The following is a 57,671-nucleotide window of genomic DNA, read 5'->3' as shown; positions in this document are numbered from 1 at the left end:
GCCCTCTGGTTCCAGACTTCCCCGGGTTCCAATGTGGGATTGGGGCATATCCAGGACTCTCCCGTTTGAACGACCGGATCCTTAGTGATCCGGCGCTCCCCCGGGTTTTGCCTTGGCTCGGCCGCCTGTCCCGAAGTCAACGGGAGGTACTCAAGCAACTCATGACGAAATTCGGATTGCGGACCTCAGTCCCCTCGGTCCGGCAATCCATTCACCGCTTTAAACGCAACGTCCGCGTACAGCCCATAGCCGCTTAAGAGAAGAATGCGGTTCGGCAGTCGCGGCCTTCAACAGAGGACACGACCATGTCTCTCGACCTCGACAAGAACAACATCAACGCATTCGGTTTGCAGATCGTCGACAGCGAATTCGATATCGGTGACGGCGGTGGCGAAAACGAAAACAAGAACCACAATACCAACGACGCCAAGAACGAAAACGAAAACGAAAACAAGGCCTCGAACGAGAACGAAAACAAGAGCGACAACGACAACTCGAACGAGAACAAGTCCTCCAACGAGAACGAAAACGAGAACAAGGCCTCGAACGAGAACAAGAACGAAAACTCGAACGAGTCCAAGAACGAGAACTCGAACGAGAACAAGAACGTCAACGAGACCAAGGTCGACGTCGACGTCGACGTTGGCGTCAAGCTCGAAGGTGAGCTCGGCAATTCCGACGATGATTTCGCCGATATCTATGCGAACGGCGACATGAAGATCGACACCATGATCAACAATAAGGACGGCAACGTCACTTATGATCCTGGCGACGACGTCACCTTCAAGGACATCCTGAACAATTCGATGACCGGCGCCGGGACCAACACCGCGTCGATCATCAACCAGACCCTGAACATGTACGACAACGACAAGCTCGACAACGCGACCGTCAAGAACGACGCCGATTTCAAGCTTGATCTGAACGCCAAGGGCGGCGAATCCCAGGCTGGCGACGGCATCTCGGCGGGCGGCGGCGGCGGCAACGGCGGCGATGACGCCAAGGCCAATGGCGGCGAAGGCGGCAATGGCGGCGATGCCAAGTCCGGCGACATCGAAGCCGGCGACGGCAAAGGCGGCCTGGCGCTCAGCGCTGCCATCGGCGGCGACTCCAAGAGCGACAACAAGGCCGATGCCGGCGACGCCAAGGCCGGGGACGGCGACAGCGGCGACGCCAAGGGCGGCTACGGCGACGGCGGCAATGCCAACGGCGGCGCCGGCCTCGGTCTCGGCCTCGGTCTCGGACTGGGTCTCGGTGTCGGTGCTGCGGAAGCCGGCGACGCGAAGTCCGAGGACGGCGGTGACGCCAAGGCCGATGCCGGCGATGCCAAGTCGGATGCCGGAGATGCCAAGGCCGACGGCGGCAATGGCGGCGAAGGCGGCAATGGCGGCGACGTGACGGGCGGTGATGCCAAGTCGGATGGCGGCGATGGCCTTGACGTCGACGGCAAGCTGTCGCTGCTGAACTACGGTGAAGGCGGCGACGCCAAGAGCCTCGCCGGCGACGCCACCGGTGGTGGCGGCGGTGGCGGTGGCGGCGGTGGCGGCGGCGGTGCCGACGCTGACGGCGGCAATGCCCAGTCGGATGGCGGCAACGCCAATTCGGACGGCGGCGACTCCACGTCCTATGGCGGCCACGCTCTCGGCGCAGGCTGGGGCGCAGGTACGGGCTCTGGCTCGGGCTCCGGCACCGGCGGTGCCGGTGGCACCGGCGGTGATGGAACCGGCGGCGCAGCCACCAGCGGCAACGCCCACGGCGGCGACAGCCTGGGCGGCTTCGCAACAGCCTTTGGCGGCGACGGCGGTCATGCGCTGAGCGGCGCCTGGGCCGATGGCACAGGCGGCGATGCCAAGGGTGGGTTCACCCTCGCCGGTGACGGCGGTGCCGGCGGCGCCGGCGGCTACGCCTACAATGGCGACGGCGGTGCCGGCGGCGCCGGCGGGACCTGGGGATCGAACAATGGCGATGACGGCTACGTGACCGGCACCAGCCATGCCTCGGCCGACGGTCTGATCGACGTCAGCGCCTTCAACCAGCAGATCGTGATGGGTGCCAACCTGCAAGAGAACCTGGTCGACCAGACCGTGGTTGGCGGCGATTACCACAACACGCTGACCGGCGAGGACGCCGGCGACCATTCCGGGACCTGACTGAGCGCACACGACTGATTTCCAGAGGAAATCAAATAGCTTGGGACTGCGCGGGGTTTCCGCGCAGTCCTTCCATCGGGAGACATGCCGCCCCGAGCGAGCGCGAATGATCTCAAGATACGGAGGCTACCCGTGTACGCGATGCAACTGGACAAGATGACCGAGGTCATCTCGCACTTCATCGGCATGTTCGAGATCTCGGTCGAGGAGGCACGGCAGCTAAAGACTTACGACGACTTCGAGACCGCAGAAGCGGCCAAGGAACAAATCCCCGACCTTCCGAGCACGAATGTCAACGTCAAGGCGCCCTATACGCTCGACGATTTCGAGCCGCACGTCCCGTATATGGGCCTCAAGCCGGACCTGGTGCTGGACACGGTTGGCTCGAGCTTCTGGTACACCCCGCCCGAAATCCATATGCACGGGCACCTGAGCCTCGGCCATCATCATTTTCATCTGCCGCATCTGCCCGGTGCGGGCGGCGGCATGATACTGCCAAGCATCGAACCTCCAGGCGCGGTCGCGGCCTATATCAACCAGGAAATCCGTCTGTCCGACAACGACTATGTGAGCGCCGGAGGACATGGACTGACATTCACGCCGCCTGACGTGGACGACGGCGTCCATCTGACCGCCCTGATGAAGGCGGCGGCGGACGTGTCGCCGATCGACGACGTGACGTTGCTGGGCACGCCCGACGACATGGCGGCCGCGGTGGTCACCATCGGCGAACGCATCGAAGCCTATGCTGAGGACCCGAGCAGCGAAGCGAACGTCTTCGTCCTGTGCCCGGACGCGGCTTCCGGCCCGATCTCGGGAATCTACGTGAACGGCCAGCTGGTCGACGATGCCGACGCGCCGAAAGCGGAGGATCATCTCAACATCCTCAAGGAACAGCAGGATGACGAGACCGTCAGCGACGGACCCGACCAGGACGACTACAACACGCCGCCGGATTCCTCCGACTTCATGTCGGGCTGGGGCAACGGCCTGCTCGGCCCATGCGTCGAATTGGACACCGGCACCAACACGCTGATCAATTCGGCCGTGCTGACCAACAACTGGACGACGACATCGGTCGTCGCCACTGTCGGCAACAGCTATGAAATCAATGCCATCATCCAGATCAACGCACGCTGCGACACGGATATCGTAAGCTCCTCCCTGAATGGGTGGAAGCTGGGCAACGCCCCCGACGAGGCCTTCAACATCGCCGCGTTCAAGCACATCGACCCGTCGGCCGGCAGCGTGGCGCCAACCGCAGCGGACGGTTTCCCCGCCGCCTGGGTGGTGACGCAGGTCACCGGCGACCTCATCATCACGAACTGGATCCAGCAGTACTGTTTCATGACCGACAACGACGCCACCGTTCTGTCCTCGTCGGGTGTCAGGACCAGCGTGAGCACCGGCGACAACACGGCGATCAACGACGTGTCGCTGAACGAGCTCGGTCACTATTACGACCTGATCATCATCGGCGGAAACATCTACGACGCCAACATCATCCAGCAGATGAATTTCCTGATCGACAACGATTTCATCGGCGCGGTCGATGGTTTCCAGACATCCGGACAAGGCTCCTACTCGACCGCCTGCAACCTGCTCTGGAACGATGCGACGATCATCAATGTCGGCGGCCAGAACCACTATGAGGCCTTGCCGACGTCCTATCTTCAGGCGGCCCAGGACTTCGCGGCCGGCAAGGACGCCGGCCCTGGCGACATACTGAACGACCCAGCCTTCGCCGGTATCGGCGCCTTGCAGGTTCTCTACATCTCCGGCGACCTGCTCAACGTGCAGTATGTGTCGCAAACGAACGTGCTGGGCGACAGCGATCAGGTTGCCTTGGCGATGAACCAGTTCGTCGCCCATCCCGAGGCGGAATGGACCGTCACCACCGGCGGTAATCAGGTGGCGAACTTCGCGGGGATCATCGACGTCGACGGAACCGACAAGACCTATGTCGGCGGCGAGCACTATTCACAGGAGATCCTGATCCAGGCCGACATCATCTCGAGCGATCCTGAACTCGGCGGACAGAATCCGGATGCGCTGGTCAACGAGGCGATCGCTTTCCTGGCCGACGATGCCACCGACGACGCTGCGCAGCCGGACCATCAAATCGCGCCGACGCCGGATCATGTCCAGGCTGACGGCATACAGACAATATTGGGTTGATCCGAGATCCGGGGGATATCGTGACCGATGACGAACGAGACCTGTCCTGGGAAACTTTTGCCGAGGATCTGGACGCCGCCCTGCAGGAGCATGAGCAGGCATCGCCGGAGCCGAGTTCCGAGACCCCGCGCAAGACGCTGTCAGATGCGTTGAGCCGGCACGAGCGGGCCATCGACCGCACCATGAAGGAAATCGACAACGTCGTTGGCCGGTTGCACGAGGTCGCGGGCCATCCGGAAACGGAAGCCGGACAGGATCGCATCGCGCCCCAGTCCCGCAGTCAGACGGCCGAGGTCGTTCACTCTGGAGGCGGGTCTACCGCGGAGCGGGCCCAACCGGCCGCTCCCGGCTTCCAGGCCAAGCCGGCGCCATCAGCAGGAGCACCTGCATATTCCGTCCCGCCCCTTCGGCCTGTGCCGGTACAGAGCGGCGGCCAGCCGAAGCCAACCGGGGGCGCGGCAGGTTCAGCCGCGGCCGCGCAAGCCACGGCCGGCGCCCAGGACGCGCCTGCAGCAGCCGCTCGTGCCCCGGCGGCGCCAGGGCCCCACGCCGGATCGACGCGGGCGATGCCGGCGGCGACGGCGGCGCTCACGGATGAAAAGCACAGGGTTGCGCCGGCTGCGGCAAGGCCGGAACCGACGATGCAGCGGCCCGCCGGACCCGGTCCGAAAGCGACGTCACCGGTCGAGAAGCAAGACAGCCCTGCAGCGGTGGCGGCGGCAAAGCACGAGCCCGCGCCGCTGCGGCCTGCGGCGCCGCTGGGCAAGGCGGCGCCGGACGGCAAGCCTTCCGTATCCGAGATGAAGGACGTTCCCAAAAAAGCGCCGGGCATGATCGTCATTGAGGGCGATACCGGCCCCATAAAGACCAGGGAGCCGCGTCAAGGCGGATCGCCTCCCGACGGCGGAGACCAGAACGGCCGGCGCGGCGGCGGAGGCGGCGGTGGCGGCGCCTTCCACAAGCGCCTCGGCCCGGTCGATTTCGGCGCCTCGCTCAGGGCCGGGTTGAGCGCGGTCAAGAAAAACCTGCTGATCGTCATGCTGTTCACAGTCGCCTGCAACATACTGGTCCTGGCGATTCCGATCTATCTGTTCCAGATCTCGGATCGCGTTCTCACCAGCCGTTCTCCCGACACACTGGTGATGCTGACGGTGGTGATCGTCGGCGCGGTGCTGCTGCAGGCGATGTTCGATGCGCTTCGCCGATTCGTCCTGATGCGCACGGCCGTCGAGGTGGCGGCCCAATTGGGCGCGCCGATCCTCAGCGCGGCGGCAAGGGCCTCGCTTCACAGCAACGGCAAAGAGTACCAGGTCCTGGGCGACCTGCAGCAACTGAGAACCTTCCTGACGTCCGGCACGCTGCTGTCGTTCCTCGACGCGCCGATGGCTCCGTTGATGGTGCTGGTGGTGTTCCTCATCCACCCGCATCAGGGCTTCATCGTCATGACCTCGGCGGCGCTGCTGTTGATCATCACGCTTCTCAACCAGCGTGCGACGGCCGCGACCTTCGGCGAAGCGAACGCGCACCAGAGCAAGGCCAACATCCATCTCGATTCGATGTCGCGCAACTCCCAGATCATCAACGCGCTCGCCATGATTCCCGAGGCCGTGAAGATCTGGGGCAAGGACACCGCGAACTCGCTCCGGGCGCAGGTGATCGCGCAGGACCGCAACATCGTCTTTGCGTCGCTGTCGAAGGCCGTTCGGCTGCTCACCCAGGTGACGATGCTCGGCTGGGGCGCTCATCTGGCGATCGCAGGCCATCTCACCGGCGGCATGGTCATCGCCGCATCGATCATCGCCGGCCGGGCGCTCGGCCCGATCGAAGGCGCCATCGAGGGCTGGAACCACGTCGTGCATGCCCGCGCCGCCTATGGCCGGATCGCCTCGCTTCTGCAGTCGTCGCCGCTCAATTTCGAGCGGCTGAACCTGCCGCGTCCCGAGGGCCGTCTCGACGTCGAACGGCTCCTGTTCGTGCCGCAGGGAACGAAGCGGGTTGTGCTGAACGGCATCTCGTTCGCGCTCTCGCCGGGCGATTCGCTTGCCATCATCGGCAATTCTGGCGCCGGCAAGACGACCTTGGGCAAGATGCTGGTCGGGTCGATCCTGCCGACGTCAGGCAACGTGCGGCTGGATCTGATGGATCTTCGCAACTGGGATCCACGCCAGTTCGGCGAGAATATCGGCTATCTGCCCCAGGATGTTCAGCTGTTCCCGGCGTCGATCAAGGCCAACATCGCCCGTATGCGTGGGGATGCGACCGACGCCGAGATCTACCAAGCGGCGGCGCTGGCCGACGTTCATGAGATGATCTCGACCTTGCCCCACGGCTACGAGACCTTCGTCGCCGCCGACGGAGCGCCGCTTTCCGGCGGGCAGAAGCAGCGTGTCGCGCTTGCGCGCGCCTTCTTCGGCAATCCCCGCCTGGTCGTGCTCGATGAGCCGAATTCGAACCTGGATTCGGCCGGAGACGCGGCACTGGAACGAGCCCTCCAGCACGCCAAGGAAAACAAGATCACGGTGATCACCATCACCCAGCGGCCGTCGCTGCTGAAGAGCGTCGACAAGATACTGCTGCTCGTCAACGGCACCGTCGCCCTGTTCGGCATGCGACAGGAAGTGCTGCAGGCCCTTGCGAACCGGGGCTTGAGCATCGAAGGCGGCTCGTTCGGCCATCAGATCCAATAGCGGGACCGGCAAGATGACGACCGACATCGCAAAAGTTCACGACATAGAGTGGTATTCCGAGGTGCCGCGCTCGATCTGGAAGCAGACCGCATTTGGCGCGCTGTTGATCACGGTGGCCTTCGGCGGCTTCGGCACCTGGGCTTTCACGGCGCCGCTCGCGTCCGCCATCATCGCCCAGGGCAGCTTCGTCGCGACCGGGCAAAACAAGATCGTCCAGCATCTCGAAGGCGGCATCATCAAGGAAATCCTCGTCAATGAAGGCGACCATGTCAGCCTCGACCAGCCATTGATAAAGCTCGACGAGACCGCCGCGCAAACCAACGAACGGCAATTGTTCCTGCGCAAGGCGCGGCTCGAAGCGATCGCGGCCCGGCTGAATGCCGAGGTGCAGGGCAGCGGCAAGATCCGGTTCCCCGCGATCATCCTCGACAACCGGTACGATCCGGAGGTCTCCCCGATCATGGCAAGCCAGCAGGTCAACTTCGAGGCCGCGGAACGAAAGCGCGACAGCGACATAGCGCTGTTCGACCAGAACAAGAAGGCAATGGAATTCCGCAACGAAGGGATCGAGGAGCAGATCTTGTCGGTGCGCCGGCAACTGCAATTTCTCAAGGAGGAATATCAGGGCAAGCAAAAGCTTCTCGACCAGGGCCTGATCCGCGGCACCGAGGTGAAGGCGATCCAGCGCGCGATGGCCGACGCCGAAGGCCAGATCGGCAAGATGGTGGCGGAAGTCGCCGAGAACCGCGAACAGATCGTCAGGTTCGAGCAGCAGATCACGCAGACCAAGGATACCTATCGCCAGGCGGCGCTCCAGGAACTGCAAAGCCTGGAGGCCGAACTGGACGCCGTGCGCGAACAGTCGCGCGAGGCGGAGAACGTGCTTCGCCGCGTGACCATCAAGGCTCCCGAGCCCGGCACAATCATACGCATGTATTACCACACCGCCGGCGGCGTCATCGAGAGCGGCAAGGCGATCCTCGAGATCCTGCCCTCGGATGTGCCTCTCGTCATCGAGGCCCAGGTGCCCCGCACCGACATCGACAACATCAAGGTCGGACAGAAAGCCTCGATCCGGCTGATCGCGCTCAATCGCCGCACGACGCCGGTTCTGGAGGGCGAAGTCTACTATGTCTCGGCAGATGCGTTGCCGGAGATGAGCGGCCCCACGCCCAAGGAAGTCTATCTGGCGCGCTTGCGCGTGCCGGCGAGCGAGCTGGCAAAGGTGCACGGTTTTGCGCCGACCCCGGGGATGCCCGCCGAGATCCTCGTCGCGACCGAGTCGCGCACATTCTTCAGCTACCTGACGAAGCCGATCGCCGACAGCATGGCGAGAGCCTTCATGGAACAGTGAGACCTACGAACAGGCAACGATTTCGGGGGAGCCATGCAGATCGACGTCATCACGAAAAGGGAGGAACTGAACCGGCTCAGAGAGAACTGGGATGATCTCTACCAAAAGGATCCCGAAGGGCAGTTCTTCCTCTCCTGGACGTTCCTGTCGTCCTATATGCGACGCTATGAAGACGCCTGGTCCGTCTTGGCGGCACGCTCGGGGCCGCCAGGCTCTCCCTATGTCGCCCTATTGCCTCTGCGGCTGCGCACCAGGCTGAACAAGAAAACCGGTGTCTCCCACAACGAGATCAACATGGCCGGCAACTATGCGGCCGACTATGCCGGCATCCTGTGCGCCCCGGGCTTTGCCGAGCGCGCGATCCCGGCTCTTGCCAGGCATCTTCTGAAGATGAACTGGGCCAAGCTGCATCTCGAAAATCTGCGCATGTCGGAGAAGCGACGGCGCCTGCTCATCGACAACCTCGCCGACAAGCGGCTGACGGCCCACAAGATGCCGCGCGTCAACAAAACCGACAATGTCGACAATTGCATCTGCCCGGCCGCCGCACTGCCAGGCGATTGGGACAGCTATCTCGAACAAAAGACCAGCTCGAACACGCGCCAGAAGATTAGACGTTTCCTGCGCAAGCTCGATGGATCCGGCGAGTTCCGCATCACCCATGCCGACGCCTCCACGATAGATCGCGACATCGGCATCATCCTCGAAATGTGGCGGATCAAATGGGCGCCGCGGAAGGGCAACCTCCTGCCCGGCCTAATCAGGTCCAACCGGATCCTGTTCAAGGACGCCTTTGAAAGCGGGACGCTGTTCCTGCCGATCCTGTGGCAGGGCGACAAGCCGCTCGGGGGCCTGGCATTCCTGGTCGACCGAGTTAAAAAGACGATGCTGTTCCATCTCGCGGGACGCGACGAGACCGCCAACGACATCCCGTCCGGGCTCGTGCTGCATGGCTATTGCATTCGCCATGCGATCGAGCAGGGCTTCCGCAGCTATGACTTCCTGCGCGGCAACGAGCCGTACAAGTATTCCTACGGCGTGGAGGAGACCACCATCCATTGCGTCCTGGTCAAGACCAGGACCGGCCGCAATCTCGGCGACCGGATCGACGAGAGGTCCGTCGGAAGCGTGCTGGAGCAGGCGACCAAATTCCACGAAGCAGGCAACGTTGCCAACGCCGAAAATGGCTACCGCCAGATATTGGAAGTCAACCCTCGCCATCCGCGCACGCTTTACGGATTGGGCCAGTTGCTCGCCGCGAAAGGCGACCACTGGTCGGCGGCCGATACTTTCGGATCGCTCGTGGAGATCACACCGAAATCGGTCAAGGCTTGGTCAAGGCTTGCCATCGAACTTCAGCTGCTCAGCCGGCATGCGGACGCCGCCGACGCCTTCCGCAAGGTGCTCGAGCTCAATCCCGACCTGCCCGGCGCGCAGTATGGTCTAGGCCGCTGCCTGGCGCAGCTCCGGCAGATCGAGGAGGCGGCGAAGATCCTGAGCGCGGTGCAGGAGACAGTCGACAAACCTATCGACCCCGTCCTTCGCGCCAAGACACGCCTGCAATTGCAGAAGCTGAAGGACGATGCGAACCCTTGCTACATCAAACTGGAGCCTACGAAGGCAAGCCTGCCGCTTGAGCTCGTCGGCACCTAGGCAGGGATCTTCTTCGCAGCCGCACCCGCCTGAGACTAGGCGGCGAGTGCTCGACGGCGTCCGGCCGTGTCTGCAGCCAAACGCCAAATCCTTAATTTAATGGTATTTTTCGACCCTGAAGCCGGTGGTACCGTTGGCTGGGATCGGGTAGTTGCCTATACCATTGTTTTTACTTCAGTTTTTCCTTTTCGGCGTCCTATTTGTATCACAATAGGTGTCACAGATTGTAGCACACTCGCAGTTGGCGATTGCCGCTGCTTAGGCCTAAGGCATCGACAATCCACCGCGCAACGTCGAGGCGGCTCCGTGCTTCTTGGTTGATTCAGGCTTTCCCACCCTGCGTATGGCTATTTTGCAACGTCCCGACGATCGATAGGCCGGGTCGTTGCGATGGATTTGGTGGGCCCGGAGGACGACCTCAAACCTTTGATTTTGTTAATCTTTTCGTGAGCGCAAATCGAGATCTTTCCCGTATCGTCCCGTATGGTTCCGCCGCTGATTCGCTCGAACCCAATTCTCAGGCGAACCTGCTGGTGTCTGGCAGATAGCGCCCAAGCCCTCCCTGACCGGGCGGCGTACTGGCGCGGTAGCTGCCGCTCCTTGGTGCACCGCCGGATGTCCAATTTGGGGCCGTGTATGGACGGCTCTCCGTTGGCAAGGGGATCTTTGGAGCATTCTGTGGTTGCTGGTTGGTGCGGCCATGTATCCGACCTGAAGGTGCGGCATTCATGCGCCGCTGGCCATAATGCCATTCGCGCGGCTCAGGTCCCGATCGAAAGCTCGCACTTGAAGTGCACGGCCCCAGTGGGTTTTCCTATCCGGCGGTTTCAACCGGCTTTGTGCATTAGCTCCTGTCCGCCCTTTCCAACTTCGTCGGCGATCGCTCGCCTGGTCTCAGTTTATGACCGGCTCCCTGTAGCGCTCGCCGTTTGTCATCAATGCCCAAACCATCCGGGCGGTCTTGTTGGCCAACGCAACCGCCGCAACCTTGGCTGTTCGCCGCGCCATCAACTGCACGAGCCATGGCCTCCGCGTCCCGTTCCGTTCGGCGTAGCGGATGACCGCCATCGCGCCGACCACGAGCAACTGCCGCAGGTAGCGATTGCCGGCCTTGGAGATGCTGCCGAGCCTCTCCTTGCCCCCGCTTGAGTTCTGTTTCGGCACGAGTCCGATCCAGGCCGATAGACAGCGCCCCGACTTGAACGCATGCGCATCGGCGACGGTCGCTACGAATGCGCTCGCCAGCAGCGGGCCGACGCCTGGGATTTCCATCAACCTGCGGCCGACCTCGGTCTCACGCGCACTCGCTCGAACCCTACGATCGTTTTCAAGGATCTGCTTCTTCACGACCCTGAGCTGTGCCTCGAGCATGCGCAGGCATAGCCGCGCGTCAGCTGGTATCCTGATGTCGTTCTCGTCGTTGACGACCACGAGCAGTTGTTCGATCCTATTGCGCCCGATCGGCGCCACGACTCCGAACTCGGATAGGTGCGCTCGCAACGCGTTCGATATCTGTGTCCGCTGGCGGTTGAGCATCAATCGAACCCGGTGAAGCATCATCACACTTTGCTGCTCGGGTGATTTCACTGGCACGAAGCGCATGGTCGGCCGGGTGACTGCCTCGCAGATCGCCTCTGCATCTGCAGCATCATTCTTCTGCCGCTTCAGATAAGGCTTCACATACTGTGCCGGCAGCAGCCGCACATCATGGCCACGTGCAATCAGTTCTCTCGCCCAATAGTGCGAGGAGCTGCAGGCTTCGATTCCGACCAAGCAACGTGGCAGGCTCTCGAAGAATGCCAGCACGCGCCCGCGCGTCAGCTTCCTGCGAACGACAACCTCACTCGACGCGTCCACACCGTGAACTTGAAACACTGACTTCGCAATATCCAGACCAATCGTCGTAACGTTGCCCATCGTAGATCTCCTCCAGTTCTGGCCCCACGATCATACCGCTGGGCGGGAGGAGAGCCGTCCACCGCATCGACAGAGGACGGTCTGCTTCGGCCCGGAATTTGCGCTGCCAGTTAATTGGGTGGCGTAAGCCCAAGGCTGAAAACCCCAACATTGGCTCGGTTCAAGAAAGCCCAGCCGCCCGCGGGCGGCAATCTCCTGACACCCCAATTTTGCCGCAATCCCGGTGATATTCCCGCGCCTTTTACTTATAGCTTTTGCATTCGAGGATACAGACCATGTATTTCTTTGTTGATGAAAGCGGAAACACCGGACAGAACCTGTTCGATTCTGCCCAGCCGACACTCTATTATGGTGTGCTGGGCAGCCGTGGGAATCTAGACGTCATTGCTGAACCCCTGCTGAAGGCATTGCGCCAGGAATTGGGCGTCAAGCGCATCCACGCTAACGAGCTGGGCGTCGGGCGGCTGACGCCGATCGCCGAGCGGATCGCGCGTTTCAGCAAGAAGAACGATCTGCGGTTCTCGCTCTACCGGGTGTCGAAGCCGGACCATGCCATCATCACTTTCTTCGATCAGGTGTTCGATTCAGGGCTGAACGAGGCGTTGCCGTGGCACCACTACTGGACCCCGCTCCGGTATGTCCTGCTGTTCAAGGTAGCGCACCTGTTCGATGAGGAACTGGCAAAGCAAGCCTGGAGCGCCCGCCGTGAACAGAACCCGGCGCGCTGCGAGGAGAAGCTCGAGAAGATATACGCGACGCTCCTCGAAAGGATCGGCCGTTTGCCCGATGCGCGTTCGCGGGAACTCATCACCGGTGCCATCAAATGGGCGCGCGCGAACCCCAAAGAGATCAGCTTCGGCTCGAGCAACTACGAATCGACCCTGCAGATATCCCCGAACCTGATCGGCTTCCAGCAGGTGCTGCAGGCGATCGCCATGCAGGCGGGGGCACAGAAGCGCCCGGTCCATCGGATTACGGTTGACCGGCAGACCGAGTTTAATGGCGCGCAGGCGGAACTGGCGGAATGGTATCGCAGGCTGCGCGGCCATAAGAGTGATCTTGGCCCGGGCATGCCGAAGATGGATTTTTCCAATATGCCGGAAACGCCACCTGTGTTCGTGCCTGGGGATCAAAGCGCCGGCCTGGAGCTGGTCGATATCACGCTCTGGCTGGCAAAGCGCATGGAGGACAAGAAGCAGATATCGCCTGAGCTCGCTGCTCTCTTCTGGTCACAGGCCAAACGCGGCATGACGGATGAGGTATCGCTCAAGGCGCTCGACAAACGCTGGCGGCATATCGCGCATTTGCCTGAACCGGACAAGCCGTTGCCAGCGGAATTGACGACGATCCTCGAGGAAGCGGAAGCGAAACGCCGCAAAGTGGTGAGCGCCCTTTAAGGTTTGCGCGGCGAGCCGCTGCAGGGAAGATGAGCTGAAGCTTAGAACGCTGCCCTCAGCGTACAGGCAAAGGCATCTTCCGCCCGGCTTCGTACCTGGAGCCGGGTCCCCGAGAAGAACCCTGCCGCTCTGATGGGCGCGGGAAACCGGCGCAGACCGACCGTCGCCAGGATAGGCAGCGAAGCTCAACGTAGGAAACAGAGCCTAGGAATTTCGAGAAATAACGGACAAGACCCATTCCCATAACATGAAGGGAGCAGCGAGGCCGCCCATACGGAAATTCCAGTTTCAACGTTCGATCGTAATCTGGTTCCCAACCTGGATATCGGGTCGCAGGGCCAATTCAATCGGGGTGTACAGATCAATGGTGGTTCGCCTGGCCTTCAGCGTCACGACTAACGCGTATCGGGTGCGCTGATTAACGATCTCGGCGCGCGCTCGATCCCTCCACCAGCCGCCAACAGGCTTAATGCACAAAACGTCGCGGCCGAGCAGATCGATTGCAGGGCCGCTCCATATGTCGCAATGCAGCGATCCTGCGGAAACGCTGTCGGGACCTAGCAGCCAGCGGTTGTCGTCAGGGTGGCGAGGAGCACGCTGCTTGGGTTGTTCGCGCTCAGCCACATTTACTCGACGCTTAAAATTGGTCAGGCTCTCGCCTTTGCGCCGTAGGTCAAAGCGCAAGCCGAAGGACTGGTAGCGCAGCGGATCGACATTCGCGGCGAACCCGGGATTGGGGTCCACGAAGTACGAAAGCGTGATCTTTAGGTCGACGGGCTCGTTGTCCAGCTCCTCGAGAATGGCGGCTGACAGCGGCAGATTGTAGTAGTGGCATTCATTGAACTTACGGCCGCCCTTTAAGCGATAGGGCTGGATTTCGGTCTGCGCAATAAGTGCGAGATGATCGCGGGCCGATGCCGCAGCCCGATCATAATCAGGCACGCCGTACCCAAAGCGCCGCACAATCTCGTAGCGGTTTCGTAGATTTGGTTCCGCGGCAAAGGCGGCTCTCATGGGCTCGGTGTATTCTGCACTATGCACCATGAGCGCGCGGATGGTTTCGGGCCAGTAGTCGGGATGCGCAGCTGTGAGTTGCGCGGCCATGCGTGCAGCCTGCGCGGTAGCGGCGCTGGTCGCCTGGAAGGGCACGAGTGGCGCGCGGCCGATATCGCGGCCGGTGCTAAGAACGCAAAGCGAATCGAGCGTATTGATATCGCGGCCGCTCGGACTGAGAGCGCGGTTGCCCGCTTCCATGACCAATTCGGGTTTGATCGGCGTGCGTGTACCCCACGCGACGCTCGTGCGGCTGTGGGGACTGAGTGCACCCACCTCAGCCAACTGTGTCCAATCCTCGTACCCCTGACCTTCGATCTGATCGAGGTCCGTATACCCGCCGATCGTCAGTGCATTCCAGGCCTGCGCAGGGTCCTGGGCCGGATAGGCATCATTGGTCAACCATAGCCGCGCCTCCATCACCGGCTCGGTATTACCGATCGCGACGACGACAAGCCGTTTTGGCGAGTTCTCGTCGTCGCCCGGCATGGTTCCGGCGACTACCTGATCGAGGGCCGAGCTCCAGGTCGATGGTTGGGCGCCAGTGACGCCATCATTAGTGACGGCCATACAGAACACGCGCATCCGATCCGGGCGCTGGATTTCCGGCAAGGCGACGGCGGCTTGGGTAATCGCTCCATAGGAATTCGGATCGTTGGGATCGGCTCTTCCCGGCGGAAGCAATTTCACGGATTCCAGGCGGTGGGTAAGCACCCGCGCTTCGGTGTCGCCGAGCGGGATCGTGAGATCGCCATGCAAGGCGATGCCACCCATGGCGGTCCCGTGGCTGTCATGGTCGTCAGGGCCCCATCCGCGTCTGACGGCATGCATATCATCGGCCGCAAGAGCTGGCTCGATCAGTGCATGGGCGCGATTGACCCCTGTGTCGAAAAGGCACACGGCAGGGACATCCAGTCCCGGCCAGCTGATCCTGCCGGCAAGCTCCTCATTCCAATCGTGCTGTTCTTCGCGAACCTCATCAACGAAGAAAGTCGGATTGTCCGTCGCGCGGCGCAACTCGACAATGACGCCTGTGGCGTACATCATCAATTCGATCTCGGCCCGTCTTGCAAATACGGGAATGACCACCACCTCGGGAAATTTCAGGCGACGATCGCGCGCTCCGGCGCGCAGGCCCAGCCGTTGAGCGACCTCCTCGAGCTCATCTTCGCGATCGCGCGGGACCCAGATCGCCCACCACATTTGATGCTGCGGATCGAGTGGCAGTGCGTCGGCGTCGTCCGTCCATAAGGTCTCAAGTCGAGCGCGACGAAAGGCTTCGATCGGCTCAATCATGTTCTTGTGGGGAGGCTGCCGCCCTTTCGGCGTAAGCGGTCCGGACCGGTAATCTTCAAGGATGGCAGCGAAGGCGTCTCGCGCTTCGTCCGGAACGAAGAGACCAACGAAACGTGCGGCTTGCCGATCTTTCACGGCACCTGGCCTTAAGCCAATAGAACGCCGCTCGAGGATGTCGGGATTTGAGCCCCGACGAAGCTCGACTTCGATGTATCCGCCTTGTGGCGCAGGCAGTCGCGGATCGGCGGGCCGCTGTTGGTCGATGACTGCGAGTGCCGCATCAAGCTCGTGCTTCAATTTGATCGCGTGCTCTTCGCGGATGCGAACGTTGTTGCTGCGGCCGGCTCCTTCGCCGGTATAGGCGCTGGAAGTATGCCTCTCAGAGATATTGATATGTGGTAGGGTGAAGCGTGTTGGCATGCATCAGAGCTTCGAAGCGTCTAGGAACGCCGAGCGCATGCGGTGCCGCTCTTCAAGACGCATCAAGATATCGTCGGTACCGACGACGCCCCGCTCGTCGAGAATTGCGTCCTTGACGGCGTCGTCGGCAGCTCGCGCCAGCTCTGCCTGGCTAAGTTCCTCGGCTGCCGTCAGGATCTTCGTCCATGCCAGCCGCGGCGATTTCATTGGGCGCAGATTGCGAAAAATGATGTCCTTGATCTGCTCCTTTGTCGGCGCGGAGAACTCGAGAACCTGGTCATAGCGCCGCAGCAGTGCCCGATCGAGCATCTTTGGATGATTGGTGGCGCATATGATGACACTGTCGGTCGCGGCGTCCTCTTCCATGAACTGCAGGAAGGAATTCAATACGCGGCGCATTTCCGCAACGTCGTTGGTGGCGCTGCGATGCGCACCGACTGCGTCGAACTCATCGAACAGATACACGCCCCTACGCTTCGCCGTTTCGTCGAACACCACGCGGAGCTTTGCTGCCGTATCGCCCATGAAGCGGGAGATCAACTGCTCGAGACGGATGACGAATAGAGGCAGCCCTAACTCCCCGGCGACCGCCTCGGCCGACATGGTCTTGCCGGAGCCGGGCGGGCCGACAAACAGCAGGCGTCGGCTCGGCTTCTTGCCATGTTCGCGCAGCCAGTCGCGTCGGCGTTGCTGGCGCACGATATCGCTGACGCGCTTCACAACCATTGCGTCCAGCACGACGTCTTTGAGTTTCAGATGCGGCTCGCGAAGTTCCAGCAGGCCTTCAAGATTGCCGCGTGGCGCGCCAAAAGCGATCGGCACGGCAGCTCCGCGTGCCTTGCTGGCACGGGCTTTCTCCACTTCCGCGCGCAACTCCTCGGCTGCGCTGCGGTGGCCCTGCCGCGCTTCCGCTGCTGCAACCTGCAGGGCAATGGAGAAGAACATTTCGTCGTCGCCCTCGGCTCGACTTCTCAGCATTGCCAGAATCTGTTTGGTATTGGACACGTCTCCTCGCTATGTCCTGTATAGACGAGCGCCAGTTCGCCTTGAAGGCATGGCAGCGCACGTCCACAATTCATTATCCTCGGTCACCATTGCTTTACAAGCACCAGGGTGCGACCCCGCTCCATCCAAGGGACAAGTCGACAGTTTATATTCAATGCAGAACAAATCAAGAACAACGGCAGATCAGAGATACACTCGATTAGCATGGAAGCTCCGTCCGGTCCGGCAATGTCCGCTTTCAGGGAATACTTGATCTATCAATGTCCGAGATCAGGCGCAAAGCTACCATGGGCCTGGCAAAGTCCGTCACATAGGCGTCACCGAGTGACCTGCAACATCCTTTGGAAAGGCCCTCAGTGTGAAATGCGTATTTCACACTGAGGCGCGGAACATTGCCCGTGCCCGGCGCATCAAACACATCGGCGCACTCGAACTGGTTGCGCCGGGCATTGGGCTACGCCCACTGGATTGCCCTGCCGAATGCGGAAAAGAAAGCACCCGTCTGCGGAGGACCTGGCTGCCGCCGAGGCGCTGGCACTTGCCGAAAACCCGTTGATTTCCTCGACACTGATCCCTGGAGCGCGCTCGGCCCAGACAAGTTCGAGGGCGAGGCTATCGGGTAAGCACGCAGTCGGACGACGTCCGTATGTGGGGACGGGGTTGGGAGGTGACCTTCTGAAGCATCCAAAGGATTGCCGCAGCTCCAAGAGGCCTCTCAGGCATGCTTTCAATTACGCTCAGTCATGCCGTTGGCGAGACCGATCAAAGGTTCACCGATCTCGAGGGCCTACCTGCATAGGTGCAAGCCGGCCGACCATTTGAGGGGGCTGGCTGCGGCGCTCGACCGGTGCGGAACGATTGCCGGCCGCCTTGTCAAAAGGTTTGGCCATTTGGTTATACCCTTGTCTGGAGAGTTGAATGGAGAAACTTTCCACAACTTACGGATAGTGACGCCTTGATTCGGGAGCGCAACCTCTTTGAAACACCGATAGACGGTTGCTTCCTCGAGATCGAAATTGACCAACATGAATGCTCACAGTGCAGACGCCTCCGCCCTGGGGTTCCTCTATCAAGCCCAATACGCTCTCCTGAGGCTTTGGAACGAGTCAAGTTTCGAAGCAGTGATCTATCTCGAGACGCTCGACGACGTCGTTCTCGAGGTTAATGGCCAAACCATCCTTGAGCAGCTCAAGCATTCGCTTTCGACGAAGCCCGACGCCGTCACCGTGGCGAGCGTCAACGTGTGGAAGACGTTGAAGGCTTGGATTGACGTCCTCCCGGACTTGGATCTGTCCAAGACGTCGCTCCATCTCATCACTGTGGCAGATATATCGCCGACCTCTCCACTCAACGTCCTTCTCGACGAAGCTGAGAACCGGGACCAGCTTCAAATCGCCCTCCAAGAAGAAGCACACCGCGTCATTCAGGAAAGAGCAGACGCGCAAGCGAAAGGGATCAAGCCGCTTCCCCATGCGAAGCGCGCTGCAGGTTGCGAAGCATTTCTCAAACTCTCCGATGACCAGCAGGCCGAAATCCTCTCCAGGGTTCGCTTGATGCCAGGCCAACAGAACATCCGGCACATCGAGGACGACCTCGCGAAAAGGCTGACGTCCGTCCTCGCGAAGGATCAACTCCATGTGGCGGCGCTTATGGTGGAATGGTGGAATCGTCAGATCCTCCATGCGCATTGTGGGAAGCGCGACAAGGCGATTCATCGGTTCGAGATCGTGAAGCGACATATGGAGATCGTTGCTGATATCGAGCACGACAACCTCGTGGACTATTTTGCCGCGGAACTTCCCCCAGACACCTATCGGTCGCATCCCATGGTCGAGAATCAAATTAGCTTGGTGGGCGGCACTGAGACGTGGATTCAGAGAGCAGTCACCAACGAATGGCGGGCTCGTGAATCGCGGTCGCGGTGGTCCACCGAAAATCCAACCTGGCAGGAGAGGATTTCCAAGTACGACGACCGCCTGGCCGAGGAGTGGTCCTATAAGCACGCCGATATGTGCGATGAGTGCGGCGAACAATCCGACGAAGTGAAAAGGATTAAAGGACGCGAGCTACTCAGGTGGAGCTTTTACGAAGCGCCGGACAAGATCGAATACCTCGCGACGAGCGTCACAGCGCCAAGTTATGTCAGAGGCACATATCATCTCCTTTCGATCGACGGTCGAGTGGGCTGGCATCCTGATTATTTCGTTCTTCTGGGTTTCAAAAAATGAACATTGCCTATGATCTGTTCGCGGAGACGAACCCTGCCTTTGGTACATTCGGTCTCGTTGGCTTCTGTCGAAAATTCGACGCAGCTTCGGGAAGGTCTCCGGAGCTCGCACTTGCGTACCTTGCCCTACCCCTAGCGCTATCTGATGAACTGGAAGCGTCCTTCGAAGAGACAGCCGCCACCACCGGACTCATGTCATGGCTCAACCGATATCCCGATGTTCTTGTGGATCTAGGCGCCAGGCTCGACGCCTCGAAGGAAATAGTCTCCGCCGCATTACGGTTCGGACTTGGCGCAAGGGCGCTTTCTCTTAGCGCTGACGCGACACTCGGCCTCGGCCCCAGGCGGCCGTCAGCGGCACCGGTTACCGATCTCCCCGAGAGCCCGAAGCGCGCGGTCAAACGGGCGGAGCGCCTGGGTACCTGGATGGGCAAAGCGGGTTCGGCAGGGACAATTTTTTCAGCATTCGGAGTGGCGCCGTGAACCGTTGGAACGTTCGTGAAATTGCATTCTATGGCAACGGCGGCAGGCGCAGGACGCTTGAATTCGACACCGACAAAGTCAACGTAATCACGGGGGCGTCAGGCACAGGCAAGTCCGCGATCATCGACGCAATCGACTACTGCCTTGGCTCAAGCGATTGCAAGCTACCGTTCTTCGTGCGCAACCACGCCGAGGCTGTCGCCATACACTGGACGCAGGGAAATAGCGGCCTCATCGTCGGTAGAAAGATTCCGAAGGCAGGAACCGGCACAAATCAGATGTATGTACGGACAGGCCGGAACCTCAAGCTTCCGGATACATCCGAAGGACTTGAGGGACCGACCAACCGCGACACCGCTCGTGCGATGATCGAAAAGACGTTCGGCATTCAAGACACTGACGATCCAGCCGTCGCCGCAAAGGCCGAGAAGGGCCGCGCGACGATCCGTGACATACCGCCTTACCTCTTCGTGTCGGGAGACGTCATCCTTAGCAGGGAGACGCTCCTGCATGATCTAAACCGCCCTGAAAAGGCACGGGACATCAAAGCGACGATCCCCTATTTTCTCGGCGCTGTCGATCAGGCGAGCGTTCTTGCCGCCCGAACCCTCCGGCAGCTTGAGGCCGCGCTAGCGAAAATCGAACGGGAAAACGAAGCGCAGGAGCGGAGCCAGAGTCTTTTGACGCAGCGCTCGATGGCGCTGTTGACCCAAGCGCAAGGAGTCGGCCTCGTGGCCGAACTGCCGTCGCCCGATGCATCCGACAAAATCCTCCTGGACCAGCTCGCCGGCGTCGCGAGTAGCGGAGTCGCCTCGAACGACATGAGGGACTCTGAGGCTCGCGCGATACTGGAGGACGAGCGGCGCGGGCTTGTTTCGGAATTGCAGACGCTGAGAGCGAAGCGGCAGTTGCTCAGGCAGACCATCCGCGAGGCGACCGGCTACGAAACTGCGGTGTCAGGACAGTCTCACAAGCTGAGGCTCGTTGAGCACCTCAAGCTCGACGACAAACGATGTCCGGTATGCGATGCACAAAATAGCGTTGGCCAAGCGATGGCCGAGCAGATTCGCAATTCCTTGGGTATTGTCGCAAACGAAGTTGTCGCGATCGAAGGGATGCGCCCACGTCTCGACGATCATTCGGGACACATCGAGAATTTGATCGGATCCAAATACAGCCGCCTTAGGGAGGTCGAGGCACAGCTCAGTGGGCTCGTCCGGGTTGAGGAAGAGTCTGTGAAGACGGGGTCTCTCCTTCAGGAAAGGGCTCGGGTCGTCGGTCGCATCGATCAATTCCTTGAGACAACTGCGAAGGATTTCCAGGCGGATTCGACGAGTACGGCGTCGCTGATATCCAAGATTGAGGACCTCAGGGATCAGGTCGATCCGCAGGCGCGCAGAGAGCGTCTTCGCGACGCGGAAAACATGGTCAGCGCCTTTGCGACCGAAATGCTTGTAGACCTTCCCACAGTGGTGCCGGCTACTGGCTCACGTGTCGTGTTCTCGTCCACGCCGAAGATTTCGGTAGTTGAGCCTACCCGGCGAGCTGTCCTCGCGATGGCCGAAGTCGGTTCCGATCAGAATTATCTTGCGATCCATCTTGCCCTCGCTTTTTCGCTTCAGAAGCTTTTCAAGGCCATCAAAGCGCCCGTCCCCGGCCTGCTGATCATCGACCAGATCAGCCGCCCTTACTATCCCAAGGGAGGCGACGAGAAGCGGCTGCGAGAGATGGAGAAGGACGACGATCAGGTGGCCATGCTGCAGATCGTTCGGTTCCTGTTCGACGAGACTGCACGCCAAGCTGGGCTTCAAGTCATCCTCATCGAACACGCCTACATTGAGGAAGACCCCGAATATGTCGCCGCCGTAAAAGGCCGATGGACGAAGGCGTCGGGAGTGAAGCTCATTCCCTCTGACTGGCCTCTCAGAGCCTGATTGGATAGACACTCGACAAATATGAGACGGTGCCGACGATCCAGGCTTGAGGTACTTGAGCCTGCTTCGCGTGCGCGTGGAGACTCCTGAAATTGGATCCCTTCAATAGGCTGGACGCGCTGATCGAAACCGGTGGCGCCGATGCGGTCGAGCAAGCTCGCGCTCTGCTGAGCTCACTTGCAGGTGGCACTGAAATTGGTGAGCAGGCCGTGGACGAATTTCTGATCGAGATGATGACACTGTCCTTTCTGGTGGAGAGCGACCGAGAAGCGCTTCAAGCCTCCGCCCGTCGACTGGCCCGTCTTAGGCTGTCCAGATTAAAGGTCTTGTTTGCAGCTTAGGAGGCCCTCTAGGAAGCCTAGCCGGCTGCTTCACTTTATGCCGAGCATTCGCCTAGGCGGTTCCGGGTCGGAAGTCTCGACCATGAGTGCTTGAGCATCGTCGGAGACCAGCTCCGCAAGAAGCCGCCCACTTCAATGAGAATCATTAGCTGTCGTCGCCGGGTACCAATCCAGCTTCGCACAATCTTGCCGTAGCTTATTGACCGACGAGATTCGGACGAATTCCTAATAGCCAAGAGGAGAATAGAATTTGTATAAGCCTGGGGGTACCATCGCCGAAGCGCTTGGCCGTATACAAACGAAGAGCTACGTTCTTCCAGCAATCCAGCGCGAGTTCGTCTGGAAACCCGAGCAGATCGAGCGTCTATTCGATAGTCTTATGCAGGGCTATCCCTTTGGGACCTTCTTGTTTTGGAAAATCGAAGCTGCCACGAGCGCAAAATTCAAGTTTTATGACTTCGTACTGAACTACCATCAGCGGGACGCCGCACACTGCCCTGAGCTCCCTAAGCTTCACCAGCAGAGCGTCACGGCCGTCTTAGATGGCCAGCAACGCCTCACCGCGCTGAATATCGGCCTGCGCGGGTCCATGGCGATCAAGCAGCCAAACAAATGGTGGACCAATCCGGATGCTTTTCCCGTCCGGACGCTCCGCCTTGATTTGCTCTCTTCGGCTTCACCGGACGAGGACGGGGCGCGGTATAGATTCAAGTTTCTCGACGATGCGCAGGTAGCTCGCGACGAAACCGCGCATTGGTTTCCAGTGCCCGAGATCCTTGGCATGAAAGATGGTCCTGCGATGCTCACCGCATTGATAAAGCAGGGCCTCGAAGGCGCCTCATTGGAACAGGCGTATGCGATCTTGGATCGGCTCTATAGGGTGGTGAATTCCTTCAATCTGATCAACTACTACGAGGAAGAAACCCAGGATCTGGAGCGGGTTCTGAACATCTTCATTCGTCTAAACTCCGGCGGAACGATCTTGTCTTATTCGGACCTCCTTCTCAGCATCGCAGTCGCTCAGTGGAAGCAAGTCGATGCCAGGGCAGAGATCCACAAATTAGTCGACGAGCTCAATAGGATCGGGACAGGATTTGCGCTCAGCCAGGATTTTGTCCTGAAAGCCGGCCTCATGCTCGCCGATATCGCTTCAGTGGGCTTCAAGGTGGAGAATTTCACGACCACCAACATGTTGGCGCTCGAATCGAATTGGCCGGCAATCCGTGCTGCGCTGGTCCGAACGGTAGAACTCGCCGCCAGTTTCGGGCTGAATGGACAGACACTCAAGGCCGATAGCTCTCTCCTCCCTATCGCATATTATCTTTACAAGCGTGGCGCCCCCTCAAACTATGTCACCCATAGCCAGTTTGCCGAGGATCGAAGTGCGATCCGAGGCTGGTTGGTGAGATCAATAGTCAAAGCCTCCGGCATTTGGGGCAGCGGTCTCGACACCTTGCTAACAGCTCTCAGGGAGGTGATCCAAACCAGTGGCGCCGCAGCGTTTCCAGTCGATCAACTTCGACAAGTCATGAGCCAGCGTGGCAAGTCTCTGACCTTTGAGCCTGCCGAGATCGAGGATTTGCTCCACCTGGAGTACGGAGACAAGCGCACCTTCCCCTTGCTCTCGCTGCTGTTCCCCTTCGTCGATCTTCGCAACCAGTTCCACGTTGATCACGTGTTTCCGATCTCACGGTTCACCGCGGCGAAGCTGCAGCGCCAAGGTTTCAGCGATGCGCAGGCAGAGCTCATGGCTCGCCATGCGGATACGCTACCCAACCTTCAACTCCTTGATGGCGCGATCAACAATGAGAAGCGCGCAACCCTGCCCGCGGCATGGCTTAACGCACACTTGCCTGACGCCGTCGGCCAGCAGCACTACTGCACGAACCATGAGCTCGGCAGCGTGCCGGCAGATCTTGACGCCTTCGAGGCCTTCTATACCGCCCGCCAAGATCGTCTCCGGGTAAGGCTAACCGCGCTGCTTGGCGGGACCAACGCCTCCCCTTAACCTAGATGAGCGGCAAGATCAGACTGCATGGAAGAGGCTTATATGTTTGACAAACCCGGAGGCGATAACGTAGGCCCCGTCAATAAGTTGGCGGGGTGACATATGTACCGAGTTCTCTTTTGTGCGATTGCAACCCTGATAGCGAACCAGGCATTCGCGAACGACATTATACGGCTTAAGACAGAGTGGGAGCGGTGCGTAGACGAAGCCATATTCAACTTTGCAACCACCAGCACTGAAGCCGCCGACATCATAGTCAGGGCCGGATATGGCTCCTGTTATGGCAGGGCAGTCAACTACGCCCACGACTTCGTCAAGACCATGAAGGAAATTGACGAGCCAGTCGGGAACCCCCGCAGTGTGTGGCTAGACACAGAAGAGGAATCGATGAACCTCTTTATCTCGAAGGTGCTCAAATATCGCGCCGAGGTGGCGAAATAGTGCTCACTTCGACCCAGCCCCAAACCCGCGGATGAATGCTGGCACAACCCACGGTGCAAAGGCCCCGGCCAAGCGAGCCGGGGCCTTCGCCACTATCGCCGCGGAAGATGGGGCCGGCACCGAAAGACAACCGAGGTTAGTGGGGTCTTACCCTCCTGTTGTCGATCACCTCAAAGTCCGTCTGGCCAGCGGATCTCGAACTCGCCGGTTTCTACGGGCCAGGCCAGCCCGAAGCCGTTGTCGAGCGCTAGATTTAGATCGTTCTCGCTCGTCACCTTCGCGCCAACAAGAACGATCTGGCGACCGCTCCACCGCTGATGCTGCCGGTAATCGAGCAGTTGGCCAATGGCGGCGCGGATCGCGAAGCGAACCGTGGCCTGATCAGCGGGCTTTATCTCGACCATCACCTCAGGCATTCCCTTTACCGCAAACCGAAGGTCGTCGCGGAAACAATTCGGGAAAGTGATAAGCGGATATTGCTTGCTGAGAAACGCCACGAACTGCTCCTGCAGCTTGTGATGCTGTGGGTGGACGTTGACCTCATACTCTGTCACGTACCGCTTATAGATTTCGGTTGCGGCGGCTCCAGCTGGCCTCCCACGACCCGGATCTCTATCGGGCGATATTCCGATGGGAGCGACGGTCGGGTCATCCATGAAGGCCTTTACCCTCCTGACGAACGCCCTGGCGGAGCGATCGCTTGTTTCCTCGGCATACCACCAACTCGCCTGGCCACTCCAACCTTTGCCACGCTGTAGTCGAAACTGGCGCTCTTCAGGCCGCAATACGAAGGCGTTTTCGGCCAAGGTTTTGACCATGAACGATCTGAGCTTGTCCCTCCGGTGCTGAGCGGAAGGGTAACGACCCTTGAATTCTTGGCGGCGGCGATACAGCCGCGCATTACGATACCAGCCGACAACCATGCGTGGATCTCGGCCTTCTTCCGGAGCGGTCCACACAATGTCCACCCCGTCGACAAAACCGTCGGACTTGTCTGCGCCCAGGTTCTCGATGCGTACTTGCCGATCCAACTTGCCCTTAATCGTCTCGAAGTGGCCGTACACGTAGCCATCGTCGGCCTCGACAAAATTGCATTCTTCGCCGCAAAAGCCCTCCCTATTCGGAAATGCTCCACCACCAAGCGGCGGATCGTCTACGCTCCGCCCGCCGTAGTCCTTCATCCAAGCGATATTGCAGAACAAAACTGGCATCTGTCAGTCTCCGCCGAAGGGACATTTTCTTACCGATCACGATTCCGCTCGGGCATCCCCTCCCCCAATGCGGACCGTAGGTTCAAATGTTCAAACGAGCAGATTGAATGGAAGATACGGCTCGGCTCGAAGACCCTATTCGAGCTGGTGGATGGTCGCATCAGGCACAACCGCCTCGGCGATTTCGCACAAATGCTTGTGGTGAGTTAGATAGATCACTTGGCCCATGCCCGCCATTTCGCCAAAGAGCCTGAACACTTCTTCGGATCGGATATGGTCGAAAGTCTCCATGATGTCGTCCGCAACAAATGGCACCGATTGGCGGAACTGCGCGAATTCGTAGTAACCAGCGAGCCTTAGGGCCAGATAGAGCTGAAACCGCGCGCCTTTTGATAACGCATCGGCGACCTTGGATTGGCCGTCGCGCTGCATTGCGATCAGAACCTCGCCGCCTTTTACGGGTTGGGTTGTAAGGCCCGAATATTGGCCTTGCGTCATCAGCGTGAACGCTTCCGAAGCACGCGCCATCATTCCTGACCGATGGCGCTCACGGTAGGCGCGTAAAGCGTTTCCGGCCGACATGACGCCGAGCTTGAGTTCGATATAGCGTGTCGCTGCCTCTTCGATCTCTAGCACAATGGTGCGACGCCCGGCGTCAAGACGGGCGACAGCGCTGTCGCCTCCAATGTCGTCAATCTTATCCGCCGCGCGCGTCTGTCGGATCAACTGCTGTTGGAGCGCGCCGTCGAGCTGCTGGAGCCGCTGCTCGCCTTGCGCCTTCTCGATCGCCAGGTTCTCGAAGTCGGTATCGTCAAGGATCGCGCGGGCCTGCTCAAACTTCTCCAATGAAAGTTCAGCCGCCAGGCGATCCTCGAGCTCGGCCACGCTGGTGCGCAAGCGATCTCTCTCGCGCAGCAGCTCGTCCCGCTGCGCCACATCGGTCAAGGTGTCGACGCCGAACGCGATCAGCACTTCATTCTTGCGGCGCTCATGGATCGCAGTCTCGTTGTCGAGTACATTGCGCTCGCCTTGCAAGCGTGTGAGATCGGCCAAAAGGGCTGCCTTCGTGTCACGCGCCCTTTCAGCGCGATCCAGGCGCTCGCCAAGGCGAACTGCTAACTGTTCCGCCTCTCCATCCTTCGTTGCCTCTCCAACGTCTGCTGCGATTGAGCTGACCTCGCTGAGGAAATCGGCCCTGTCATCTTCCATTTTGTCGATGCGCAGCTGGAGGGCGTCTCGCTCTTGCACACCTTTGGCCAGATCGCTCAACTGTTCTAGTACAGTGCTTAAGCCAGATGCCGATACGCCATTCTCGAGCCAAGTTCCCTTGAGCGTCTCGCCTATCGTGGCGAGCCACTCCTCCTCGCGCCGCTCGGCCATGGCGACGGCACGACGTCTGACGGCAAGGTCCTCTTCTCTGCCATTCACGGTTCTCTGCGCCTCAGCGTATTCCGCGTCTAACTTGCGCTGCCGCTCCAGAAACAATTCCGCGAGGGCCATAGAAGCTTCGAGCGTGTCGTCCGGCGCCGGTGCTATTCCGACGCTGGTCAACGCCCTGATAAGTTCCAGCCGGATTTGCTCGCCTGCTTCTGCAGCCCGTTCTGCCTTCTTGCGAGACAGCTCGATCTGCCTCCACGCAGCGAGAGCATCAGTGCGGACCTCAATCTGGTCCTCCAGGTGCGCTAGCAGACGCTCTAGCGATGGCTCCACTACGTCGCCTAGCAACTCACCGCCGGCCTCGCCGACTTCAGCCATTTTGGCTTCCAGGTCGCAGCCAAGTTGGGCGTGTTGCTGGCGCAAACGAGACAGATCCGCCGAAGCTTCGGCAAGCGCCCTGGCCGTTGCGCGCATTTCCGCTAAATGCGACGCGTTCGCCAAGCGACCTAGGCCAACACCGTCGTCGCGGGCGAGCGCTAGAGCAAAGTCGTCAGCTGTGTCGATCGTCAGCGCCGCCCTATGCGTCTCCCAAGCTGCGTCACGGGTGCGCCGGCTCGCTGCCGCGGCTTCGTCGTCAGCCACGTCACTTGACGCTCGAAATGCGTCCAGTCGTGCCGCAAGTTTCGCGGAATTGCTCTCGCATTCAGCAAGACGCTCGGCGAGGACGGAACGGGCTTTGGCCAAATCTGTTGCCGCCGTCTTCCAGGATGCGATCTGCCCTGCACTCGGAACCGTCATGCTAGCCAGCGCACTAGCATCGCCGGCCCATGGCCCGAGCTCAGCCCGTAACTCCTCCCATCGAATTGTTCCTGCGTCTTCCTCTTCGCGGGCCCCCTTGATTTCGGCGAGATGACTGCTGGCTCGGGCCTTCGATAACGCTGAACCAAGCTTGGCCCTCACGGACTCCGGCACAGCTCTATCTTCCCCGACTCGCTCTCTAGCTGATTGAAGCGCATCGAGCGCAGCCGCGACTTCGTCTTGCGCAGCGCCCACCGCGGTGGCGATACCAGACCGCTGCTCAATCATTGTACGCAAGGTTCCCACCGTCGCGGCGGGCAAAAGTAGCTTCCCCGGATCCCGTTCGGAAGTGCGCCCCAGCGCGCTTAGGCAAGTTGCGACGGTATTATTGAGGATCTGCAGCTGGACATTACGTGAGGGTAGATCAAAGCCGGCCGACGAATAGCGCACTTTGCGCTCTGCCAAGTTTCGGATGCGCTCAGAGACCTCCAGAATCAGCTCGTCCACTTCGACGGACTCAATGCTTGCCATCAAACGGTCAACTTCACCGACATTGCCGGCCAAACGCGTCCTGAGGCTCGCATCGTCATCGATTAGCTCAGCTATCGAGCCTGTCCACGTCCGCGTTGGTGAAGGGGTCTGCGGTAACGCCTCCAACTGCACGATCTTGCGCCGAATATCCGCCAGCATCGGTCGCGCGCGCTCGAACTGTGCGATCGCCTCGAGCCGCGCCACCAGAACCGCCCGTTCGTTGACTATGCTCTCGTACTGCTGTGCCGCTTCTCGACGTTCGGACTCTAGCCCTTCATAGGTCGAAGCCAGCGTGTCGATTTCGTCCCTGCGGCTCTTTAGGTCGGCCAGCCGCTTCTTGAGCAGCGCAATCTCCGTGCCTTGGGCCTGCTTGCGATGCAGCGCGTCGGCCTCTGCCTCCAACGCATTCAGCGTTTCGGTCGCATGTCCAAGTCCAGCACTGGCGGTGAACAGCAGCTTGCCGAGGTCGCCGCGCGACTCCAGGATTGCCTCTCCGCCGGCCTCCAGCGTGTCATCATCCAACGAAAACATCGTCTCGTAGGCATCGCGAGACAGGCCGGCAAGATGTGCCGTGATCGCCATCTCGCTGACCGGCTTCCCGGTCGCGTCAAGGAGCGAATTATTCCGCTGTTTCGTGCGGGTGAATGCTTGCTCCACACCTTGCAATTCGAGCACCCCGCCGAGCCGCATGGCGCTGTACTCGTGAATGAAATTGTATTTGCTGCGCTCCTCAATGCCGAACAAGAGGTCAAGGAAACCCGCAAGTGCGGTCGACTTGCCGGCCTCGTTGAGGCCAAAGACGATATGCAGATCCGGACCGGATGTGGGCTTCGGTCCGAAGTCGATCGTCCGGTCCGTGAACTTCCCATAGCGAATGAGCTCAAGGCGTCGCAGCCTCATGACGATGCTCCGGCCTTGAGACGTGCGGTGACCTGATCAATGCCCTTCGCTAACGCTCTATCGAGGAAAAGCTCGAGTTCCGCTTCGCTCTTGCCAGCAAAGTCGCCCTTCCGCCGGAAGTTCGGCAAGGGTCTTTTGAATGAACGCCCTCGCCTCGGCCCGAAACGCCTCCGACGTGGCATCGCCGCGCATCGACGCGGCGAGTTCGTAAATGGGATCGGCAGTGTCCTCGGCTACCTCGGCCGTAGGCGAAACGACGCCGAGATCGAGCTTTTCGATCCACGTGCCACTCAGTTGTCCAGCCACCTGTTGCGCTTCGGCAAGAAGGAGGTCCCTGTCGCGAATGAGCTGCCACGACAATGGGGACGCTCCGGTCAAATTCACTCGAGCCAAAACGTGCCGCGACCGGACATTGGAGCGCAGCTCTTCAAGCGCCGCGCGGATACGCACGACGACTTCTCGCCACTCAACGGTTCCGGTAAGATCGACGCTGAGACGTTCGAATTGCGCGACGCTGGTCAGCCTCTCCTCGATCTCAACGGAACCGTCATCACTTATCGTCACAAGCGTCGCCGATTTCTCGCCGGCCTCATTGATATCCCTGCCCTGCGGAATACCCGGCATCACGACCGTTGCGCGTGGCCCTGGATAGACTTCGCGAACATGGATGTGCCCAAGCGCCCAGTAGTCGAAACCATGATTGTGCAAGTCGGAAACGCTGCAGGGTGCGTACACGTCGTGACCGGGCGAGCCTGCCAGGCTGGTGTGCATGATGCCCACATTAATCGCGCCGTCTCGAGCTATCGGGTACTTGGGCAACAGGCCTTCTGGCGCCTTAGGGTGCGCGAAGCTCAGGCCATGGAAAGCTACGTCGAGACCGCCAGAACTCAGCAATACCGATTGGGCGCGGCCGCCGAAGATGGTCACGCTGTCCGGAAACACGAGCTGCTTTGAGATGCGAGAGAGGGCATCATGGTTGCCGCGGATCTTGAAGACCCTGACACCCGCCTGATGCAGCCGTCCGATTTGTGTCGCCACGAATCGGGCGGTCTTCATCGAGGTTTGATCGCCATCGTAGAGGTCGCCAGCAATGACCAGCGCATCCACCCGTTCATCAAGACACAAATCGACTATGGAGATGAAGGCTTGTCGGCTGGCGTCGCCTACGAGCTCCGCAAGTTCGAGATTTCGCAGCGCTAGCGAGCGCAGCGGTGAATCCAGATGGACGTCGGCCGTGTGGACAAATCGAAACGCCATTCAGCCTCCAGCCCAGGACTGACGTAGTCCAAGGTTCGTCAGATCTAGCGGGGTGCTGCGGCCGCCCTCGCGTTGTCGCTGATATCTCACTGACCGTTTGCGCCGTCGATCAGCAATCCGTCCTGGTACCGCAACGATCCATTCGCGACAGCACCGGCGACCGCCGACGAAATCAATTGCCTCAATTGCGCGCTGGCGGCTTTGAAGCCCAGCATCCTCGAAACGCTGGTCGCGATTTCGTCCTCCGTAGCCCCAAGGTTGCTTCTCACCACCTCGATTGCTCCTTGGGCAACTTCCTCCGACGAGATCATTTCGGGCTTACGCAATCCAGGGGACATGACGGCACTGCGGTCGCGTAGCTGAATAGCGGCGCCAGGCTTGAAGCAGAAGTCGCCTCGACGTGCCACCACTCCACGCCCCTCGGCGACAATCAGGCCACGCTCAATTGCGTCCTGGATCCTACCGCCGGCCCGCTGAAGACCCCAAGCATCCCGGATACGCGAGACCACCTCGTCAAGATGGATTGGCGTCTCGGCTGCCACGACCTGCTCGACCAGCCCAGCCAGGAGGCCGGTGGGTGTCTCGTGAAGCTCAAATTGTCCGGCCGGTCTTTGGACACGGGCCTCCGCGTAGGCTCGATCAGGTACCGCGGCTCCGTTCCCGGTTTCCAAGCCCATTTCGGTTACGTTGCCTCGGTCTACCGTCACGACTTGTACCGCCGCGGCACGGCTTCGCTGATTTCCCAACTCCGCCCGTTCAGCGAGTTCTCTGGTTGCAGCGTCGATAGCTGCCACTGTCCGTTCGAGCTGCTCGCGCGGACGCTGGAACCAGTCAGCGCTCCATATGCGATGAATGATCCAGCCATGGTCTTCGAGCACGGCCTGTCGCAGGCGATCCCGATCTCTGGCTGAGCGTGAGGAATGATACTCAGCACCGTCGCATTCGATACCGAGCAGATAACGTCCTGGCCGTTCCGGGTCGGCTACTGCCAGATCGATGAAGAAGCCCGCGATGCCCACCTGCGCGTGGACTTGATAGCCTCGCGCAATCAATGCGTTGGCTACCTGTTCTTCAAAGATTGAATCCATCTCGCGGGTCGTCGTCTGCGCGAGCGAGATGCGCCCGGTCCGCGCGTAGTGCAAAAAGAGCTTGAAAGCGAAGACCCCCTTACCCTTTCCGCGCTCAAGGTCGATGTCCTCGTCTGTTATCGACGCGTACACCTCACAGGCACGCTTGGCACGGCTTATGAGGACGTTGAGGCGGCGCTCGCCGCCTTCCGAACCAAGTGGACCAAACCGCATTGCCATGTAGCCCTGGGCATTCTTAGCGTAACCCACCGAGATCATAATCACGTCCCGTTCGTCGCCTTGAACGTTCTCGAGATTCTTGACGAAAAACGGCTCACTTGGATGGGCGTGGAAGAAGTCTTCGGTATCGGGATTTAGCCGCCGCAGCGCTTCAAGCTCATCTTGAATCGCACGACGCTGGCTAACTGAGAAAGTGGCAACGCCAAGAGACTCTTGCGGATTCGACTTCGCGTGGCGGATGATCGCTTCTGCTACGGCCCGTGCCTCGATCGGGTTCGTCCCAGTCCCGCCTGAATCAAACACTCCGTCCGGAACGTGATGGAACCGCAGCCCCATGCCGGCCTCCTGGGTATAGGGGCTCGGCACAATGAACAGCCGGTTTTCGTAGAACTGACTGTTCGACACGGCAATCAGCGATTGATGGCGACTGCGGTAGTGCCAGCGAAGCATGCGCTGCGGCAAACCACGCGCCGTGAAAAGCCCCAGGATACTTTCGATGTCAGCGACCTGCGCGCCTTCGCCATCGTCGTCTTCAGACTGCGAGCCGGTCATCTTCGCGAAGAAGGTCGTCGGTGGCAGTTGGCGTTCATCGCCGACGACCACCACCTGGTTCGCCCTGGCAATTGCGCCGAGCGCATCCACCGGCTGGATCTGAGACGCCTCGTCCATGACCAACAGGTCGAACGACATCCGACCGGGCGACAAGAACTGCGCCACCGAAAGTGGGCTCATCATGAACACGGGTTTTAGCGCTTGGACGGCAGGCCCTGCTCTCAGCATCAACTGCCGGATAGGCATGTGCCCCCTTTTGCGCGCCATTTCAGACCGAAGCAACCCGACGGGTCCAGCTCCGCCATCTCTTGAAGGGATCTTGCGATGATGCGCTGTCACGACCTCAATGGCGCTAGCCTTGATCCTTTGCCGATCCAAATCAGCAAAGTCGCGGACCGCCCTGGAATGCAGCTCGCCGTCAAACCTGCCGAGCTCAGGCTCTTTCGTCGCCATCGCCGTCAGCATCTTCTCGTAATAGGCCATGTCGAAGACCGACCGCGCCGATGCGGTCGGAACCTGGCCGTTGGCCAGGCCGTCGATCAACTGTCCTAGCCCGGCCCTGCGGGCGCTCTCAGACCGTTCTTCGTAGGCAACCCATTTCGAGAGCTGCTCCTGGTGCTCAACCCACCCCTCCAATCGAGCAATCAACTCGGCAATCGAAACCTCCGAGAAATCGTCAACTCCGAACAATGACGAAACATCAGCCTTCAAGTCCTCCGCGAGCGCCTTCAATTGCAACGCCGCGGCTTGGGTCGCTTCCCGCGTCGCACAAGCCGATTTTGCGATCTCGGCCCTGTCAGGCAGACGCGCGGCCAGATGTTGGAGCGCGCTGTTATTTTTCAACCATAGCTCGGCTTGCGTCAGCGCGGCCCAATTGGATCCTCGGCCAAGCCAAGAAGAGCCGAATGCGGATATGCCAAGGCCTTCAGCCGCATCGATCTCTCGAGCGAGATTTTGTAGAGCGCCCAGGCGCCGTACAAGCTCCAGCCGATCCGACAACTGATCAGGCACGCCGGCCAGAACCCCTTGAGACGCTTCGTCCGCTTGAGCCACGGAGCGCGCCTTCTCTTCCATCAGCTGTAGTGAAGCCCTTTCCGCGGAAGCCACGTCACCCAGGATGGACGGCGCAAGGTGGCCAAGATCATTCCAGAAACCCTCGATCATCGGCCGGCCGATATCGATCACCTTGCGGACTCGGAGCGCCCGCGCGCCCGCTTCAGAGCGCTCTGCCATACGACCAGCAATAAGTCGCGGTTCCGACCCAAGCCCCCTCAGCGTCCGCATCCATTCCACCAGCGCTAAGAGCGGTGCCGACGACGATTTCTCCCGGCGCCAATCTGCGCCGAAGGCGGAGCGACCAAAGGCGTCGCCATCACGAACCCTTGCGGCTGCCGCTTGCCCCTTCATCAATACGTCAAGGAGACGCACGATCTCGGTCGAAGGCTTGTTGGCATCGACCAGAAGGGATCGAACCAACGCCTTGGCGCGTCTATAGTCGCCGCTCAATGCCTTCAAAAGTCCGGTATGAGTGGCGAGGGCTTGCCTTGCTGCTGCTACGTCCGTGTTCCAGGCAGCATCGACGACCTTGCCCTTCAGTTCCGCTTGTACCGCCTCAAGCGTGGCGACGCTCTCTGCAAGGTCTGCCGCTTGTTCGAGTCCTGAGTCCCAGACGGTCGCGGCAAATGCTTCGGGGCTTGCGTCAGGGGCAGCCGCAACTCTCTCCCCCGTCGCGATCAATCTAACGATCCCCGCCAGCGTGTCCGGTACAACTGTTGATCCGAGCTCCTGGTTCAGCCGCTCGGCTTCATCCCGCAAGCGCGGGAGCAGAACCGTCAGCTGGTGCGCGCGAACAAAGCCGTCCTTCGAAAATTCCGACGGCAGCTTTGCAAGCTCTGTCTCGAGATCCTCAATTGGGGTGTCGATCGCGGTCGCTGCCAAATGCTGCGAAACGTCTTGGAATTTGCGTGCGAAATCGGATGCCGTCCAAAGAAGCGACGAGATTTCCTTAGGGCTGTCATCCCACGCCGGCGAAACTAGCGCTTCGGCTGGGAGGTCCGGTGCAGAGGCGAGAAGTTCCGCGCGATCCTCAAGCTCACCGCTATCGCTCAAAATTCGGGGAGGATCCGCCTCGATCCGAGCGGCAATGTCGACCAGTTTGGCCTGTACGGCCTTCGCTTGCTCCAGCAACGACGTAATTCGCGGCACGAGCCGCTCGACCGTGGTTGGCAATACAACGTCCAGGCCAACCCCTCTCCAGGGATGGTGGATGGCAGCCCGATTTCGTTGATCCGCTGAGAGACCTCGTCCAACAGCTTCCTGCGTGACGAAACGCCTTCACTCGTCCATTCGGTGGCGCCCTCCAGTTCGATATCCACCGGCTTTTGCCCGCTCTGCCTAAGCCGGGTCAGTTGGCCGAAAACCTGATATGGCGTCAGGCCAGACGCCCCAAAGGGGACATGCATCCGGTCGGCATGCGCGTTGAGTTTATCGCGTGCCTGCAAGAGCTGATCGGTAAGCGCAGACGGGAATTGCCCTCGAGGCGATCCGAGCTGCCAGGTACGACGCAGCTCCTCCAGCATCATGCGCTTGTTCGCCTTGTTGCTATGGAGCTCCAGGCAGGCATCTCCTACCCCAGCATTGTCGAGACGGCGCTTCACGACCTCGAGCGCGGCCATCTTCTCGGCCACGAAAAGCACCGTCTTTCCGTCAGCCACGGCCGACCCGATAACGTTTGCAATCGTCTGCGATTTGCCAGTGCCCGGGGGACCTTGGATCACAAGGTCGCGGCCCTTCCGGACATCGTGGATCGCAAGCGTCTGCGAACTGTCGCTGTCGACGATATGCAACATCTCCGCAGGCGCAATGTGCGGATCGATCGCGATATCGTCAGACATCAACGGCTCGCGGGCTTCAAAGCCATCGGAAAGGAGCGAGCGGATCTTCGGCTGTTCGATGATCTTCGAGCCCTCGGGCCAGATCTCTGGATCAAGGTCCCGGTACATCAAGAACTTCGCGAACGAGAAGAACCCCAGCACCATGTCGTCCCGGAGCACCTCCCAACCCTCTTTGGTGGAGACCGCCTCGGCCACGGCATCGAGATACTTTGAGGCGTCGAAGTCGTCTCCCGCATCGAAGCTTGGCATCGCAAGCTTGTGCATCCGATCGAGATAGAGCTCGAGGGAGAGGTTCGCGCTCTGATCTTCAGGCCTAGCGCGTAGCCGGAACTTCTCTCCAGCCGTTCCTCGCTCAAGTCGGACCGGCACTAAAATGAGCGGTGCTTGACGGATGTTTTCCTTGTTGTTCGGGTCAATCCACTTCAGCATCCCGAGAGCCAGGAAGAGGATGTTGACGCCCTGCTCCTCTTCTAGCGTCCTCGCATCGTGGTAGAGATCGAGAAGCCGGCGCTGTAAGCCGGTGGGAGTCATCCGCGTCTGCAGTTTGGTGTCCGAATGTCGCGCGGAGATTCCCCGATCGTCGACTTCGTCATCCTCTGGCTGAGCAAGGGAGATCGGCGAATAGTCGATCTCTTCGTCCGCCGAGGTGCCTTCTTGGCCTGCCTTTGGTCTATCGGGCTTGCCGGCGAGGAAGGTAAAGGCTTTGCCTTCGTTCACTAGCAGCCGATAGATCTCAGATGACCGCTCGTCCACGACGTCGATCGTTTTCGCGCTCTTGGAAAACCGCGGCACATTCAAAAGCCGATTGCGGGCGGAGAGATCGAGCAACTCCATCCGGGCGCGATCGAGTTTCTCCTTCAGAGGCAGGTCGCTCTGGAAGACGGATTTTGCGACGTCAGACAACTACACCCCCCGTACAGAACCAAAAACATAGAACCGACCGAATGGCGGTCGCAACAGAAAACAGTCCCTTTTTGAAATCTGTGAATAAAGCTCTCTATCCGACAGCCTCCCAACATTTGTGAATGCCCCTAGGGCAGCCCACTAGATTTCAAAGCTGCCATTGAAGCTTAAGCAATCGGATTATCGCTCCCCTACAGAGCGGTCGACGAGACTGGGAGTCGACAGCGACGATCCTACAATCTCACGCAAATTTGTTCTTTTGTTTGTTCTGAGACAAAATGCTAATCGCAGTCGTTGCGCCACACCGACAAAGCCCCGAGATGGACTTTGAGCTCTTCAGCCGACCGCGTTGAACCGATCCTCAATCGCTGTCCGAGGAAGAAGACCTCTCCCGCCCACCGCGAATTGCCAATTCGAGCAAATCATCTTCCGCCACCCGCTGCAAATTCTCAATTTCCTCCGGCGTCCGAGCCCGTGGAGGTTTCTTTTTTGAAGACCGTTTAGAAGATGACACTGTCTGCACCTTTGTCTGATTTGCTCTAGTGTGGGCCCCGCCCCTATATTCTCAAGCCAATTCCGCGGCTTTATACAGAGAAAATCCCTCCTCGCAGACGCGTCGTATTCCGTGCGCCCAACCCTCTTGTTAACAATAAGCAGCTCGTGCGATCGGATTTGAACGTGGATTGTTTTGAAGTACGTTCAGAGATAGGTAGCCACGCTGACAATTTTTTGGAGAGATAAATTGGCCGACGAAACTCACAACCACTTGGCGTCAATAATCGAACTTACCGCTGACATTGTTTCCGCCTATGTCAGCAAAAACGCTGTCACAGTGTCGTCACTGCCAGACCTCATTGTGAGCGTGAATTCGTCGTTGGCTCGTATTGGACAGCCCATTGAACCCGAAAAGCCAGCGCAGGTCCCAGCGGTGAACCCCAAGCGGTCAGTGACTCCCGACTACATCATCTGCCTAGAGGACGGAAAGAAGTTTAGATCGCTCAAGCGACACTTGACCACTCATTTCGGCCTAACTCCCGACGAGTATCGGGAAAAATGGGGACTGCCGCGCGACTATCCGATGGTCGCTCCGAATTACTCGGAGAGCCGTTCCGCTCTCGCCAAGTCAATGGGACTTGGCCGTAAGGCTGCTACAGCGAAAAAGGCTCCAGCGAAAAGACCGAAGACCCGATAGCTCGGTTACGTCTGTGCTCGCGAGGAGTTCTAGCAATTGAGGAACGATCGGCAATCCCACCGACATCGGTGGCGCCTAAGGCGCGATCGGCGAAGCCCTGTCGCCCGCGCTCCTCGCGGTCGGACCGTTGCGATGGTATCGCTGGCAACCGCTGGCCTGGCGGCCTCAGCATACGCCGCTTTTTCGTCAATGGGAGGTAGCCATAGCGAGCTCAGCGCAGCTGTAGCCAACTGGACTGCAGCAAGCCCACCAGCCATCATCGGGACAGCGTCGGTTGCGGACGGTGACACGATCGAAATCCACGGTCAGCGCATCCGCTTCAACGGAATCGACGCGCCTGAAAGCCGTCAGCTTTGCAAAGATGCCAATGGCGTAGACTATCCATGTGGGCAGCGAGCCGCCGAGGCCCTGGACACCTTTTTGGCCGCGTCTCGACCGGTGCAATGCACCTTCGTGGCATGGGACAGATACCACCGCTTCGTTGGCAACTGTCGCCGGGCGGACGGCGCCAGCGTCGCCTCCTGGATGGTTGAGCACGGTCAGGCACTTGATTGGCCGCGATACAGCCACGGCGCTTACGCTGAGTCGCAGGCACAAGCGAAGAGAGCCAAAGTTGGAATTTGGACTGGCGAATTCGAGGCGCCATGGGATTGGAGCGCCAGTCACTCGGATGAGCCGAAGCCGTCGGCGAACCACAAGCTTGGGCTGATCACTCATGGTCAGGTTGCGCAGAGCTATTCATGCCAGCCGCGACGCTACTGCTCTCAGATTTCCTCCTGCGAGGAAGCACGTTGGTATCTGAACAATTGTTCTTGGGGTAGCAAGTTGGATCGTGACAGCGACGGAATCCCTTGCGAAGGGCTTTGTTGAGTCGTCACATGCATAGAGCAGGCCGACGCCATAGTGGTCACCCAGGAATACCGCAAAACCTCAAGAATTCAGGCGCGAAACTGACGTGGTGGATGCCGTTCTCATTAGTCTGGTCATAGCCATAAACGTGTATCCCCAACGCTTCGATCGCCTCTTGCAGCGAAGCCTTGAGCTCACCTTTCAACAATAGAACCGAACGTGTCCTTTGAAATTGCTGAAAAGTTGGCGGTAGAGATGCAATTGGCCGATGCCAGTATGCAAATCAGCCGCACCAGAGCCGGATTTGATTTCGAGCAGCAATGCGTCTTGATCCCGGCGGTCAATCTTCATATCGATCTCGTAGCCGCCCTGCTGCCGCCGCTTCTCGTAGGGGATATTCTGAGCCGAAAGCTTCTCGGCTAGCGCAATCCAAACCTCTCCTTGGAGCCTTTTAATCTGACGCGCCTCACTCGCGGTTTTCGGGCCGACCGTGTAAAAGCCACCAGTCTCCGGACGTGCCAGGGTTTCGCCTACGCTACTTTGTGGCATCGGCGTTGCTCTCCCGGGCATGCGTGCCGACCAGCAAAAATCCACAAATCGAGCGGTATCGCGTATGACAGCCTCTGGAGGGTCATCAAGGTTTGCGACCAAAAACCATCGGCGAGCTGCCGCGTTGCCTGTCGCCTCAACCTCGATATGCGAGAGTCCTGTACGGGCAGCGAACTCGCTCTCTTGGATGGTTGCCGCATTTGGACCGCCATGCAGCCGGCCTTGCCGAAGGAGATATCGGCCGCCGGTCTCGTCCTCCGCGATTGCCGAAAGAGCGTTGTAGTCGCCTGGCTTAGTTGGTTCGTTGATTTCCACTGCCCATTTGACGCCGCGAGGATCCTGACCGAATTTCATCTCGACCTTCCCGCTGCTATCGCTACGACGCATGAAGACAAGATGGTCAGTCAGCGCTAGGACTGCCCCTCTCTGGACAGCCGTTTCGGTCATCACGTTGGCCCATCGCGCAAAATGATCTCGGCAGACTTGCGTGTCTGTCACCGGGCGCATCGGCCCGTCTAAAAGCCCTAGCTCGCGGGCAACAGTGTCATAGCCGATTTCAAATCGGCCGATTTCCTCAACGCTCCAGGACACGAGCTCCTCGCGAGTTAGTCGAAGACCGTCTCGTTGCGAAAGATTTGCAGCCACTGGTGAAGCCAAGTAGTTGCCGCCGGTTATTCGGTCGTAGCGCGCGCGGATTGTTTCGCTCTGGAAAACGGTATCGATCTTGACGCAGAACCAACCGCTCGCATCAATGCCTACAGTGTAGGCTAGTTCTTCCGGCGCTTCCGGCCGGGGATAAATCCGGACCCAGGTGTAAGGCTTAAAACGGTGAGCCTGGTTGGTCGGCTTGGAGAGCTTTTTGACAATGCCGCGCGGGAACAGGATCGCACGAACTGCCCGTGCCCACGCTGCAGTCGCATCATAGGCCTCAACCAGCTTCTCATAGCCCTCGTTTTGAGCGGGATCAGCCTTGTTGCGCTCCGTTCCCTTCCATGTTTGCAGCAACTCAAAATGCTCCGAAGCAAATCCACTTGCTGCCATAAGAATTCAAATCCTCGATCTGGTTTCTTTCAAGTAACGAGTCAAGCTAGGCTAGCGACGAACGTCCGGCGCGCTTCAAGTGTGATTGTCTGGCGACTAGGGCTTCGATGCAGTTGCGCTATTGCAGATAGCGCCTGGCAAAACGGCTGGCTGACGTTCGTCCTGGAAAACTCTACCAGCTCGTTGAGCCCACTTGGACTGGAGAGGCGCAACGCTTCGTAGCGGCAGACGGGAATCTGCCGATTGTTTTTGAACGGCCGATCCGGGCCGCCGCTTTTGTTAGGGTGTGCCCAGGTGTGCCCAACAACCTCAGCATCGGACGGGACAGTGCCTGTCTCAATAAAGTTGCTGGGTGCGAATTGTGTCCGAAGGTCGCCATAGGAGACGCCCCCATAGCAGTTACCGTCTTTCACGAGAACGAGATCCGGCATGAAATAGAGGATCTGTCGCCCCACGTGAATCGAAGGCGGGGTGACGTTGCTGCGAACTACGTTCGGTAAGGCGCTTGACTAGTGTCGTCGGCTTCTTGTCGACCAGCATGCTGGCGCCGGCATTGCGTTTCCAAGTTGTTAGATCTTGGATCTTGCCGCCGGCGGCGACATGCCAGCTGCCCGCGCAACCACTGAGCGTTGCAAACGCAGCAACCAACCGGCCATAAGCAGCCTCGGCATCTTCCTCCAGGTCGTAGTAGAGCACGCTCACGCGGCGATAGCCATCAAGCCATTGGCCGATCAGCATTCCCGGTAGAAATGCGGCTACACCTACCATAGGCCCGACGCCCCCGGCCGCCTTCCCTGTTAGGAAACCTAAGATACCGAGCAGAACTGCCAAGATCATGGAGAGCCGCGTTTGCGATTGCCTGGCGTTGATGTCATCCAGCACATTGGCAGATGTCTCGTCGCGCATTTCCATGACGTCGCCGGACTCAATCTCCTTCATCAGGACGCCATCAGCTAAGTATTCCGGTCTGGATGGTTGCAGCTGTGGCTGGAACGTCAGTGGCACCGGTTCCCGGGCAAGCCTTTTTGGACCAGCTTTTCCGAGCGTACCGCGGTAGTAAAGCCCACCTACACCAGCGTGGATATAGTGGCCTCGTGGACCCGTTCCGATCCGAAGGCCTTTCACGCCGACAGAGACGCCAACGCCGCCCGAGGAGAAATTGAAGCGGAACGGTCCTGCGCTGACCGATTTGCGGACGTAAAACCCCATCCCTTTGAGTCCCCCACTCAATGCTGTGAGCGCTAGGTCAGCAGCATCCTTGCTCACTCATGACTTCGATCCCCCGGCGGGCGACACATCCGTCTCTCGGGACCGCTGTCTCACCCTGATTTCAATTCGCCGTCTTGCCTTCACATCGCCAGCCTGTGCTCCATCCGTAAGACGGTCGCCAGGCAGTATCAGCTGGCCACCCGACATCGGCAGGATGGTGAACCCTTTCAGCTCAGGCATGTCGCGAAGGATGCTCGTCACCGAAATTGCTCGCGCCAATCCAAGACCCGCGTTGTCGGCGGGATGAAGCGTACCAACCTCCACCTTGCCGGCCAAAACCGGTTGGAGTCCCTTGTCCATGTTCGATGACTGGCCCGACATTGCCTGCTCGTCCGTGTGGCCAATCACCTCGATCACGTCGACGCCATACGAGGTCGCAATGCCCGCGATCGTTTTCGATAGATCGCGTAGCCTCGTCTTGAAGCGGTCTGAAAGCTCCGCGCTACCGGTGTCGAAATTATAGCCATCGAGCTCGCTGAGGCTGATGATCGGCGGCCAATCGTGTGGCTTGGCAGCAACCGGAGACTCGTTTGCTTTCTTCAGGGCATCCGAGAGGTCCTTTGGCGTCTTGCCACCGCCGACATAGCCGTTCTCCTTCAGCACTTTCATGTGCTCGACCATCACCTTGGCTTGGTCAACGTCGACGTCGTTCTCGACAAGGACTTTGGTGACCGGTGCCGTTTTCACCACCTCTTCAACCGTTAGTCCCGTCTTCCTGATTGTTTCGACGGCCTCTTTCGCCAGGACAAGTTCACGCCATTCCTGGTCGGGCACATTGCCGCCCGTCGCCGCTTTGATCAGCGCATTTAGTTGAGCAACCAGCCGCTTGTTCTCCTCCTCGAGCTTGCGAACGTTCTCTTGGACGGACTGCGCAACCTTCAGTGCCTCCGCCGCCTCTTTCTCCTTCTTTGCTATGATGGCGCCAGCCGCCAACAGAAGGCAGAAAACCAGAAGCAGCATTGTCTCGGCCATCGTAAGGCCAAGGATGAGGCCGCGGCCATAGCCCTTGCGCTCGAAAGCGACCGATGTTCCGCCGACGTCGCTCACCTGCCCCACCAGCTGGATCTTCTTGGCGGCTCAACCTTCTCTGCCTGCGGTGCGCCGCTCAAACTTTGGAAGGAATCGCCTTGCGGGCTCTCGGAAATCTTGATCGGGGCGTCTTCGCCGACACTGGCCAGAGGCGTCACAGTAGGTGTCGGATCGACTGCTATCGAGCCATTGGTGGAATGGTCCGGGCGCGAGACGTGAAGAGTCTTTTCCGCAAGCGTTGCCACGAGTTCACTCGTATCCTTGCTTTGCTTTTGCACCACCGCTGCAAGCGCCTGATTCACGTTCTGTTGGGCTTGAACAGTCTCGGCAGTTTTCTCCGCGGCCGCCGCCGCGCGCTCCACTCCGCTCGCGACCTTGGCCACCGCGTCGGCAAGGCTGGTCATGCGAGCTTGCTGCTCCTGCGAGGCGGTCTCGGTCTTCACGGCATACTGCGCGACCGCGCTGCCCAGCATCTTCACCATCGGCGCCAGGTCGTTCTTCAGTACTTCGTCCGGAACGACAACCTTCTCCAGCTTCGTGGCCACCGTGTCGGCTTGCGCGCCAAGCTTGCTCACCGACGAAGACATCGAGCCATTGGCCTTGTCGAGCAAATCAGCGGCAGCCTCCACGCGCTGGGCGATCGACGAGAACTGACTTTCGACCTGCCCGAAATTGTCCTTAAGCGCGTCACTGAGTTTGCCCGACGCCTCCTGAACCGGCTTGATCGCTTCCATCGCGATCTTGTCTAGGGCTGATCTTATGTGCTCGCCGTTCCGCTCGGCCTGCGCGGCAATCTCTGCGAAGCCTTCTTCGAGCATTTGGTGGCTAACGCGGCGGAAGTCGGCGAACTCCCTGGTCACGCTCTCCATCTCGGCCCTCACCCGCCTTGTCATATCGGCAAGCTCGTGCCTGGCCGTCCGCTCGATATCGGCAGGATCGCGGCGCATCTGATTGTAGAAAATTCTTAGCGCGATGCCGGTTATCGTCGACGTTACAGCGATACCGAAGTTCCGGACGATAGTTTCGGTCGAGCCTTCCGAGCCGAACTGAAACAGCGACACCCCGAGGCTCGTCAGCGTAAACAGGAAGCCCATGTAATAGAGATTGTCGCCGCTCTGCTCATCGTGCAGCCGCAGCTTGCCCGTGAATGCCGATACCCCCAGATAGAAGAACATCAGGCAGACCGGTATGCCCGCCCCCACAATCGGGTTCACACCCGACAGCTTGGCGATGGCAATGAAGGCGCAGCCGCCAAGTGTCAAAGCCGCAAAGACAACTAGCGGAAATCCTGGATGGCCCAACAGGGAATGGTCATGTTTCCTGGCCATCAGTTTAACCCCTCCAAGCCAACCAGCTTTTCGAATTCGCCGTGGTGGTTTTGGACCCACTGCGTCCAGAACTCGGCGTGGTCGAGCGACTGGAATGGCTTCTTTGCCCTGTCGACATAGAGAATTGTGACGTTCACCCCATCGAGCGACGTGCCGTAGGTTCGATCGGCGGCGCTGTTGAGATATTTTTGGTAGTCGAGGCCCGATCGGTACTGGGAGTAAAGGGCAGTGTGCTCAATCATGTCCGATGCAACCACCAAGCGCTTTGCACTACCCTGTTTCGCCAAGCTGCTATCGAAGAGCGACAGTTTGATTTTCTGGATGCCGGCCATGATAGGAGACTGGCTTGCAGAGTCGGCGTTTGGGATCTGATCCGGAAGTTTGTTTAACGGGTCGCCGAAAGCATTTTCCCACTTTCTTTGCCGCCGAGCTGGGTTGTTCGTCCAACTATCCACCGTCGCGCCATCACCGGGATTGCATCCATCGAACATGACCGTAAGGTCGCCCGGATCGGAGTTCAGCGTATAGATCCTGACATAGCCGCCTGGCTCAACACGCCCAATGCCCTTACGGAACTCGTTTTTCAGATCGGCCATCGTCGTCGCCGAAATCGGGTCGGTGGCGTCGATCAGAACCGCGGTGAGACCGGTCGGTCCGTTCAACGGGCAATTCGTGCTGGCGTCGATTTGATCCCTGCCAGATCTTGACCACATCCAGGCAAAACCGGCCAATATGGCGATACACAACATCCCAAGGCCAACAGCCCCAGCGATCAGACCCGACTGTCCCTTCGTGCGTCTGCGGGATCGTCTAGCCATTCGCGCTGTCCGGATGAAGCTTGTCGAGATCGCGGTACTGCTCGATACCCCGCTCGCACTCTTGCCCTATCAAGCGAACCTGTGCGTTGAGTTCTTCCTGCGCTGCTCGGATCGATGTCCCCAGGTCCCCCTCGCTCCACTCACCTTCGCTGGAGGCATGGGGGTTGATTCGATCGAGCTTGTAGGGCGTACCAAAATGCTTGGGCGCCGGATCTGTTCGAGCCTGAATGTTTGCCTCTCGATATTTCGAAAGAAGCTGATTGCACGCTCGCTCGAGTTGATCCTGGTGCTGTGCAAAAAGCGTCAGCAGTCTCGAGCGATGTTCGACGATCGCACGGTGTTCCCGTCGGCGGCTCCCAAGCTGCTTGACGATCTCCTCGACCTCCTCGTTGTGCTCGTCGCGAACGGCTTGAAGGTCCTTGATCAACTCCGTCTTGCGATCGATGTAATCATCACGCCTGGCCACCAATCGGTTCTGAACGCCTGCAAATCCAGGATAGGGGTCGAGAACGAACCACCCGTCGATGAACGCTACCGTTGAAAAAATCAGTCCGATTGCGAACAGGAGCCACGACTCGACGTCCTTCAATCCAACAGGGTTCATCCACATGCTGCGAACGACTTCTGCGCCTGCCCCGTCGACAAGGGTGCCGCTTATCTCACGATAGTGAGCAAGCGCCAGGTTCAATAAAAGGGCCAAGGCGACGTAGGCCGCGATCGACACGCTACCAACCAATTTCAAAAAAAGCGCCTTGTGGGTAACCAGCCGCGCGCAGAAAATGGCCAAAAGCAAGGCCGCGCCGATATTCACAAACGAGAACGAGGCCGCCTCAATCAGCCCTCCGAACAATCCTTGCTCGCTCCCTTTCGCAAGAAAGCTGCCGTTGGTGATGGTCTCAACAAGGAAAAGGAAGAACAGCAGCATCACTCGGAATACGTGGGCCGCACCATGCTGAACTCGCGCTGCCCGCACGAGCCCATGTTTTTCCTTGAACCAAGCTTGCTCCTTTTCCGCCTCGTTGAGGGCACGTCGTAGACCATGAAGTTCGTCCAGACCAACCGCAACCGAAGCCTTGAAATCCGACACGCTGGCGGCGTTCGCCTGACGAATGAGACCGAATTGCTCTTCGAAATCGAGGCTGGCAAGGCGTCCACTTAAGAGCTGTAAATTGTCCTCAAGGGTATGATGTGCAGCCTTCTTCTCATCCTCGACTCGTTCAACGATGGCATGCTCCACATCGTCGAGAATCTTCGCCGCCTTAGGAGGTTGGTTCACTTCGCCGCGCTGCTTTCCCCGACCGGCGAGATCCATATCGCGGTCAATCTTGGCAACGTCCAAGCTGCTGAACAGCTGGGTACTCGCACGAAAATCGTGGTTGGACTCGCGCAGCGACTCGCGCAGCCTATTTAGCTTTTCGAATTTAGAAACCACGCCCTACTACCCAACCCTTATACCCAAGCCTAGTGCTTCTATGCACAGTAGAAGCAAAGGGCAACCGCGCATTGTCAGTCGTCCACGCTAATGTCTAGCGAAGCATGCAATGGGTTCATTCTGGGTTATGTCGGGTATCCTCCCCCGCGCCCCTTCCGTCGAGTGCTACAGCCCCGCCTATGCTCTATCCGCCCTGACATGAATATAATGATCTCCTATCGCGGAAAGCCACTCGAACGTCTTGGCGACGCTTCCGACGAAGAGTATCGTACCCAAACAATATTGGGCTAGGGGAAATTGAATGTCTGACGGATCCAAATCGTTCCTTAAAGGTGACGCCCGAGCAAAGGTGAAAGAAGCCACTCACATCAAGACGACGTCCAACGCGAAGCTGACAGAAAAGTTGGATCAATACGGTTCACTATCGTCGAACACGAGCAATAGCCCTTCCGGAGGCGCGGCGGCCAGTTCGAACTCCAGTGGCGACAAAAAGGAAGGTGGCTAGGCGACGAACATGTTAAGTTTAGATCTAATTGCTGATTTGGTTACCATCGCCGGCCTGCCCGCCGCTACAGCCGGGCTGGGCCTGGCCTTCTGGGAAGCTCGCGCCAACCGGCGTGCCAATTCAGCAGCGCTGTACAACAGCATCGCCCAGTCTATTCGCGAGGAGATGAAGGGCTTTGAGGCGGCCAAAACGCAGGATGAGCAAGAGGACCACCTATCTGAAGTCTTGAACTGGGTGGAGGTTGGCTGCGCCCTTCATCATGACGGGCTTTTGGCTGGTCGAACTGGCCAAATCTTGCGACACACCATTGATGAAATTCAGGACAAGATCGCTCTCAAACCGAATCTCAAGGCTCTGGCTTCCAAGCTGACCACCCATCCGCACACCTTTAGCAACAGCGAAGCTTACCGAGCAGATAGCGAGAGGAAACGGGCGCGCGAGCAAGCGATCACGGACCGAAAATCTGGGGGAGCACTGCCGTCCCCATTCAGTGAAGATCGAAGCTTATCGGGACCACACCACAAATAGATTGGCTGGAGCACCCGCTTCGGCAGGCGTTCACGACACAGCGGTTCATGAAAAACGTCACGTAGCGTTGGGGCTCCTCCAACGATCCACGACACAATCCGCTAGTCACGGCTTCGGTACGTCCGTGGCGGGATCGATCTTGTTCGTGATTTCTGCAACCAACTTCGAGCTCCAGGGACACCAATGCGCCTTTGGCAGGTAGCTTCCGCCGATCTCGTCGACATGTTGTTCCACCTGCGCCATGTTCGCATCGCAGACCTCAATGGCCTGCTCAAAAAAGCCGATGCTCTCGGGGACCAGCGAATAGGACCAGGTAGGATTGTACGGCACCTTTTTGACTACGATCGTCCCTTGCACATGCCGATCGATTCCTGTGTTCAAGATCTTCCTGGCCATCGCGATAGTGCGTTGGTCAACGAGCTTGAACGCGAACGAGTTGCTGGGGCTCATGTCTGGGCCCGGCTGCTCAAAGGTGAAGTAGGCCGGGGCATCCAGATCCGGTAGGCTTTCGAGTATGGCTGCCAGTCTGGAAGCTGCCAACGCCAGCTGCTGATCAACATCGCCAATGTGAGCGTTGTAATAATCGTCACCGAGCACGTCACCACTTTTGACGTAAGCGGCTTTTGCAATGCGGTGGCTGGACTCCGCCCATTTGATGGGATCGGCCTCGGCGACGTCAGCGGGCGCAAGCTTCGGGACGACGTCCCTCGACAGATGGTCTACATATTGTTCGGCAGTAAGTTTGGTGTGGAGGATAAGGCCGCTGTCCCAAACCGAATGAAGATTGGTCTTCTTGTCATCGAAGAACGTCACTTTGACTAAGTTGCCACCTTGATCAGAATCGCCGTTGACCGTGCGCTCGATTGCGTGGAAGGGCTGATGAATATCCCCAACGAAATGCACCAACCTTTTGAGCGCGTCGGCGCGGTCATAGACCGACGCATCCGGATTGGCGATTAGCTCCTCTTCTCGCCCGATGGCCGCAATCACGCAGTCGCCCGTGACCTCTACCGCGCAGTCCCTACCCGCGTCGAAATGATCCTCTTCGTAAGGAATGTCGACAAAATGCCAGCGCGCGGTTTCCGGTCGCGATATTCGGATATCATCGGCCATGATGGCACCTGTCACCAATGGCGCGCCAAACAGTATCTTACGGATCTTAGACTTGGCCTCGGGGGATAGCTTGGCCTCGGCTAACATCGCCACCACCGCGTGGCCTTCCGGGCCCCACGCCAATGCCGGAGAAGCCAGTAGAACTGCCGCGGCTGCCGCCGTCAACACGTTCTTCATATTCGCCTCCCAGGGACAGCCGCCTTAAAAAGGATGCAGACTCGTGGGCGATAGCTCACCACTTCGCCGCGAGACCGATTTTTGCTTGATTCACGAATTGGCCAGTCTCTTCGATATCGCCACGGGAGTAGCTGAGCTTCAACGCCGTGTGACCATCTTCGTCCAAGTTGAAATTCAGACCCAAACTTAGCAATGAATAGTCGCGACCCGAATCCACGTCCTCCAACCACTCATAAGTCGTAAAAAATGACGCTGGCTGAAGCCATTTGGGAACGAGCAAATCGTTCTGTTTTGGTTTGACCGTTAGCGCAAGAACACCACCAACTCGAAGCGAGCTGTCGTCATCTTGGAATATCGGCGATGACACGTCTCCCAGCTTGTCGCTGTAAATGAGCCGAGCGATCGGATCCAGTTCCCAAGTGAAAGGTCCCAGGCCGTTCGGGACGCTGACTGAGATACCGTCGGTGATCCAATAAGGCTGCCATTCCGCCGTAGCCGACCAGGAACGAGGGTCACCGTTGAAGGTTGTGTTCAGCGCCGGCCTAAACCGCACGTATTGGGTACCACCAAAGACGTTTCCCAGCGCGAGTTCACTAGTTGCGGCAAATGACAGCACGTCGACGTTCTTGGACTTCTGGCTTGCCAGCGTGTTGACTACTCGATTGAACGAAAGAGAAGGGGCAAACGCATAGCCCACCACATAAGGAGCGAACGGATCGCTGGGCGGATCGAGGGCAACGCTGTAGCCAAGCGCGGCGACGCCTTTCGCTGACCAAACGTCGTTGTCCGATACCTTGTCGCGGCTCCAGTCGAACTGTGCACCCTTGGCATCCTTTGCAGCTTTCGGACACGTGAAGATGGACACATCCTCAAAGCTATCTCGCAGCAAATACCTCCAGCCGGGAGCGCAAGGATCCTTTTCCGGATCATTTTTTCCGATCACAACAGGGACTGTCTCGCCGTCGGGCGTAACGCGAATTGGATGGCCCTCGGCGGCATGCCTCTCCACGCTATGCAGCGCCGATGCGACTTTGCTGTCCTCGTCGCTGGCATAAGTTGCGACTTCATCAGCACTTAGCTTGCCGTCACAATCGACGTCGTAGTTCTGAAAAACCGGGCTGTTTTTGTGCAGCAAAAAAACATGCCACTCACTCTGATCGGCTGGCGCACCAGCTGGGCCGGTGTATTTGCAAGCCACAGGCTTTGCCACTGCGACTACCGGAAACAGCATGATAGCCGCGAAGAGCGCCGCGCATAGATTCTTCATGGAACCCCCCGACCTCGCCTTTAGGTCTCTGCCGATTTCTTGGCCTTGGCGCGCCTTGGCTTTTTCTTAGGCGAGGTCTCTCGAATTTTCTGCGCCACCTTGGCTTCCATGAATTCATGGGCCTTCATTAAGCTGTCGAGGGTCAACACCTCGGACGCTATTGTCGGCACGGCCACGACATGTTGCAACTTGCGAACGATCAGGTTCGCCAGCTGCTGAATCTGAGGAACGGTCGCCATCTCCTTTTGGGCCAGGCGAACATGAAGTTTTACCATCCACGGTAATTTGCTCAGCGCATCCGCGAACGCCGCCCACGGCGAAGCGCCGATATTGTATGTTTTCGGAATGTTAGTGGCCGGAGTTAAAACTGACGGGTCATCGCCAAAATGAACCGCAAAATAGTCGATAAGGCGATTCTCGATTTCTTGTTGCGAAACTGAGACAAGATTCACGTCACCCTCCCCCAGAGGCTGATCATTTTTGGAACTTAGGTTCCTCTAATTTTACTACTTCGTCAATAAAAATTTACGAACCACTTTCGTCCAGAAAATAATAAACTTCCGTAACAAAATTCCAAAATAAACTATTGATTCATTTCATTGTTTTGTTTATCTACGCTGTCACTAAGCGCCTACAAAAGGCGGCAGTGCGACCGTGGGATCACCAAGTATCACCAAAGCTTGACGATCCATCGCCACCAACTGGCAGTAAAGCGCCCAGTCCCGCGCATGCGGAACCGCTTTGTTGACGTTTTCAATCGCCGTTCGCCAGCCTCCAAGGAATGAGCCCGCTTCGCGGTAGATCCGGGAGAGCGTCAAGCCGATGGGTGTTCGAATCCCGCTCCGGTAGATTTCATTCCAGAGACAAGTGACCAGCGCATGCGTTACCACCTGCCCGTTCTGAGGATCCCGCAGCGTCCAATCAAACGTAGGCTCGACGTGGCCAACGAATGCGCGGATCGGTCGCTTTCTACCGAGTAGCGCGCGGGGCAAAGGAGCTATCGTCGCTCCAGCAGCCGCGGCAACGCCCGTGAGCATCGTCGCAACGTCGCCACCAACCGGAAGTAGACCCGCATAGCGCGTCTCGGCGTCAGAGCCGGCGGAGCAGCATGCGTGAGCATACCATATCGCCCCGGCCGCCGCGTTTAGTCCCAGCGCCTTCGAAGTCAGCGGCATGTGATCGACATCGACTAGGCTGCCAAGCGTAGCCCGCAGACCGTCTGGATCGTTCAAAGGTCCAGTCAAGCCATGGCAAGTCGTGACGATCAAGGCCGGCCTGTGTTCGTCGATTGCTAATGTCAGACGCGCCGAGGTTGCATCCGCACCCCCTAGCCACATGCGCCGCTGCAGATCGTTGTCGAGGGCATAACTGTGGAAGAGCTTTCGACCGATCGCTCTAGCCATCAGCCAAGTAATGTCCGGAGCACCGTGGTCCACGCTCCAAACAAGCGGTGCTCTGGCATCGACTTCGTCGAACCCGTGGACGAGCGCTTCGACATAGTTTGCGAGCTCGTCTCCTTCCAAATCGAGCCGCCCAACGCAGCAGGACATATTCAACGCATACTGGACGGCCCACGGGATCTGCACCGGGCTGGCGTAAATCAGAAGATAACGCGGTACACGCCCCTTACCGATTCCCGGAGTTAGGCCCTGCGCGGATAAATCCTGGACGCAACCGTCCTCATAATGGCGACGAAGATGCCCAACACCTAGATCGGCGCGAAAGCGCAAAATTGGAGAGCCTGGGCGCTCGAGAAGCAGGGATCGCAAAGGCGCAGGCAGATCCTCGCCGCGCGCCTTCTCGACAGCACCCATTGTATCGTTATCCGGGAGTACTATGCCCCACCCAACGGCCGGGTTTCTCCATTCACGCTCGTCCAGCTCAGGCGGCGCCAACCACTGAGCCGCTCGAAATGCCTGCGGCTTAAGCTCCCATTTCGACACTGGCGGAAGTTGTTGGGTTAGAGCTTTTGCCCCATCCCAGGCGTTGGTGCGAAGAGCCTCCGGCCTGTCGATCGGCCCGTTCAACCATTCCCTCCTGCATCCGCCTTGCCAAACCTACCGAACCGATCAGGCCGAAGCTCGACAGGCACAGCAGGTGGCCTTTCCAAAATGGCTAGTATCTGATCGCGGACGTCGTTCGGGGTACTTGCCGGCAAATTGCGCAATGCCTCGGCAACCGTATCGACCCGTGCCTTCATCTCCGCATCGAGGAGGGAGCGAACCTGTAGCGGCACCTGGTTCTCATAAAACACCGGAAGCGACCAACGGCCAAACGCCCCGGGCGGCTGGTTTTGGTACATCTGGTAAAAATGTTGGCGAACAGCGACGATCGCGGGCGACACGTCGATCTCAGCCACTTCACCACCACTATCAGAAAGGGCTTTCCCGACGATATCTAGCACCTCTCGGTAGAAGGTTCGGGTGAATTGCGTGGCATCTATGGCGTCGATGGGATCGTTCATACCTATGGCGATGGGTGAACCGCGCTCGGCGATCTTGAAAGCCATGGAATTTAGATGCTGTGCGGGACGCGCGCCGGAGCAACTATTGAGCACAGTCATCCAAGAAGATTTCTGAACTTCGAGCGCGGCAACTAACTCGTCGACCACCAACCTCACCGATCCGGTATCAGCGCCACTTGCGGTGTCCGTGATTGTCGCAAACTCAAGTGTGGACACGCCCAAGGCCGTGCCACCATGGCAAAAGAGGTGCAAGAACTGGAACTCTTGAACCTTAATTTCGGCCTTCATGGCGTCCGCGGAAAGCGGGATCGGCGCAAACCTGAAGCCCGGCTCCGCCTTGGCCCGCATCTCGGTCAAAAGGTCTTGATCGCCCAGATAGATCTGAGCTTCTACGGGCAGATTTTTTGCACGCGCAGCGACTATTTGTGCAATCAATTCGTCCAGTTCGGGACGTGGATCAATGCCTGCCGCAGAAACAAACGCCATTACCTTCAAGGGAAGGATGTAGGTACGCACACCGATACATCCCTCAGAGATGTGTGAAACCAGCCGAGTGATGCGACAGCCTGGAGCTACGGCAAGAAATTGGCTTTGCGGTCGACACAGAGTTTCCCAACGCACGCGCTCAGCAAGCGGCGTCTCAATACGAAACTGCAAAGCGTCCGCTTCAGCCACATTCATCATCGACAGGCGGTGGATTTCACTGCCTATCGCTTGGTGGTTGGCCAGAGCACCGTATAATGTTTGACCGTAAGCGGTCACGTTTGCGCCGGTGTCACACTGGGGCATGGGATCAGGCAAATTCAAAAGGCTTGGATCCATCCCGCCAAGATAATTGACGGGTGCGCGGTACAGCCTTGCAGCCAACCCTGAACCATTTGAATCGCGCTGAATAGCAATAACGACTGGCGCCATCGTTAGTCGTCCTTCAAGGGCAGGACATGTTGATCGATAATTTTCTGGATGTCGCTCAGCGTGCTTTGCACAACATTGTTGGCGCTCATCGCCGAACTGCTTACCGCCTCATCGAGAAACGATCCTTGGGCGCTTCGTAGGAAGCGAGAAGAGTCTAAGGAAGCCTTCTCGACGAAACGCTGAGCTGCAGATGTCCACGCAGGCGCTTCTGACAGACGATAGTCTGGTATCAGATCGCTTTGCTGCGAAAGCCTGGCCCACACACGCTGCGTGACTGACGCGCGTGGCGGGACCTCGTTGCGCCCCGAGTCCCAGTTTTCATAATCGCTAACCAGAGCGGGTTGGCAATAGAGAAAGTCCTTATGAAGTTGGGGGGCCTCCGACGGATCCGACGCAAACAGAAACTGATAGACTTTGTCCAGCCGATTGCGAACCTGCTCAATATCATCATCGAACTCGTGATAAAGCACTGGTCCAGGCCTTATCTGGGCGAGACTATCGGCAAAGTATCTGCAGGACTCCTCGGAGCCTGACCCTTGCGGCGGCGAAAAAAGCGCTGCCCACGCGCCAGTCCGTTGTAGGAAACTAGCCACCTCCGATGGATAAACAGCGGTCAATGATTGAGCTGCGTCCCTTCCTGGGGATGCCCGTAGAAGCAAATTGGATCTTTCATCGGAAGATTCGGTGGGACAAATGAAGTGCACAGCATCAAGAGCTTCATTGCGCAGAACACTCTCGATCCAGCCGAGCCATGGGGAGAAGGACGGCAATCCGGTCAAGCCACTTTCAATTTCAATCCGTTCCTCGCCCAAGCTATGGATTTTCAACCGCGGGATCGGGTAGGTGCCAAAGTGCTCAGCGATTTTGGGTGTCGTAAACAGGTGAGCGACAATCTGAGCTCTCGGTGCGTCGAATGCACTGCAAATCACATCATGTACGCGCCTAAAGTCGGCGAAATGATCACCTTCGATGGAGGGATCAAAGCAAACGGCGATCTCTAAGGTATCGGGGTCTTCCTTCGACCGCTCTAGGAAATCTGGCAACCTCAGAATCGGGCGGTTAACCACATCCCCGAGCAACCTCTCCCAAGGCACCGCTCCCAGAAGCCCGTACGGTCTGATTAGATGGAGCCAAAGTGGCTCGGATGAACCAGTACGTGCATTTTCATTGGCAGTCGCTGCGATCTCATCCGCCAACGCACGCGGGAGGTGCGGACCTTGCGGCAAGCTCGACCTTCCCTCTTGGGTGATCCCGAGCATCGACGCAGGGAGCTTCCAATTCTTTTTAGAACTTCCGCCACTTTCAAAGTCTATCAAAATGTACGGGTCGCCTGACCAAGCTAATAGCTCCATTCGCAATGACATGAGCTGATGTTCGCGTTTTAGCTCTTCGCCCATGTTCAGGCCCTCGCAATTTGAGTGCACAACGCCCATGCAGTGTAGGAATTCGCTACGTCCCCATGGGAGGTAATTCGCTTGTCGGAGCCGTCGAGCGCCACAATCCTGTAGCCGGCCAAAGCAGGATAATCGTCGCCGGCGTCGGGGATGGGATCAATTTGAGTTCGATCCTCTACGCCTCGCGGACCGTAGCCACCCAGAGCCGCGTAACGGCCGGGTGGCTCACCAGCAGCACCGACTTGTAGCTCCCCAAGATCGGAGGGCCTTCGCAGCGCCAGATGGAAGACGTTGTGGAGGGGGAAATCCATGCTGCTGTACGTCGTGAAAACAGGCGATTTTACTAACCTCAATGCTGTTCTGTAGCCGCCTGAGCCTGTTCGCCCCGGAACGGTCTCCGCAAAGCTCAGATGCGAGATCGCCGGCTGCAGCAACAAAAGCGAGCTTGGTTGGCGCGGGAGTGGTTCTGGCGCACAAAGGGCCGACAAAACGACCTTCGCTCCAAACGAATGCCCGAACACATGCACGCCACCCTGAGCGGCAGACAAAACGTTCCGGAGCAGTTCGGCCACGCCGCGGCTCCCAACTCGCCCGGCGCGATCTTTCATCTGAAAGAGCGAAGCTAGACGAACAAAATCTCGGGGATCCCAACTCTCACTGGCCGCGACCAAAGGACCGGCTCCACCTCCAATTGTATCGATGTGATCAGTGTCGATGTCTTCCTTCCCGGATCCTTTTTCGGCGGTCCGCATCAAGGCTACTAACTTGAGAATCCCCTCCTCGGGTATCGGTTCGCTGGTGGCGCCGTCGACCTCCTCAGGCGGGCGCGATATTATGGACGACATCATGCGGGCCAGCTTTAATGCCTGCTCGCGCGCGAGCATCCCGGTATCGATTAGCTCGTAGAAGTCGGTGCGATTTTCGTTGGATATATCGGCCGCGATCTCAGCGAGCACCTTCTCGAAAATATCCGCTTCGGACAATTTGTGCTCCACATCTCCAGCAGCCATTTGCGGCCCGGGCGTCGATGGCATCCACGCGCTTGGCCAAGTTACGCCGACAAAAATCGGTGAGAACCCCGGCAATGGATGCTGTTGAATTACCGCTTCAAAGGCACGAAGAAAGCGACTGTATTGATCGACGGCCGCCCCAAAATCGGTGTTCCACCCGTGAGAGTAGAAGAGCACATTCGAATACTCGCTCGTGCGAATTTTCTCGATTAGCGCTGCGGCTGTACCTGGGGACGTGCACTCGCCGTCTTTGTCGAAACGAACAAGCCAACTCGGCATCTTGACGCCAGGCAAAGCATAGGGTCCGGCTGGCACCAACGACATACGTCCCTCCCCGCAAAGCGACCTTCTGCCAATTTTATATTGCTTTTGCGCTTACTTTCTAGGCCTCTAATATATTTTTTCACAAGCTGCAGCAGTAATTGATCGCCTGCTCGCTAGAGCCGCCTTCGATCACTTTGACCCACTCCAAAACAACCAATTTGCCATCGGCAACGCTTTCTGCACTGCGGTCAGGCGTTGCCGACACGCAATATGCAGTCCAGTTTCGCGGCCTCCCGAGCGAACTATCGAAACGCTGGAAGTTCGGCTTGTGGACGAGCCTTCCGGAAAGCGCTTCGACGGGGCGTCACCGCTATCGGTGATGTCGCTGCGCACGACAGTTCCACCACTTGCTTCGGCAGCGTTACCTAGGGCCGAGCCTTCTGTCGCCAATTAGGTCGTCGAGCCATGATGCCCGGTCACATGAGGCGAAGGGGGTTCGCCGCGCGCGATACCGATTCCAGATAGTTTGACGACCCGCGTCTGCCCGCTTGCGCTACTTTGCTGAGTTCTCGTAGTTCACCGTGAAGTCATCGGGTGGGGTGGGGCCCCAGATGTAGAAAGCGTCCTCGGCAGCATGATCTCCAGCATCCCAGTCATGGTCCGCTGACACGTAGTCGATGTCCGAGGAATACTCGGAATAGCTGCCCCACGGGTCGCGCACATAATGGAAAAAGTTTGATCCGAGCACATGGCGCCCGAGGCCCCAGCCTTTCGAAAATCCCTTGTCAGCCACTTGCATGGCACCGAGGCCGATCTCCTCGATCGAGCCGACGTCCCAACTGCAATGATGCAGTCCAGGCCCGTCCGACTTGACGAAGGCGATTAGATGATGATCGCTGCCATGGATCCCATGCATTAATGCGATGCCGTCGCCGGAACGGTCCGAGAGACGCAGGCCCAGGGTTCGAGCATAGAAGATGACCGCCTGGTCCACGTCGCGCGTGAAGATCAGCAGATGCGCAAGCCGGCGGGGTCTTGCTGTCCTGGCCTGCGATCTGAGTGAGGCTCCGCGCTGATTGGCCGGAACAGACAGGTTGTTCGTCTCGGACTTGCTGTTGGGTGACGTCTTTTCGGCCACCCGGATTTCGACCAGGACGCCATCGTGGTCGCGGAACCAGAACCCGTTGCTGCCGAGCCCTGCCGGCGGATCGATCAATTTCACGCCCTGCCCTTCGACATGCTTGCGAAATCCCTCGAAATCATCGTCAAAGACGCCGAACGAGAGATAGCTGAGCTTCTTGCTCGCTCCCTCCGAAAGGCTTCCCCGCCGATGCGCGTGGCCGAACGTATAGAGCCCGAGCGAATTGCCTTCCTCGCGCACGTCCATGCCGAAGGTGCCATAGAAATCCTTCGCCTGCTGCAGGTTGGGTACGACCATGTTGAAGCTGTCCATGGAATGGACGCCGAGCATTCCGGGCCGCCGGCTGGCACCGACAAAGCCTCTAATGGCGGTCATGTCGCATCTCCTCCCCGAACAGATCAGGCGGCGGCCTGTGCGTCGACCGCCTCGTACACGATCGTATTGACCAGAACGCCAAGTTTTTCGATCTCCACTTCGCAGATGTCGCCAGGCTTCATGAAGAGCTGCGGCTTGCGCGCGACGCCGACGCCGACGGCGTGCCGGTCACGATCAGGTCGCCTGGCTCGAGCGTCATGGTGCGGCTCATAATAGCCACAAGTTCAGCCACGCTGAACACCATGTCTTCGATCTTGGCATGCTGTAACGACCTGGCCATTGAGCCGCGTTTCCAGTGTAAGTCCCAGGCAGCCGGGAGGCAGTTCGTCGGCGGTGACGAAGGCAGGCCCAAATGCGCCGGTGGAATCGAAGTTCTTGCCGATCGTCCATTGCGGGGTGATGTGCTGGTATTCCCGGATCGACCCGTCGTTGAAGATCGAATAGCCGGCGATATGGTCAAGCGCGTCATGTTCCGCGATCTTTGAGCCGCCCTTGCCGATCACCGCCACCAACTCACCCTCGTAGTCGAGCGTGTGCGAAAGCTGCGGACGCACAATCGCCATCTTGTGGCCGATCAGGCTCGACGTAAAGCGGCTGAACACGGTGGGATAGGGCGGCTGCGCATAGCCGGATTCGGCCGAATGGTCCCGATAGTTCAGCCCGACGCAGATAATCCCCGAACCCGTGGCGCGGTTCATTCGCTACGAAGACCTCTTTGCGATCCTAAATGAGGGGCG

The 57,671-nt window shown here is 58.9% G+C and carries 39 protein-coding genes and 1 pseudogene; 16 read left to right on the top strand and 24 right to left on the bottom strand.

Features of this window, described 5'->3' with window-relative positions; genetic code table 11:
• Positions 1-305 precede the first annotated feature (305 nt).
• The 5 genes from CK220_RS11815 (at position 306) to CK220_RS11795 (ending at position 10,022) form a co-directional block, all read left to right on the top strand.
• Positions 306-2,150: a hypothetical protein gene (locus CK220_RS11815; protein WP_095811686.1), complete on the top strand. Its 1,845-nt coding sequence runs from the start codon at positions 306-308 to the stop codon at positions 2,148-2,150.
• A gap of 132 nt (positions 2,151-2,282) precedes the next feature.
• Positions 2,283-4,328 (top strand): type I secretion protein, encoded by a 2,046-nt coding sequence (locus CK220_RS11810; RefSeq protein ID WP_141245125.1) that lies wholly within the window; start codon positions 2,283-2,285, stop codon positions 4,326-4,328.
• Positions 4,329-4,510: 182 nt separating this feature from the next.
• On the top strand, positions 4,511-7,015 hold the full coding sequence (locus tag CK220_RS11805; RefSeq protein WP_245429138.1) for a type I secretion system permease/ATPase: 2,505 nt from the start codon (positions 4,511-4,513) through the stop codon (positions 7,013-7,015).
• A gap of 13 nt (positions 7,016-7,028) precedes the next feature.
• Positions 7,029-8,369 (top strand): HlyD family type I secretion periplasmic adaptor subunit, encoded by a 1,341-nt coding sequence (locus tag CK220_RS11800; RefSeq protein WP_095811684.1) that lies wholly within the window; start codon positions 7,029-7,031, stop codon positions 8,367-8,369.
• Positions 8,370-8,402: 33 nt separating this feature from the next.
• The gene (locus CK220_RS11795) at positions 8,403-10,022 is read left to right on the top strand and encodes a GNAT family N-acetyltransferase (RefSeq protein WP_095811683.1); all 1,620 of its coding nucleotides are present in this window, start codon (positions 8,403-8,405) and stop codon (positions 10,020-10,022) included.
• A gap of 894 nt (positions 10,023-10,916) precedes the next feature.
• On the opposite strand, the gene CK220_RS11790 is transcribed toward CK220_RS11795, so the two are convergent.
• Positions 10,917-11,939 carry an IS110 family transposase gene (locus tag CK220_RS11790; RefSeq protein ID WP_095811682.1) on the bottom strand — a complete coding sequence of 341 codons (1,023 nt, stop codon included), beginning with the start codon at positions 11,937-11,939 and terminating at the stop codon, positions 10,917-10,919.
• Positions 11,940-12,214: 275 nt separating this feature from the next.
• Between CK220_RS11790 and CK220_RS11785 the strand changes: the two genes are divergently transcribed.
• Positions 12,215-13,336, top strand: a complete 1,122-nt coding sequence (locus CK220_RS11785; RefSeq protein ID WP_095811681.1) for a DUF3800 domain-containing protein — start codon at positions 12,215-12,217, stop codon at positions 13,334-13,336.
• 288 nt (positions 13,337-13,624) lie between these two features.
• Here the strand turns inward: CK220_RS11785 and CK220_RS11780 are convergent, their stop codons facing one another.
• Entirely contained in the window at positions 13,625-16,105 is a 2,481-nt protein-coding gene (locus tag CK220_RS11780) for a S8 family peptidase (RefSeq protein ID WP_095811680.1), read from the bottom strand.
• 3 nt (positions 16,106-16,108) lie between these two features.
• On the bottom strand, positions 16,109-17,110 hold the full coding sequence (locus CK220_RS11775) for an ATP-binding protein (protein ID WP_095811679.1): 1,002 nt from the start codon (positions 17,108-17,110) through the stop codon (positions 16,109-16,111).
• Between the two features lie 1,025 nt (positions 17,111-18,135).
• On the opposite strand from CK220_RS11775, the gene CK220_RS11770 reads away from it, so the two are divergent.
• The 6 genes from CK220_RS11770 to CK220_RS11745 all read left to right on the top strand — a co-directional run bounded on the left by CK220_RS11770 (position 18,136) and on the right by CK220_RS11745 (position 24,544).
• Positions 18,136-19,338 (top strand): ABC-three component system protein, encoded by a 1,203-nt coding sequence (locus tag CK220_RS11770; protein ID WP_095811678.1) that lies wholly within the window; start codon positions 18,136-18,138, stop codon positions 19,336-19,338.
• Positions 19,335-19,820, top strand: coding sequence for a three component ABC system middle component (locus CK220_RS11765; protein ID WP_095811677.1), 486 nt, complete (start codon positions 19,335-19,337; stop codon positions 19,818-19,820). The genes CK220_RS11770 and CK220_RS11765 overlap by 4 nt, the downstream gene beginning before the upstream one ends.
• Positions 19,817-21,754 carry a DUF3732 domain-containing protein gene (locus CK220_RS11760; RefSeq protein ID WP_095811676.1) on the top strand — a complete coding sequence of 646 codons (1,938 nt, stop codon included), beginning with the start codon at positions 19,817-19,819 and terminating at the stop codon, positions 21,752-21,754. The genes CK220_RS11765 and CK220_RS11760 overlap by 4 nt, the downstream gene beginning before the upstream one ends.
• A 92-nt stretch (positions 21,755-21,846) precedes the next feature.
• Positions 21,847-22,095 carry a hypothetical protein gene (locus CK220_RS11755; protein ID WP_095811675.1) on the top strand — a complete coding sequence of 83 codons (249 nt, stop codon included), beginning with the start codon at positions 21,847-21,849 and terminating at the stop codon, positions 22,093-22,095.
• Positions 22,096-22,345: 250 nt separating this feature from the next.
• The gene (locus tag CK220_RS11750) at positions 22,346-24,103 is read left to right on the top strand and encodes a DUF262 domain-containing protein (protein ID WP_095811674.1); all 1,758 of its coding nucleotides are present in this window, start codon (positions 22,346-22,348) and stop codon (positions 24,101-24,103) included.
• Positions 24,104-24,205: 102 nt separating this feature from the next.
• Positions 24,206-24,544 carry a hypothetical protein gene (locus tag CK220_RS11745; RefSeq protein ID WP_095811673.1) on the top strand — a complete coding sequence of 113 codons (339 nt, stop codon included), beginning with the start codon at positions 24,206-24,208 and terminating at the stop codon, positions 24,542-24,544.
• Between the two features lie 170 nt (positions 24,545-24,714).
• On the opposite strand, the gene CK220_RS11740 is transcribed toward CK220_RS11745, so the two are convergent.
• The 5 genes and pseudogenes from CK220_RS11740 to CK220_RS32440 all read right to left on the bottom strand — a co-directional run bounded on the left by CK220_RS11740 (position 24,715) and on the right by CK220_RS32440 (position 36,274).
• Complete coding sequence (locus tag CK220_RS11740) at positions 24,715-25,755, bottom strand: hypothetical protein (RefSeq protein WP_095811672.1); 1,041 nt, start codon at positions 25,753-25,755, stop codon at positions 24,715-24,717.
• Positions 25,756-25,890: 135 nt separating this feature from the next.
• A complete protein-coding gene (locus tag CK220_RS11735; protein ID WP_095811671.1) occupies positions 25,891-29,361 on the bottom strand; it encodes a YhaN family protein in 3,471 nt (1,156 codons plus the stop codon).
• Positions 29,358-30,618 (bottom strand): annotated as a pseudogene (locus CK220_RS11730) (DNA repair exonuclease). Before CK220_RS11730 ends, CK220_RS11735 begins: the two are co-directional and overlap by 4 nt.
• 86 nt (positions 30,619-30,704) lie before the next feature.
• Positions 30,705-32,594 (bottom strand): DUF3320 domain-containing protein, encoded by a 1,890-nt coding sequence (locus tag CK220_RS32445; protein ID WP_245429136.1) that lies wholly within the window; start codon positions 32,592-32,594, stop codon positions 30,705-30,707.
• Positions 32,595-34,582: 1,988 nt separating this feature from the next.
• Positions 34,583-36,274 carry a DUF4011 domain-containing protein gene (locus CK220_RS32440; RefSeq protein WP_245429126.1) on the bottom strand — a complete coding sequence of 564 codons (1,692 nt, stop codon included), beginning with the start codon at positions 36,272-36,274 and terminating at the stop codon, positions 34,583-34,585.
• A 742-nt stretch (positions 36,275-37,016) separates the two neighbouring features.
• Here CK220_RS32440 and CK220_RS11720 point away from each other — a divergent pair.
• Entirely contained in the window at positions 37,017-37,466 is a 450-nt protein-coding gene (locus tag CK220_RS11720; RefSeq protein ID WP_095811670.1) for a MucR family transcriptional regulator, read from the top strand.
• Between the two features lie 132 nt (positions 37,467-37,598).
• Entirely contained in the window at positions 37,599-38,336 is a 738-nt protein-coding gene (locus CK220_RS11715) for a thermonuclease family protein (protein WP_095811669.1), read from the top strand.
• A gap of 180 nt (positions 38,337-38,516) precedes the next feature.
• Here CK220_RS11715 and CK220_RS11710 read toward each other — a convergent pair whose 3' ends face one another.
• From CK220_RS11710 to CK220_RS11685, 6 genes are all read right to left on the bottom strand, one after another.
• Complete coding sequence (locus CK220_RS11710) at positions 38,517-39,905, bottom strand: hypothetical protein (protein ID WP_095811668.1); 1,389 nt, start codon at positions 39,903-39,905, stop codon at positions 38,517-38,519.
• 399 nt (positions 39,906-40,304) lie between these two features.
• On the bottom strand, positions 40,305-41,171 hold the full coding sequence (locus CK220_RS11705; RefSeq protein ID WP_141245123.1) for a DUF4236 domain-containing protein: 867 nt from the start codon (positions 41,169-41,171) through the stop codon (positions 40,305-40,307).
• Complete coding sequence (locus CK220_RS11700; RefSeq protein WP_095811727.1) at positions 41,172-42,221, bottom strand: OmpA family protein; 1,050 nt, start codon at positions 42,219-42,221, stop codon at positions 41,172-41,174.
• Entirely contained in the window at positions 42,218-43,531 is a 1,314-nt protein-coding gene (locus CK220_RS11695) for a hypothetical protein (RefSeq protein WP_141245122.1), read from the bottom strand. The genes CK220_RS11700 and CK220_RS11695 overlap by 4 nt, the downstream gene beginning before the upstream one ends.
• Positions 43,531-44,193: a hypothetical protein gene (locus CK220_RS11690; RefSeq protein WP_141245121.1), complete on the bottom strand. Its 663-nt coding sequence runs from the start codon at positions 44,191-44,193 to the stop codon at positions 43,531-43,533. The genes CK220_RS11695 and CK220_RS11690 overlap by 1 nt, the downstream gene beginning before the upstream one ends.
• Before the next feature lie 148 nt (positions 44,194-44,341).
• Positions 44,342-45,781: a hypothetical protein gene (locus tag CK220_RS11685; RefSeq protein ID WP_095811664.1), complete on the bottom strand. Its 1,440-nt coding sequence runs from the start codon at positions 45,779-45,781 to the stop codon at positions 44,342-44,344.
• 301 nt (positions 45,782-46,082) lie between these two features.
• Between CK220_RS11685 and CK220_RS31385 the strand changes: the two genes are divergently transcribed.
• Both CK220_RS31385 and CK220_RS11680 read left to right on the top strand, forming a co-directional pair.
• The gene (locus CK220_RS31385; RefSeq protein ID WP_141245120.1) at positions 46,083-46,286 is read left to right on the top strand and encodes a hypothetical protein; all 204 of its coding nucleotides are present in this window, start codon (positions 46,083-46,085) and stop codon (positions 46,284-46,286) included.
• 9 nt (positions 46,287-46,295) lie between these two features.
• Positions 46,296-46,814 carry a hypothetical protein gene (locus CK220_RS11680; RefSeq protein WP_141245119.1) on the top strand — a complete coding sequence of 173 codons (519 nt, stop codon included), beginning with the start codon at positions 46,296-46,298 and terminating at the stop codon, positions 46,812-46,814.
• A 105-nt stretch (positions 46,815-46,919) separates the two neighbouring features.
• Here the strand turns inward: CK220_RS11680 and CK220_RS11675 are convergent, their stop codons facing one another.
• The 10 genes from CK220_RS11675 to CK220_RS11635 all read right to left on the bottom strand — a co-directional run bounded on the left by CK220_RS11675 (position 46,920) and on the right by CK220_RS11635 (position 57,632).
• On the bottom strand, positions 46,920-48,104 hold the full coding sequence (locus tag CK220_RS11675) for a S1/P1 nuclease (RefSeq protein WP_095811662.1): 1,185 nt from the start codon (positions 48,102-48,104) through the stop codon (positions 46,920-46,922).
• Positions 48,105-48,159: 55 nt separating this feature from the next.
• The gene (locus CK220_RS11670; RefSeq protein WP_095811661.1) at positions 48,160-49,371 is read right to left on the bottom strand and encodes a hypothetical protein; all 1,212 of its coding nucleotides are present in this window, start codon (positions 49,369-49,371) and stop codon (positions 48,160-48,162) included.
• 20 nt (positions 49,372-49,391) lie between these two features.
• A complete protein-coding gene (locus CK220_RS11665) occupies positions 49,392-49,823 on the bottom strand; it encodes a hypothetical protein (protein WP_095811660.1) in 432 nt (143 codons plus the stop codon).
• Between the two features lie 171 nt (positions 49,824-49,994).
• The gene (locus tag CK220_RS11660; protein ID WP_141245118.1) at positions 49,995-51,398 is read right to left on the bottom strand and encodes a hypothetical protein; all 1,404 of its coding nucleotides are present in this window, start codon (positions 51,396-51,398) and stop codon (positions 49,995-49,997) included.
• On the bottom strand, positions 51,395-52,750 hold the full coding sequence (locus tag CK220_RS11655; protein WP_141245117.1) for a CHAT domain-containing protein: 1,356 nt from the start codon (positions 52,748-52,750) through the stop codon (positions 51,395-51,397). The genes CK220_RS11660 and CK220_RS11655 overlap by 4 nt, the downstream gene beginning before the upstream one ends.
• A gap of 2 nt (positions 52,751-52,752) precedes the next feature.
• Positions 52,753-54,147: a hypothetical protein gene (locus CK220_RS11650; protein ID WP_095811657.1), complete on the bottom strand. Its 1,395-nt coding sequence runs from the start codon at positions 54,145-54,147 to the stop codon at positions 52,753-52,755.
• A gap of 2 nt (positions 54,148-54,149) precedes the next feature.
• Positions 54,150-55,478 carry a hypothetical protein gene (locus CK220_RS11645; RefSeq protein WP_095811656.1) on the bottom strand — a complete coding sequence of 443 codons (1,329 nt, stop codon included), beginning with the start codon at positions 55,476-55,478 and terminating at the stop codon, positions 54,150-54,152.
• Between the two features lie 493 nt (positions 55,479-55,971).
• Complete coding sequence (locus CK220_RS11640) at positions 55,972-56,934, bottom strand: VOC family protein (RefSeq protein ID WP_095811655.1); 963 nt, start codon at positions 56,932-56,934, stop codon at positions 55,972-55,974.
• 23 nt (positions 56,935-56,957) lie between these two features.
• Positions 56,958-57,056 carry a fumarylacetoacetate hydrolase family protein gene (locus CK220_RS32435; protein ID WP_245429125.1) on the bottom strand — a complete coding sequence of 33 codons (99 nt, stop codon included), beginning with the start codon at positions 57,054-57,056 and terminating at the stop codon, positions 56,958-56,960.
• 102 nt (positions 57,057-57,158) lie between these two features.
• Positions 57,159-57,632, bottom strand: coding sequence for a fumarylacetoacetate hydrolase family protein (locus CK220_RS11635; protein ID WP_210201422.1), 474 nt, complete (start codon positions 57,630-57,632; stop codon positions 57,159-57,161).
• Between the last annotated feature and the right edge of the window lie 39 nt (positions 57,633-57,671).

This window comes from Mesorhizobium sp. WSM3860 (genome assembly GCF_002294995.1).
Lineage (GTDB): Bacteria > Pseudomonadota > Alphaproteobacteria > Rhizobiales > Rhizobiaceae > Mesorhizobium.
This window is presented reverse-complemented; position numbering and strand designations above follow the sequence as displayed.

Coding starts and splice junctions, on each gene's coding strand:
- CK220_RS11670 (WP_095811661.1), bottom strand. CDS start 49,371: ATGAAGAATCTATGCGCGGCGCTCTTCGCGGCTATCATGCTGTTTCCG.
- CK220_RS11645 (WP_095811656.1), bottom strand. CDS start 55,478: ATGTCGTTGGTGCCAGCCGGACCCTATGCTTTGCCTGGCGTCAAGATG.
- CK220_RS11770 (WP_095811678.1), top strand. CDS start 18,136: ATGAATGCTCACAGTGCAGACGCCTCCGCCCTGGGGTTCCTCTATCAA.
- CK220_RS11650 (WP_095811657.1), bottom strand. CDS start 54,147: ATGGGCGAAGAGCTAAAACGCGAACATCAGCTCATGTCATTGCGAATG.
- CK220_RS11710 (WP_095811668.1), bottom strand. CDS start 39,905: ATGGCAGCAAGTGGATTTGCTTCGGAGCATTTTGAGTTGCTGCAAACA.
- CK220_RS11715 (WP_095811669.1), top strand. CDS start 37,599: ATGGTATCGCTGGCAACCGCTGGCCTGGCGGCCTCAGCATACGCCGCT.
- CK220_RS11675 (WP_095811662.1), bottom strand. CDS start 48,104: ATGAAGAACGTGTTGACGGCGGCAGCCGCGGCAGTTCTACTGGCTTCT.
- CK220_RS11695 (WP_141245122.1), bottom strand. CDS start 43,531: ATGGCCAGGAAACATGACCATTCCCTGTTGGGCCATCCAGGATTTCCG.
- CK220_RS11795 (WP_095811683.1), top strand. CDS start 8,403: ATGCAGATCGACGTCATCACGAAAAGGGAGGAACTGAACCGGCTCAGA.
- CK220_RS11765 (WP_095811677.1), top strand. CDS start 19,335: ATGAACATTGCCTATGATCTGTTCGCGGAGACGAACCCTGCCTTTGGT.
- CK220_RS11655 (WP_141245117.1), bottom strand. CDS start 52,750: ATGGCGCCAGTCGTTATTGCTATTCAGCGCGATTCAAATGGTTCAGGG.
- CK220_RS11790 (WP_095811682.1), bottom strand. CDS start 11,939: ATGGGCAACGTTACGACGATTGGTCTGGATATTGCGAAGTCAGTGTTT.
- CK220_RS11740 (WP_095811672.1), bottom strand. CDS start 25,755: ATGCCAGTTTTGTTCTGCAATATCGCTTGGATGAAGGACTACGGCGGG.
- CK220_RS11815 (WP_095811686.1), top strand. CDS start 306: ATGTCTCTCGACCTCGACAAGAACAACATCAACGCATTCGGTTTGCAG.
- CK220_RS11800 (WP_095811684.1), top strand. CDS start 7,029: ATGACGACCGACATCGCAAAAGTTCACGACATAGAGTGGTATTCCGAG.
- CK220_RS11745 (WP_095811673.1), top strand. CDS start 24,206: ATGTACCGAGTTCTCTTTTGTGCGATTGCAACCCTGATAGCGAACCAG.
- CK220_RS11785 (WP_095811681.1), top strand. CDS start 12,215: ATGTATTTCTTTGTTGATGAAAGCGGAAACACCGGACAGAACCTGTTC.
- CK220_RS31385 (WP_141245120.1), top strand. CDS start 46,083: ATGTCTGACGGATCCAAATCGTTCCTTAAAGGTGACGCCCGAGCAAAG.
- CK220_RS11805 (WP_245429138.1), top strand. CDS start 4,511: ATGAAGGAAATCGACAACGTCGTTGGCCGGTTGCACGAGGTCGCGGGC.
- CK220_RS11680 (WP_141245119.1), top strand. CDS start 46,296: ATGTTAAGTTTAGATCTAATTGCTGATTTGGTTACCATCGCCGGCCTG.
- CK220_RS32435 (WP_245429125.1), bottom strand. CDS start 57,056: ATGAAGCCTGGCGACATCTGCGAAGTGGAGATCGAAAAACTTGGCGTT.
- CK220_RS11735 (WP_095811671.1), bottom strand. CDS start 29,361: ATGAGGCTGCGACGCCTTGAGCTCATTCGCTATGGGAAGTTCACGGAC.
- CK220_RS32445 (WP_245429136.1), bottom strand. CDS start 32,594: ATGGACGAGGCGTCTCAGATCCAGCCGGTGGATGCGCTCGGCGCAATT.
- CK220_RS11635 (WP_210201422.1), bottom strand. CDS start 57,632: ATGAACCGCGCCACGGGTTCGGGGATTATCTGCGTCGGGCTGAACTAT.
- CK220_RS11640 (WP_095811655.1), bottom strand. CDS start 56,934: ATGACCGCCATTAGAGGCTTTGTCGGTGCCAGCCGGCGGCCCGGAATG.
- CK220_RS11780 (WP_095811680.1), bottom strand. CDS start 16,105: ATGCCAACACGCTTCACCCTACCACATATCAATATCTCTGAGAGGCAT.